The sequence below is a fragment of the Streptomyces sp. NPDC050546 genome, from assembly GCF_044457425.1.
Taxonomy (GTDB): domain Bacteria; phylum Actinomycetota; class Actinomycetes; order Streptomycetales; family Streptomycetaceae; genus Streptomyces.
Window position 1 is genome coordinate 223,763 of the sequence record NZ_JBITGX010000014.1, and the last position, 47,043, is coordinate 270,805.

48 protein-coding genes (1 of these 48 running past the window's edge) are annotated in these 47,043 nt (G+C 72.0%); 12 read left to right on the forward strand and 36 right to left on the reverse strand.

Translation table 11 applies throughout. From position 1 onward, the window contains the following. Window positions 1-146, forward strand: partial view of a sensor histidine kinase gene (locus ACIBK5_RS31560; protein WP_399024807.1) — the 3' end only. Its footprint begins 1,192 nt before the window's first position; 146 of the gene's 1,338 nt are visible here — the last part of the coding sequence; its start codon lies beyond the left edge, outside the window; its stop codon occupies window positions 144-146. Window positions 147-152: 6 nt separating this feature from the next. On the opposite strand, the gene ACIBK5_RS31565 is transcribed toward ACIBK5_RS31560, so the two are convergent. Continuing rightward, window positions 153-692 carry an SgcJ/EcaC family oxidoreductase gene (locus ACIBK5_RS31565; RefSeq protein ID WP_399024809.1) on the reverse strand — a complete coding sequence of 180 codons (540 nt, stop codon included), beginning with the start codon at window positions 690-692 and terminating at the stop codon, window positions 153-155. Between the two features lie 150 nt (window positions 693-842). Here ACIBK5_RS31565 and ACIBK5_RS31570 point away from each other — a divergent pair, with 150 nt between their 5' ends. Continuing rightward, the gene (locus ACIBK5_RS31570; RefSeq protein WP_399024811.1) at window positions 843-1,679 is read left to right on the forward strand and encodes a PhzF family phenazine biosynthesis protein; all 837 of its coding nucleotides are present in this window, start codon (window positions 843-845) and stop codon (window positions 1,677-1,679) included. A gap of 21 nt (window positions 1,680-1,700) precedes the next feature. Here the strand turns inward: ACIBK5_RS31570 and ACIBK5_RS31575 are convergent, their stop codons facing one another. From ACIBK5_RS31575 to ACIBK5_RS31585, 3 genes are all read right to left on the reverse strand, one after another. Continuing rightward, the gene (locus ACIBK5_RS31575) at window positions 1,701-2,360 is read right to left on the reverse strand and encodes a DUF5063 domain-containing protein (protein ID WP_399024812.1); all 660 of its coding nucleotides are present in this window, start codon (window positions 2,358-2,360) and stop codon (window positions 1,701-1,703) included. After that, window positions 2,353-2,952 carry a recombination mediator RecR gene (recR, locus tag ACIBK5_RS31580; protein ID WP_003991835.1) on the reverse strand — a complete coding sequence of 200 codons (600 nt, stop codon included), beginning with the start codon at window positions 2,950-2,952 and terminating at the stop codon, window positions 2,353-2,355. The genes ACIBK5_RS31575 and recR overlap by 8 nt, the downstream gene beginning before the upstream one ends. 127 nt (window positions 2,953-3,079) lie before the next feature. Then, window positions 3,080-3,421: a YbaB/EbfC family nucleoid-associated protein gene (locus ACIBK5_RS31585; protein WP_078899404.1), complete on the reverse strand. Its 342-nt coding sequence runs from the start codon at window positions 3,419-3,421 to the stop codon at window positions 3,080-3,082. A 279-nt stretch (window positions 3,422-3,700) separates the two neighbouring features. On the opposite strand from ACIBK5_RS31585, the gene ACIBK5_RS31590 reads away from it, so the two are divergent. Continuing rightward, window positions 3,701-4,456, forward strand: a complete 756-nt coding sequence (locus ACIBK5_RS31590) for an SLATT domain-containing protein (RefSeq protein WP_399024815.1) — start codon at window positions 3,701-3,703, stop codon at window positions 4,454-4,456. Window positions 4,457-4,624: 168 nt separating this feature from the next. On the opposite strand, the gene ACIBK5_RS31595 is transcribed toward ACIBK5_RS31590, so the two are convergent. From ACIBK5_RS31595 to ACIBK5_RS31610, 4 genes are all read right to left on the reverse strand, one after another. Further along, window positions 4,625-6,175 (reverse strand): substrate-binding domain-containing protein, encoded by a 1,551-nt coding sequence (locus ACIBK5_RS31595; RefSeq protein WP_399024818.1) that lies wholly within the window; start codon window positions 6,173-6,175, stop codon window positions 4,625-4,627. A gap of 144 nt (window positions 6,176-6,319) precedes the next feature. Further along, window positions 6,320-8,425: a serine/threonine-protein kinase gene (locus ACIBK5_RS31600; protein ID WP_399024820.1), complete on the reverse strand. Its 2,106-nt coding sequence runs from the start codon at window positions 8,423-8,425 to the stop codon at window positions 6,320-6,322. A 79-nt stretch (window positions 8,426-8,504) separates the two neighbouring features. After that, on the reverse strand, window positions 8,505-8,963 hold the full coding sequence (locus ACIBK5_RS31605) for a MarR family winged helix-turn-helix transcriptional regulator (RefSeq protein WP_399024822.1): 459 nt from the start codon (window positions 8,961-8,963) through the stop codon (window positions 8,505-8,507). After that, window positions 8,960-9,565 carry a type 1 glutamine amidotransferase family protein gene (locus ACIBK5_RS31610; RefSeq protein ID WP_399024823.1) on the reverse strand — a complete coding sequence of 202 codons (606 nt, stop codon included), beginning with the start codon at window positions 9,563-9,565 and terminating at the stop codon, window positions 8,960-8,962. Before ACIBK5_RS31610 ends, ACIBK5_RS31605 begins: the two co-directional genes overlap by 4 nt. Before the next feature lie 181 nt (window positions 9,566-9,746). Here ACIBK5_RS31610 and ACIBK5_RS31615 point away from each other — a divergent pair, with 181 nt between their 5' ends. From ACIBK5_RS31615 to ACIBK5_RS31630, 4 genes are all read left to right on the forward strand, one after another. After that, window positions 9,747-11,102 (forward strand): aspartate aminotransferase family protein, encoded by a 1,356-nt coding sequence (locus ACIBK5_RS31615; RefSeq protein WP_399024826.1) that lies wholly within the window; start codon window positions 9,747-9,749, stop codon window positions 11,100-11,102. Window positions 11,103-11,220: 118 nt separating this feature from the next. After that, entirely contained in the window at window positions 11,221-11,919 is a 699-nt protein-coding gene (locus ACIBK5_RS31620; RefSeq protein ID WP_399024828.1) for a GntR family transcriptional regulator, read from the forward strand. A gap of 135 nt (window positions 11,920-12,054) precedes the next feature. Next, on the forward strand, window positions 12,055-12,705 hold the full coding sequence (locus ACIBK5_RS31625) for a hypothetical protein (RefSeq protein ID WP_399024830.1): 651 nt from the start codon (window positions 12,055-12,057) through the stop codon (window positions 12,703-12,705). 33 nt (window positions 12,706-12,738) lie between these two features. Next, window positions 12,739-13,125: a hypothetical protein gene (locus tag ACIBK5_RS31630; protein ID WP_399024831.1), complete on the forward strand. Its 387-nt coding sequence runs from the start codon at window positions 12,739-12,741 to the stop codon at window positions 13,123-13,125. Between the two features lie 43 nt (window positions 13,126-13,168). Here the strand turns inward: ACIBK5_RS31630 and ACIBK5_RS31635 are convergent, their stop codons facing one another. After that, window positions 13,169-14,452: an adenylosuccinate synthase gene (locus ACIBK5_RS31635; RefSeq protein ID WP_399024833.1), complete on the reverse strand. Its 1,284-nt coding sequence runs from the start codon at window positions 14,450-14,452 to the stop codon at window positions 13,169-13,171. A gap of 185 nt (window positions 14,453-14,637) precedes the next feature. Between ACIBK5_RS31635 and ACIBK5_RS31640 the strand changes: the two genes are divergently transcribed. Beyond that, window positions 14,638-15,516: a diacylglycerol kinase family protein gene (locus ACIBK5_RS31640; RefSeq protein WP_399024835.1), complete on the forward strand. Its 879-nt coding sequence runs from the start codon at window positions 14,638-14,640 to the stop codon at window positions 15,514-15,516. Between the two features lie 19 nt (window positions 15,517-15,535). On the opposite strand, the gene ACIBK5_RS31645 is transcribed toward ACIBK5_RS31640, so the two are convergent. Then, window positions 15,536-16,033 (reverse strand): GbsR/MarR family transcriptional regulator, encoded by a 498-nt coding sequence (locus ACIBK5_RS31645; RefSeq protein ID WP_399024837.1) that lies wholly within the window; start codon window positions 16,031-16,033, stop codon window positions 15,536-15,538. Window positions 16,034-16,107: 74 nt separating this feature from the next. Here ACIBK5_RS31645 and ACIBK5_RS31650 point away from each other — a divergent pair, with 74 nt between their 5' ends. The 3 genes from ACIBK5_RS31650 to ACIBK5_RS31660 all read left to right on the forward strand — a co-directional run bounded on the left by ACIBK5_RS31650 (window position 16,108) and on the right by ACIBK5_RS31660 (window position 18,942). Beyond that, window positions 16,108-17,022 (forward strand): ATP-binding cassette domain-containing protein, encoded by a 915-nt coding sequence (locus ACIBK5_RS31650; protein ID WP_399024839.1) that lies wholly within the window; start codon window positions 16,108-16,110, stop codon window positions 17,020-17,022. Beyond that, the gene (locus ACIBK5_RS31655; RefSeq protein WP_399024841.1) at window positions 17,019-18,647 is read left to right on the forward strand and encodes an ABC transporter permease; all 1,629 of its coding nucleotides are present in this window, start codon (window positions 17,019-17,021) and stop codon (window positions 18,645-18,647) included. Before ACIBK5_RS31650 ends, ACIBK5_RS31655 begins: the two co-directional genes overlap by 4 nt. Before the next feature lie 70 nt (window positions 18,648-18,717). Next, complete coding sequence (locus ACIBK5_RS31660) at window positions 18,718-18,942, forward strand: hypothetical protein (RefSeq protein WP_399024842.1); 225 nt, start codon at window positions 18,718-18,720, stop codon at window positions 18,940-18,942. Here the strand turns inward: ACIBK5_RS31660 and ACIBK5_RS31665 are convergent. After that, window positions 18,926-20,128, reverse strand: a complete 1,203-nt coding sequence (locus tag ACIBK5_RS31665) for a cytochrome P450 (RefSeq protein WP_399024844.1) — start codon at window positions 20,126-20,128, stop codon at window positions 18,926-18,928. The two genes, ACIBK5_RS31660 and ACIBK5_RS31665, sit on opposite strands and share 17 nt — an antisense overlap. A 138-nt stretch (window positions 20,129-20,266) precedes the next feature. On the opposite strand from ACIBK5_RS31665, the gene ACIBK5_RS31670 reads away from it, so the two are divergent. Next, window positions 20,267-20,644 (forward strand): SH3 domain-containing protein, encoded by a 378-nt coding sequence (locus tag ACIBK5_RS31670; RefSeq protein ID WP_399024846.1) that lies wholly within the window; start codon window positions 20,267-20,269, stop codon window positions 20,642-20,644. Window positions 20,645-20,704: 60 nt separating this feature from the next. Here ACIBK5_RS31670 and ACIBK5_RS31675 read toward each other — a convergent pair whose 3' ends face one another. The 25 genes from ACIBK5_RS31675 to ACIBK5_RS31795 all read right to left on the reverse strand — a co-directional run. Further along, on the reverse strand, window positions 20,705-21,370 hold the full coding sequence (locus ACIBK5_RS31675; RefSeq protein ID WP_399024848.1) for a response regulator: 666 nt from the start codon (window positions 21,368-21,370) through the stop codon (window positions 20,705-20,707). After that, window positions 21,367-22,707, reverse strand: coding sequence for a sensor histidine kinase (locus tag ACIBK5_RS31680; RefSeq protein ID WP_399024850.1), 1,341 nt, complete (start codon window positions 22,705-22,707; stop codon window positions 21,367-21,369). The genes ACIBK5_RS31675 and ACIBK5_RS31680 overlap by 4 nt, the downstream gene beginning before the upstream one ends. 106 nt (window positions 22,708-22,813) lie before the next feature. Beyond that, window positions 22,814-23,497 (reverse strand): response regulator, encoded by a 684-nt coding sequence (locus ACIBK5_RS31685; RefSeq protein WP_399024852.1) that lies wholly within the window; start codon window positions 23,495-23,497, stop codon window positions 22,814-22,816. Continuing rightward, window positions 23,494-24,891, reverse strand: a complete 1,398-nt coding sequence (locus ACIBK5_RS31690; RefSeq protein WP_399024854.1) for a sensor histidine kinase — start codon at window positions 24,889-24,891, stop codon at window positions 23,494-23,496. Before ACIBK5_RS31690 ends, ACIBK5_RS31685 begins: the two co-directional genes overlap by 4 nt. Further along, window positions 24,884-26,077: an acyltransferase gene (locus ACIBK5_RS31695; RefSeq protein WP_399024911.1), complete on the reverse strand. Its 1,194-nt coding sequence runs from the start codon at window positions 26,075-26,077 to the stop codon at window positions 24,884-24,886. Before ACIBK5_RS31695 ends, ACIBK5_RS31690 begins: the two co-directional genes overlap by 8 nt. Window positions 26,078-26,189: 112 nt before the next feature. Then, complete coding sequence (locus ACIBK5_RS31700; protein ID WP_399024855.1) at window positions 26,190-27,191, reverse strand: alpha/beta hydrolase; 1,002 nt, start codon at window positions 27,189-27,191, stop codon at window positions 26,190-26,192. A gap of 185 nt (window positions 27,192-27,376) precedes the next feature. Next, a complete protein-coding gene (locus ACIBK5_RS31705) occupies window positions 27,377-28,243 on the reverse strand; it encodes an alpha/beta hydrolase (RefSeq protein ID WP_399024857.1) in 867 nt (288 codons plus the stop codon). 248 nt (window positions 28,244-28,491) lie between these two features. Then, window positions 28,492-29,682, reverse strand: coding sequence for a kynureninase (kynU, locus tag ACIBK5_RS31710; protein WP_399024859.1), 1,191 nt, complete (start codon window positions 29,680-29,682; stop codon window positions 28,492-28,494). Further along, window positions 29,675-30,505, reverse strand: coding sequence for a tryptophan 2,3-dioxygenase family protein (locus ACIBK5_RS31715; RefSeq protein ID WP_399024861.1), 831 nt, complete (start codon window positions 30,503-30,505; stop codon window positions 29,675-29,677). Before ACIBK5_RS31715 ends, kynU begins: the two co-directional genes overlap by 8 nt. 151 nt (window positions 30,506-30,656) lie before the next feature. Then, window positions 30,657-31,070, reverse strand: coding sequence for a DUF3151 domain-containing protein (locus ACIBK5_RS31720; protein ID WP_399024863.1), 414 nt, complete (start codon window positions 31,068-31,070; stop codon window positions 30,657-30,659). Between the two features lie 65 nt (window positions 31,071-31,135). Then, window positions 31,136-32,602, reverse strand: a complete 1,467-nt coding sequence (locus ACIBK5_RS31725) for an MFS transporter (RefSeq protein ID WP_399024865.1) — start codon at window positions 32,600-32,602, stop codon at window positions 31,136-31,138. A gap of 64 nt (window positions 32,603-32,666) precedes the next feature. After that, window positions 32,667-33,698, reverse strand: coding sequence for a class II fructose-bisphosphate aldolase (gene fbaA / locus ACIBK5_RS31730; RefSeq protein WP_399024867.1), 1,032 nt, complete (start codon window positions 33,696-33,698; stop codon window positions 32,667-32,669). 147 nt (window positions 33,699-33,845) lie between these two features. Then, window positions 33,846-34,394, reverse strand: a complete 549-nt coding sequence (gene pyrE / locus ACIBK5_RS31735) for an orotate phosphoribosyltransferase (RefSeq protein ID WP_030245666.1) — start codon at window positions 34,392-34,394, stop codon at window positions 33,846-33,848. Window positions 34,395-34,404: 10 nt separating this feature from the next. Further along, complete coding sequence (locus tag ACIBK5_RS31740; protein WP_399024869.1) at window positions 34,405-35,202, reverse strand: aldose 1-epimerase; 798 nt, start codon at window positions 35,200-35,202, stop codon at window positions 34,405-34,407. Window positions 35,203-35,253: 51 nt separating this feature from the next. Next, the gene (locus ACIBK5_RS31745; protein WP_399024871.1) at window positions 35,254-36,360 is read right to left on the reverse strand and encodes an SRPBCC domain-containing protein; all 1,107 of its coding nucleotides are present in this window, start codon (window positions 36,358-36,360) and stop codon (window positions 35,254-35,256) included. A gap of 102 nt (window positions 36,361-36,462) precedes the next feature. Continuing rightward, window positions 36,463-38,118 (reverse strand): polyamine aminopropyltransferase, encoded by a 1,656-nt coding sequence (locus ACIBK5_RS31750; protein WP_399024873.1) that lies wholly within the window; start codon window positions 38,116-38,118, stop codon window positions 36,463-36,465. 86 nt (window positions 38,119-38,204) lie between these two features. Continuing rightward, window positions 38,205-38,732 carry a DUF2617 family protein gene (locus ACIBK5_RS31755; RefSeq protein WP_399024875.1) on the reverse strand — a complete coding sequence of 176 codons (528 nt, stop codon included), beginning with the start codon at window positions 38,730-38,732 and terminating at the stop codon, window positions 38,205-38,207. Window positions 38,733-39,402: 670 nt separating this feature from the next. Next, window positions 39,403-39,675 carry a hypothetical protein gene (locus ACIBK5_RS31760; protein ID WP_399024877.1) on the reverse strand — a complete coding sequence of 91 codons (273 nt, stop codon included), beginning with the start codon at window positions 39,673-39,675 and terminating at the stop codon, window positions 39,403-39,405. 178 nt (window positions 39,676-39,853) lie between these two features. After that, on the reverse strand, window positions 39,854-41,116 hold the full coding sequence (locus ACIBK5_RS31765; protein ID WP_399024879.1) for a tyrosine-type recombinase/integrase: 1,263 nt from the start codon (window positions 41,114-41,116) through the stop codon (window positions 39,854-39,856). A gap of 89 nt (window positions 41,117-41,205) precedes the next feature. Further along, window positions 41,206-41,445 (reverse strand): helix-turn-helix transcriptional regulator, encoded by a 240-nt coding sequence (locus ACIBK5_RS31770; protein WP_399024881.1) that lies wholly within the window; start codon window positions 41,443-41,445, stop codon window positions 41,206-41,208. 492 nt (window positions 41,446-41,937) lie between these two features. After that, a complete protein-coding gene (locus ACIBK5_RS31775) occupies window positions 41,938-43,410 on the reverse strand; it encodes an ATP-binding protein (protein WP_399024884.1) in 1,473 nt (490 codons plus the stop codon). A 2-nt stretch (window positions 43,411-43,412) separates the two neighbouring features. Continuing rightward, complete coding sequence (locus ACIBK5_RS31780) at window positions 43,413-44,261, reverse strand: bifunctional DNA primase/polymerase (RefSeq protein ID WP_399024886.1); 849 nt, start codon at window positions 44,259-44,261, stop codon at window positions 43,413-43,415. A gap of 91 nt (window positions 44,262-44,352) precedes the next feature. Then, entirely contained in the window at window positions 44,353-44,820 is a 468-nt protein-coding gene (locus tag ACIBK5_RS31785) for a hypothetical protein (RefSeq protein WP_399024888.1), read from the reverse strand. 11 nt (window positions 44,821-44,831) lie between these two features. After that, the gene (locus ACIBK5_RS31790; RefSeq protein WP_399024890.1) at window positions 44,832-45,296 is read right to left on the reverse strand and encodes a hypothetical protein; all 465 of its coding nucleotides are present in this window, start codon (window positions 45,294-45,296) and stop codon (window positions 44,832-44,834) included. Window positions 45,297-45,500: 204 nt separating this feature from the next. After that, window positions 45,501-47,043: FtsK/SpoIIIE domain-containing protein (locus ACIBK5_RS31795; RefSeq protein ID WP_399024892.1), on the reverse strand; the 1,543-nt coding region annotated here is incomplete at its 5' end.

Genomic DNA, 47,043 nt, shown 5'->3' on the forward strand with positions numbered 1-47,043 from the left:
CCGGGAAGTCCGGCTCGGGCCTGGGCCTCTCCGTCGTCCGGCAACTGGCGACGGACGACGGCGGAACCGTGGCGCTGACGGACGCCCCGGGCGGCGGCCTGTGCGTGACGATCACGCTCCGGGCGTCCCACCGGGCGGGCGGCTGAGACCGCTCAGCTCTCCGGCATCTTCGAGGAGTGGTGGTTCACGATCAGCCACTTCCCGTTCGGCTGCTTCTCGTAGGCGTAGGTGTAGCGAGCCTCGACGGTGCTCTTCTCGCCGGTCTCGTGGTCGGTGAGCGCGAACTCGTACACGCCGGTGTCGATGGCGGTGTTCCGGTCGAGGATGTTGACGTGGGACTCGATCTTCGTTCCGACGGGCTTGTTCTTGAGGAAGTGCTCGAAGTAGTCGACGATCTCGGCCCTGTCGGTGCGGACGTTGTTCGAGACGGTCGGCAGCAGGACCGCGTCCTTGGCGTACAGGTCGGCGACCTTCTTCGGGTCGCCGGTCCGCAGCGCCGCGTTCCAGTTGTCGAACAGCCCGAGCACCTGCGCCTTGGTGACCGTCCTGGGGGACTTCTTCGCGGACCCGTCACGCGAGTCGGCTCCGGCGACCCCCGCGCCGGCGGCGATGGTTCCGGCGGCGAGAACGGCCACGCCGGTGGCGACGGCGACGCGCTTGCGTATGGAGGTGGCTGCGGGGCGGCGGTTCATCTGCGTCTCCGGTGGGATCGAGGGGAGTTGGTGAAGTGACTCCAGACTCGCGTTCCACCGGTTAGGGCCCGTGCAGCGGACGTACAGGGGACATGCAAGACGGCCCCAATTCACGGGGTGTGACCACGAGTCGGGCGCTACCGTCTGCGCATGGAGATATTGCGCTACGTGGCGTTCAGTACGGATCCCAGGGGCGGCAACCCGGCAGGTGTGGTGCTGGACGCCGCCGGGGCCGACGACGCGGCGATGCTGGCGACGGCCGCCGAAGTCGGTTACTCCGAGACGGCGTTCGTGGTGGCGTCCGACGACGACACCCTGGACGTGCGGTACTTCAGCCCGCTCGCCGAGGTGCCGTTCTGCGGCCACGCGACGATCGCCACGGCCGTGGCCCACGCGGAGCGGCACGGCACCGGGCGCCTGCTGCTGCGTACCGCGGCGGGCCCGGTCACGGTGACCACCGACCGGTCGGCGGACGGCACCCTGGTGGCGACCCTGGTGAGCGTCGCCCCTCGTACGGCACCGATCGAGGAGGGCGACCTGGCCGAGCTGCTGGCGATCCTGGGCTGGTCCGGGGCGGACCTGGACCCGGCGCTGCCTCCCCGGGCCGCCTTCGCCGGAGCCTGGCACCCGGTCCTCGCCACCGCGAGCCGGGAGCGGCTGGCCCGCCTCGACTACGACATGGCGGAACTCGGCGCGCTCATGGCCCGCACGGGCTGGACCACGATCGACCTGGTCCGGCGGGAGTCGCCCACCGTCTTCCAGGCCCGCAACCCGTTCCCGCCGGGCGGTGTGGTGGAGGACCCGGCCACGGGAGCGGCCGCAGCCGCGTTCGGCGGCTATCTGCGGGAACTGGGACTCGTACCGACCCCGGCCACCCTGACGGTCCACCAGGGCGTGGACATGGGGCGGCCGAGCACGATCACGGTGACGGTACCGGCGGAGACGGACACCGGAATCGCCGTGACCGGCCCGGCCGTACGGCTCTGAGCGCTCCTCGGGCGAGGCCGGCTACGTGGCCGGGCGCATGCCCAGCGGGCCGCCGATCTCCTCCGCCATGACCCGGCCCGCCTCGAACTCCAGCGTGTCGTCGCCCATGCCCTGATCCGTGTCCAGGCCGTCGAGTTCGGCGAGGGGCTGGTTGAGGCGGACGTGGGCGAGGACCGACTGGAGGGCGCGGAGGGTCGCGGAGGCGGTGGAGCCCCAGTTGGAGAAGTAGGAGAACTGCCACCACCACAGCGCCTCGCTGGTGCGGCCCGCGCGGTAGTGGGCCATGCCGTGGCGCAGGTCCGTGATGACGTCCGTGAGGTCGTCGGAGATCCGGGCCGGGACCGGCGCCTTGCGGGGCTCGTAGGGGTCGAAGACCTCGGAGTAGACGTCGATCGGGTCGAGGAGGCGGGCCAGGTTCTCGCGCAGCTCGTCGACATCCACGTCCGGGCCCGTGTCGGGCTCGTAGCGCTCGTCCGGCACGATGTCCTCGTGCGCGCCGAGCCGGCCGCCGGCCAGGAGGAGTTGGGAGACCTCCAGGAGGAGGAAGGGCACCGCCGATTCCGGCTCGTCGCCCTTCGCGACCTCCGTGACGGCGACCAGGAAGCTCTCGACCTGGTCCGCGATCTGGACCGCGAAGTCGTCCGGGTTCTGGTCGGTCGCGTGCAGCGTGGCGTCAGACATCTAGGAGTCGTCTCCCCTCGAAGGCGCGGCCGAGAGTGACCTCGTCCGCGTATTCCAGGTCGCCACCCACCGGGAGGCCGCTGGCCAGGCGGGTGACCTTCAGGCCCATGGGCTTGATCATGCGGGCGAGGTACGTCGCTGTCGCCTCGCCCTCGAGATTGGGGTCCGTGGCGAGGATCAGCTCGGTGACCGTGCCGTCGGCGAGCCGGGCGAGCAGCTCCCTGATGCGCAGGTCGTCGGGCCCCACCCCGTCGATCGGGCTGATCGCGCCGCCCAGGACGTGGTACCGGCCCCGGAACTCACGCGTCCGCTCGATCGCCACGACGTCCTTCGGCTCCTCGACCACGCAGATCACGGCGGGGTCGCGCCGGGTGTCGCGGCAGATGTTGCACAGCTCCTCCTGCGCGACGTTGCCGCAGGTCGCGCAGAAGCGGACCTTCGCCTTGACCTCCATGAGGGCCTGGGCGAGCCGCCGTACGTCCGTCGGTTCGGCCTGGAGGATGTGGAAGGCGATCCGCTGGGCGCTCTTGGGACCGACGCCGGGCAACCGCCCCAGCTCGTCGATCAGGTCCTGGACCACGCCTTCGTACAACGGACTGCCCTTCTTGGAACTTCGAGGCCTTCAAGGACTTGGAGGTCTTCGAGGTCGTTCGTCGCGTACGGCCTTTCCGTACGTACGGTAGTTGTCCGCCGCCCGTCCGAGGAAGGCGGCGGGCGTCTCAGAACGGCAGACCCGGGATGCCGCCGCCGCCCAGACCCTGCGCGAGCGGGCCCAGCTTCTGCTGCTGGAGCGCCTGCGCGTTCTCGTTGGCCGCCTGGACCGCCGCCACGACCAGATCGGCCAGGGTCTCGGTGTCGTCGGGGTCGACCGCCTTCGGGTCGATCTTCAGGGCGCGCAGTTCGCCGGCGCCGGTGACGGTCGCGGTCACCAGGCCGCCGCCCGCCTGCCCGTCGACCTCCGTCTGCGCCAGTTCCTCCTGCGCCTGTGCCAGGTCCTGTTGCATCTTCTGGGCCTGCTGGAGCAACTGCTGCATATTGGGCTGGCCACCACCGGGGATCACGATCAGCTCCTTGCTCGGTACGGGTTTTCCCGTTCGGCACGAGCCTACGTGGTCAGGCCTGCCGTCGCCCCAGCACTCTTTCGAGTGAGCCCCCCCTCGCGCCCTATACCGGATCAAGGAATACTTCCGGGCGGAAAAGAGGCGAAAGCTACGCCTTCGCCACCCATTGGGGGGTAGGAAGGGTCCGGCGCGTCAGATGGGTCGTTCGTCGCGCAGTGTGATTCGGCGTGAACCGCGCGTGGTCGTACATGGTCGTTCGTGGTCAGTAGGGAGTGCCGGGTGGGTCAGCCGGAGATGCAGCCCGAGGTGCCGCCTCAGGACGGACGGGGCGAGGGGGCGTCCCGGCCGCGGCCGGGCGATCTGACCGGGCGGGCCCTTCCGCTCGGGGACTGGGGCGAGCCGGCGGCCCGGCTGGACGAGCTGTACCGGTGGGTGGAGCGCGGGGCGCTGCGGACGGCGGCCTGGTATCTCGAGGACCGGGTGTGGAAACGGCGGTGCGCGCGGGTGCTGCGCTGCGGGGCCGCGGTGGGGGCGGTCACCGGCGTCGCGCTGCCCCTGCTGGATCTGACCGGGGTCGCGGGCGGGGTCGCGCCCTGGGGGTGCCTGGCGCTGCTGCTCGGGGTGGCGTGTGTGGCCGCCGACCGGTACTTCGGGGTGACGTCGGGCTGGATGCGGGACGTGGCCACCGCGCAGGCCGTGCAGCGGCGCTTGCAGGCGTTGCAGTTCGACTGGGCGGCGGAGAGCGTGCGGGAGGTGCTGGGCCCCGCGGAGGGGACGGCCGCCGAGGCCGCCGAGCGGTGCCTGGGGGTGCTGCGGAGGTTCACCGAGGACGTGAGTGAGCTGGTCCGGGTGGAGACCGGGGACTGGATGGGCGAGTTCCGGGCCGGGGGTGCGCCGGTGGGGGTGCAGGCGGTGGTGTTGTCCGGTGCGGGGCGGGGGGTTGAGGCGGGGGGTGTGAACGGGCGGTTCTCCGTGCCGCCGGCGGGGGGTGCGAGGCCGAACATGCCTCGGCAGCGGCCGCCGGAGCCGCGGTGAGCTTGCCGTTTGTTTCGCTGGTGCTCGGCGTTGGCGCTGAGGGCGGGTCGGTGCGCAGCTCGGCGTGACGAGGTGCCGCTGCGCCCACCCGTGCCGCCCCTAGCGGCACGCATGCCCGCAGCTGAGGCGGCGCGCAGCCCGCGGCTGGGGCGGTGCGCGTGCCCGCGGCTACGAAGCGTCCTGGGCGCAGAGGATGAGGCCCTCCGGGGTCCAGCAGGGGACGTGGCCGTGGGTGCGGGTGACGTCCTGGCCGTTGCCTCGGGAGAGGTACGTCAGGAAGCTCGACGCCAGGGAGTCCGCCGGGGGCCGGCCGTAGGTGTAGGCGTACTCGATCTCGCGGTACGGGTAGTCGCTCGTGCCGTGCTCGATGGCGTCGACGGAGGCCGGGTCGCCGTCCAGGCGCAGCGAGTGCAGGCCCTTCGCGCGGGCGGCCAGGTTGAGTTCGCTGTAGCCGACGGCGCCCGGGAGGCCGGCGACCGTGGTCAGCACCTGTTCCGTGGAGTCGAGTTCGCAGCGGATGACGGCCGCCGTCGGGTCGTCCTTGTGGACGCAGTCGACGGAGGAGTTGGCGATCTCGCCCCGTCCCAGCACCCGGCGCTGGAAGACCTGCCGCGTCCCGGAGCCCGCGTCGCGGCTGACCAGGTGCACGGGCAGGTCCGGGCCGCCGAGCTGCCTCCAGTTGCGGATCTCGCCCCGGTAGAGGCGCCGTACGTCCGCCGTGGACAGGTTCTTCAGGCTCACGTCGTCGTTGACCACCAGCGCGAAGACGGACACCGCCACCCGGTTCTCGCGCAGTTCGGGCAGACCGGCCGGCTTGGGGCCGTCCGACAGGGCCACCAGGGGCGGGGAGCCCCGCCCGTCCCGTGCCGCCTCGGCGCCGGCCGCCGCGAGTTCCCGGATCCCGGCCGTCGAGCCGTGGGTGTCCACCTCGATGGCCGGGTCGCCGCCGCAGTCCCGCTCGTACTTGCGGGCCACCTCGCGCAGGACGGGCGCGAAGGCGGTCGAGCCGGTGAGGGTGAGGGTGCCGCTCGCGCAGCCGATCGGGGGCGGGGTGTCGTCCTGGACGACGACGATCGCCGCCAGGGTGACCACGCTCACCGTGAGCGCGATGGTGATCAGCCGCGCCGCCCGGCTGAACAGCGGCGGCTTGTCGTCCGGCGTGGCGCTGCGGTTGGGGTGCACCTCGCCGTCGCGCAGGCCGCCGACCAGCTGGATCTCGTCGCCGACATCGCCGCCGGCGAGCAGCACGAGCAGCTTGAAGTGGTCGCCGCGGTTGAGCGGGACGCGGGGGATGCGCAGGGTGTTGCCGTCGTAGGCGAAGCCGCGGGCCGCGGTGAAGTGGTCCATGAGGTGGGCGGTGTCCGACGGCTGGGTCACCGAGACGCCCCGGACGGTGCGGCCGGCGAACACCGCGGTCAGGCCGTGCAGTTCGGGGCCGGTGTAGTCGTCGCGGTCGATGCCCTGCGAGCCGTCGTTCTCGACGCGCAGCAGGACGAGCGTCGCGTCGGACATGTCCGGGGCCTCGTCGAACAGGCCGAGACGGCGGTTGGCGCGGCCCGAACGCACGTCGTCGCCGATGGGGTTGTCCATCTGCACGCGGTACCCGACGCGTTTGCGGCGCGGCACCCGGCGCTCGTACCAGACCATGACGCCCGAGGCGATGATGCCGAGCATGGCCGTCGCCACGGCCACGAGGTTCTCCGCGCTCAACCACTCCATCGTGCGTGCCCCCGCCGCCGCCCGGACGAAATCGATCGTCTGGTCACCGTACGGCTGTACGAGCGAGTATCCGGAATTCGTCGGCTGGAATTCGCCGGACGTTCAACGATCTCGTTCAACGACCTCATCGGAAACGGGAGTTGGTCACTGCTTCGAGTACGTCAGCCGCTCCCCGCTGCTCGTGTTCACGCGCTCGAGCGTGTAGTCGGTCAGGAGGGTGACCTCGGTGGCCGCGCCCGGTGTGCAGGCGGTGCGCGGCTGCCCGACGGTCACGGTGGACGGGCCGATCTTCAGCGGGCCGTCGGTGCCCGGGGCATCGGTCAGCTCGCCCTCGAACACGCAGTGGTAGGTGCCGCCTCCCTTGGTGGGACCGTCCGCCACGAGGGACAGGACCGTGTCGCCCGGCTCGCCCTGCTGGATCGTCAACGACCGGGTGTGCTGCCCGTCGGCGTTGTCGATGGTGGTGGTCCAGTTGCCGAGGTACGCCGTGGGGATCGCGCCGCCTGCCGGGGAGGCGGTGGTGTCCGGCCGCGAGGTCTCCGGGGAGGGGCCGGAGTCCGAGGGGCTGCCGGTGTCCTGCGTGGGGGTGGGGCGGTCGTCGGCCCGGTCGCCCTCACCGCCCTGCATCAGCGCGTACACCGAGCCGCCCGCGGCCAGCGCGACGACCAGGGCGATCACGACGAGCAGCGCGGTGGAACGGCCGTTCCGGGGCGGTTCCTGCGGTGTGCCGTACGGCGTTGGGCCGTAGGGCGGGGGTGTGCCGTACGGCGGTGGGCCGTAGGGCGGGGTGGAGCCTAGGCCGCCACCGAGGCCGCCGCCGTGGGCGGGGTAGGCGGGGCCGGGCTGGGGGTGTTGCTGGGGGTAGCCGTACGCCGGGTGCGGCGGCGGGGGCGGGGCGGCCGGGCCGGGGGCGTGCGGCGGCGGGGTCGTGCCCTGGCCCGCGACCATGGTGGGCAGGTGGTTCAGGGGCGGGCCCTCGCCCGGGCGGCCCGGCGGGGGCGGGGCCGGGGGCGCGGCGGGGGCGGTGGGTGCGGTGGGTGCGGTGGGTGCCTGTGGCACGGGGTTCGGTGACGATTCGTCGGCGGCCGGGGCGTGTTCGAGGGTGGCGTCGGCTCCGTACTCCGGCTGCCGGCCGGTGGGGGCTGGTCGCGCAGTTCCCCGCGCCCCTTCAGGGTCGGTGGGGGCTGGTCGCGCCCGCGCGGCGGAGCCGTTTGTGTCACCGCCCCGCGCCCCTTCAGGGCCGGTGGAGGCTGGTCGCGTCCGCGCGGCGGAGCCGCCCGTGTCCCCGCCCCGCGCCCCTTCCAGGGGCCCGTCAGCCGCACCGGCCCCCTCCGGGTCCTCCGCGTCCAGCAACCGCACCGCGTGCCGCCCGAGTTGGGCGACCAGTGCGCTCGGCAGCCAGGGGTCGAGGGCGCGGCCGTCGGAGACGGTGTCGTCGGCGCCCGTGCGTTCCAGGACGCGGTCGAGGGTCGGGCGGGCGGCGGGGTCTTTGCGGAGGCAGTCGCGGACCAGGTCGGCGATGCCCTCGGGGACGCCCGTGAGGTCCGGTTCCTCCTGGGCGATGCGGAACATCAGCGCGTGCACACCGCTGTTGGCGGTGCCGAAGGGCAGGGCGCCGGTCGCGGCGTAGGCGAGGACGGAGCCGAGGCAGAAGACGTCGCAGGCCGGGGTGATGCGGTCGCCCCGCACCTGCTCGGGCGCCATGAAGCCGGGCGATCCGACGAGCGCGCCGGTGCGCGTGAGCCCGCCGTCCGTCACGGTCTCCAGGGCCCGTGCGATACCGAAGTCGATGACGCGCGGGCCGTCGATGGTGACCAGCACGTTGGACGGCTTGAGGTCGCGGTGGACGATGCCGGCGGCGTGGATGTCCTTCAGCGCGTGCGCGAGCCCGGCGGCGAGGATGCGGACCGTCCGCTCGGGCAGGGCACCGTGGTCGTGCCCGACGACCTGCTGGAGACTCGGCCCGGCGACGTACCCGGTGGCGACCCAGGGCACGGCCGCCTCGGTGTCCGCGTCCAGCACCGGCGCCGTCCAGTGCCCGCCGACCCGCCGTGCGGCCCGCACCTCCTGCCGGAACCGCTCCCGGAACTCCTCCTGCGCCGCCAGTTCCTCGCGCACGAGTTTCACGGCGACCGTACGGCCCCGCTCGGAGCGGGCCAGATACACCTGCCCCATGCCACCCGCGCCGAGCCGCGCCAGCAGCCGGTAGGCGCCGATGCGTTGCGGATCCCCGGACCCCAGTTTCTCCATCGCTCAGCCGCCTTCCCCCCACACGTGAGCAACAGATCGAGAATAGTGCGGGGGCGTGCCGGGGTGACCTGGGCGAACTCTACGGTTCCGTAACAGGCGGACCTGCCTGGTCGAGCACCGTGGACAGACGTTCCAGCAGCCGTACCGCCTCCGCCAGTTCCGCCTCCCCGAACTCCTCCGCCAGCCGGTCGGCGAAGGCCGCGTGCCCGGGGTCGATACGGGCGATCGCCGCACGGCCCTCCTCGGTCGGCGCGAGGAGCTTGGCGCGGCGGTGCGCGGGGTTCGGCCGGTACTCGGCGAGGCCGCGCTCCACCAGCAGGTCGGCGATGCGCTGCACGCTCTGCCGGGTGATGCCCATGGCGCGGGCGATGCCGGAGACGGGCAGCGGCTCGCCGAGGACCGCGCCGAGCACCTGCCACCAGGCGGCGGTGAGCCCGGCGGGCTTGGCCAGTTCCTCCGCGACGGCGAGGAACTGGCCGTTGAGCCTGAAGACTCCGAGGGCGCTGCGGCTGAGCAGGTCCTGACGCTCCCGGCTCACAGGGCGCCGGCCTTCTCCAGCACCGCGTAGGCCGCCGGGTCGGAGTCGTGGAACAGCCGGTACCAGGCGTCGAGGACCTCACCCTCGTAGACCCCGAGCAGCCGGAGGATCTCCCGGGCGAAGGCGACGGGCTCGGTCGGGCCCGCGGTGACCAGGGGGCCGTCGGTGACGGCGTCGGTCTCGACGTAGCGCCCGCCGCCCGCGTAGCCGGTCGCGGCCAGGTAGAAGGAGACCGCGCTGGTGTGGTCACGGTCGTCGAGCAGGCCCTCCCGGGCCAGTCCGGCGGTGGCCCCGCAGATCGCGGCGACCGGCACGCCCGCTTCCAGGAAGGCCCGGGCCTTGCGGGCGAAGGGCGCGAGGTCGTCCGACGTGTCCCAGAGGTCGGCGCCCGGGAGGATCAGCAGCGCGCTGTCCTCGGGGCGTACGTCGTCCAGGGCCGCGTCGGGCTGGACGCGCAGTCCGCCGGTGCTGGTGACGGGGGCCGTGGTCGGGCCGACCGTGCGGATCGTGTGGCCCGCGCGGGCGAGCTGGGCCGTGGCGTGGCCGGTCTCCCAGTCGGCGAGGGTGTCGTAGACGGCGAGATGGACGGGCTTGGCGCTCATGGCTCCTCCTGGAGGTCCGAGTATGACAACATACTGTCCAATCGACAGCATGTTGTCAATAGCTCCCGTCAATGGCTCCCCCGTGCGACATCTCCCCGTCGACAACCTGTCGCGGAAACCCCCAGACCTCACACACGACGCCGATTTCCCGCTCGCACCTCGCATGCCTACGCTCGCCCGCATGACCCCTCAGCCGAACCCCGAAGCCGGTGCCGCCGTCAAGGCCGCCGACCGTGACCATGTGTTCCACTCCTGGTCCGCCCAGGAGCTCATCGACCCGCTCGCCGTCGCCGGCGCGGAGGGGTCGCACTTCTGGGACTACGACGGCCGCCGCTACCTGGACTTCTCCAGTGGGCTCGTCTACACGAACATCGGCTACCAGCACCCCAAGGTCGTCGCCGCGATCCAGGAGCAGGCGGCGCGGATGACGACCTTCGCGCCCGCGTTCGCGATCGAGGCGCGGTCGGAGGCGGCACGGCTGATCGCCGAGCGGACCCCGGGCGACCTGGACAAGATCTTCTTCACCAACGGCGGCGCCGACGCCGTCGAGCACGCGATCCGGATGGCCCGTCTGCACACGGGCCGTCCGAAGGTGCTCTCGGCGTACCGCTCGTACCACGGCGGCACCCAGCAGGCCGTGAACCTCACCGGCGACCCGCGCCGCTGGGCCTCCGACAGCGGCACGGCCGGGGTCGTGCACTTCTGGGCGCCCTACCTCTACCGCTCCCGCTTCTACGCCGAGACCGAGGAGCAGGAGTGCGCGCGGGCGCTGGAGCACCTGGAGACGACGATCGCCTTCGAGGGGCCCTCGACCGTCGCGGCGATCATCCTGGAGACGATCCCGGGAACGGCCGGGATCATGGTCCCGCCGCCCGGCTACCTCGCCGGGGTGCGCGAGATATGCGACAAGTACGGGATCGTCTTCGTCCTGGACGAGGTCATGGCCGGGTTCGGGCGGACCGGTGAGTGGTTCGCGGCCGACCTGTTCGACGTCACCCCCGACCTGCTGACCTTCGCCAAGGGCGTGAACAGCGGCTACGTGCCGCTCGGCGGTGTCGCGATCTCCGGTGCCATCGCGGAGACGTTCGGGAAGCGGCCGTACCCCGGCGGTCTGACCTACTCCGGGCACCCGCTGGCCTGCGCGGCGGCCGTGGCGACGATCAATGTCATGGCGGAGGAGGGCGTCGTCGAGAACGCGGCCCGGCTGGGCGCGTCCGTCGTCGGGCCGGAGCTTCACGCGCTCGCCGAGCGGCACCCGAGCGTCGGCGAGGTGCGGGGCACCGGCATGTTCTGGGGGCTGGAGCTGGTGCGCGACCGGGAGACGCGTGAGCCGCTGGTGCCGTACAACGCGGCCGGGGAGGCGAACGCGCCGATGGCCGCCTTCGCCGCCGCCGCGAAGGGCGGCGGGCTGTGGCCGTTCGTGAACATGAACCGGACGCATGTGGTGCCGCCCTGCAACATCAGCGAGGCGGAGCTGAAGGAAGGCCTCGCGGTACTGGACACGGCGCTGTCGGTAGCGGACGAGTACACGGAGTAAACAGCTGTAAACCCGTCAGTAACCGACAACCTCGCGCCTCATTCGAACGCGTAAGGTGGCGTGCTCGTAGACATATACGTGCACGCCACCCGAACGCGACGAGGGAGACGCCCTGACCATGCCCGGCAGGACCGGCAACGGCGCCGTGACGCGCAGCACCCTGCGCCAGCAGATCGCGGACGCGCTTCGTGACGAGGTGCTGGCCGGACGGCTCCAGCCGGGGCAGGAGTTCACGGTCAAGGAGATCGCCGAGCAGTACGGCGTGTCCGCGACGCCGGTACGCGAGGCCCTGGTCGACCTCTCCGCCCAGGGGCTCCTCGACGCCGACCAGCACCGGGGCTTCCGGGTCCACGAGTACTCGGCCGAGGACTTCCGCGGCATGATCGAGGCCCGTGACCTGGTGATCGAGGGCATGTTCCACGCCCTGACCTCCGGGCAGCGGGCCTCACTCCAGCCCGACGATCCCAAGGTCGCCGCCGTGCTCGCCGGGGTCCGGCGGCGCGGCGAGGAGGCCCAGCGGGCCGCCGCGGCCGGTGACCTCACCGTCCTCATCGGCTACGACCTGCGCTACTGGCGCGAACTCGCCGCCCTCTTCGGCAACCCTTACCTGGGCGACTTCCTGCACCGGCTGCGCGTGCAGACCTGGGTCGGCGCGGTGCAGCATCTGCGCCGCCTCGCCGACCTGCGCGGCGAGCTGTGGGCCGGCCACACCGCGCTGGTCGACGCCCTGGCCGCCCAGGACACCGTCACGGCCCGGTCGATCATCGCCGGCTACAACTCGCACTCGCTCGCCCTGATCGAGCGCCTCGCCTGCTGACGGCCTGCGTCGCGGCTGTTCGTATGGGTATGGGACATGCACGACAGGAGCCTCTGCCGTGCCGCACCGATACGCTTCCCTGACCACCGTGCCATCCGACGCCACCCGACCGCTGAGCTGATCGAGGAGCCTTCTTTGGCCTGTGACCTGTGGCTGGTACCGCTCGTCGACGTCTTGTGCCACACGCCGGACAACCCCTTCGCCGAGGAACTCGCGCAATACAACAAGGTGCTCGCCGAGGCCGGGTTGCCGCCGGTGCCGGTGTACCAGTACATGCCGGGCCTGTCCGGCGATGTCGCGCCGGTCGCGGGCTTCGACTACGACGCCCTGCACTTCCTGCGCCGCGCCTATCTGCTCCAGGTGTGCGGCCTGCCGGTGACGCCCGTGGACGAACTCGGGGGCGACTACGAGCAGTTGCTGGAGATGTTCGAGTCGACGGCCCAGCAGTCGCACCTGGTCTGGCACTACGACCACGCGGGCGCGTACGTCCCCGTCGACTTCCCCAGCCCCCTCGCCGACGACGATCTCCTCGCGGGCGGCGGCCCGCTGGGCTCCTCGCACGCCCTGCTGCGGGAGCTGGAGACGGTCGCCCCCGCCCTCGGCATCGACCCGGCCAACCCGCCGGCGGCCCCCCAGGCACCCCCGAACCCCACGGAGCTGGAGGAACCCGCCGCCCCCGCCCCGTACGACCCCAGCCCCTTCGCCCGCGAACGACACGTCTGGCTCGGCCTGCACGCGGCGGTGACCCGGAGTCTGGCGCAGGGGTCGATGATCGTCTTCAGTTGAGGGCGAGGCAGGATCCGATCGGAAGGTGCGTCCATGACGAGTGAGCAAGCACGCCTGACCGCGATGATCACAACGGTCGAGCAGGAGGCGCAGGACGAGGCGAGGGTGCTGGCGGGTGAGGGCCGGACGGCCAGGGCGATCCGCCGTCTGCGCAAGAACTCGGGTCTGAACCTGCTCACCGGCTCGTTGGCGCTGGACCTGATGGTCCAGGGAGGCACGCTGCCCACCACGCACCGCCAGGCACTGGACGTCCTGCGGGAGTCGGACGCCGCGCTGGTCGCCCAGTTGACGGACGTACTGGGCGAGGGGAAGCGGGACTCGGACATCAAGGCCGTCAAGCTGCTCCGCGAGCGCACCGGCATCGATCTGGCCGGCGGCTATCACATCGTCCAGGAGCTGGCGGCACAGCTCGGCCGGTGACCGAGGGTCTCACCTCGGGTCACCGGCCGCAGCAGGAGGCGTCCTACAGGAACGAGTTGATCTCGATCGTCTCGTCCCGGCCCGGGCCCACGCCGATCGCGGAGATCGGGGCGCCCGACATCTCCTCCAGCGCCTTCACATAGGCCTGGGCGTTCTTCGGCAGGTCGGAGAAGGACTTGGCCTTGCTGATGTCCTCGCTCCAGCCCGGCAGCATCTCGTAGACCGGCTTCGCGTGGTGGAAGTCGGTCTGGGAGTACGGGAGCTCCTCGACGCGCTTGCCGTCGATCTCGTAGGCCACGCAGACCGGGATCTGCTCCCAGCCGGTGAGGACGTCGAGCTTGGTGAGGAAGAAGTCGGTCAGGCCGTTGACGCGGGTGGCGTACCGGGCGATGACGGCGTCGAACCAGCCGCAGCGACGGTCACGGCCGGTGGTGACACCGCGCTCGCCGCCGATGCGGCGCAGCGCCTCGCCGTCCTCGTCGAAGAGCTCCGTCGGGAACGGGCCCGCGCCGACCCGGGTCGTGTAGGCCTTGAGGATGCCGATGACCCGGCTGATCTTCGTCGGGCCCACACCGGCGCCGGTGCAGGCGCCGCCCGCGGTCGGGTTCGAGGAGGTGACGAAGGGGTACGTGCCGTGGTCGATGTCGAGGAGCGTGCCCTGGCCGCCCTCGAAGAGGACCACCTTGTCCTCCTCCAGGGCCTGGTTCAGCACCAGGACGGTGTCGGAGACGTACGGCCGAAGCTTGTCGGCGTAGGTCAGCAGCTCCTCGACCACCTGGTCCACGGCGATCGCGCGCCGGTTGTAGAGCTTGGTGAGTACCTGGTTCTTGATGTCGAGGGCCGCCTCGACCTTCTGCGTCAGGATCGACTCGTCGTAGAGGTCCTGCACACGGATACCGACACGGTTGATCTTGTCCGCGTAGGTCGGGCCGATGCCGCGCCCGGTCGTGCCGATCTTGCGCTTTCCGAGGAAGCGCTCCGTCACCTTGTCGACGGTGACGTTGTACGGCGTGATGATGTGCGCGTTGCCGCTGAGGAGGAGCTTGGAGGTGTCGACACCACGCTCGTTCAGACCGCTCAGCTCGGAGAGCAGGACCGACGGGTCGACGACGACACCGTTACCGATGACCGGCGTGCAGCCGGGAGACAGGATTCCGGAAGGGAGGAGGTGCAGTGCATACTTCTGGTCACCCACGACCACCGTGTGGCCGGCGTTGTTGCCGCCCTGGTAGCGCACTACATAGTCCACAGATCCACCGAGCAGGTCGGTGGCCTTTCCCTTGCCTTCGTCACCCCACTGAGCACCGAGCAGCACAAGTGCGGGCACGCGCGTACACCCCTTCCGGGCGGGGCATGTCCATGGTCGAGGGCGAACGCGGCGGTGTACCACCGTGTGCACCGCGACCATCGTTGGCCGCCAACCGTCGGACCGGATGCCCCGGAATAGACGAAGCCCCTGGCGCAATAGCGCAAGGGGCTCTTGCACAAAGATGCTACCCGAGGAAGCGAGGCATGGCCGAGGTGGCGACTTCTCCGACGTCCGAGCAGCTGCTGGTGGTCATAGACCCGGTCGCCCGCCGGACGGACAACGAGTCCGTACGGATCGCGAAAGACGTGCTCAGCGGGGGTGCCGGCACGAAGGTGTGCCTCCCGGAGGGGCCGGAGGAGTTCGCCCGGGCGCTGGCCCGGCGGGGCTCGCGGCGCCCGGTCGTGGTGGGCGACGACCGGGCCCTGATCCGCGCGGTGTCGCTGCTGCACCGGCATCGGGAGCTGACGGGGTGCGCGCTGTCGGTGGTGCCGGTCGGTGCTGTGCAGTCCCTCGCGCGTTCGTTGGGGGTGCCGACGGGGACGGTGGCCGCGGCACGGGCGGTGCTCGACGGGGTCGAGCGGCGGATGGACCTGATGGTCGACGACAGCGACGGGGTGGTGCTCGGCGCGTTGCGGATACCGCCCCTCTCGCCCTTCCCGGCGGCGGAGGCTCCGGAGGCCGAGGGTTCGGAGTCCGTGACGGGCCGCCCGTGGCTGCGGACCTGCCAGTCCCTGGTCCGGACGCTGGTGCCGGCCGGCCGCCCGTCCCGGCTCACCGCCGCACCGGAGCCCGGGCCGTCCCGGCTGCGGGTCGAGGTGGACGGGGAGACCCTCGTCGACCTGAACCAGCCGGTGGAGGCGGTGTCGGTGGCACCGGGCCCCGCGGGGATCGCGTCGGTGGAGGTCAGGCCGGTGTCGGTCGGCGCCGAGGCCTCTCCCCTGCTCGCGGAGGGCCGCACGGTGACCGTCTCGGGCGCCCACTTCCGCTACCGGGCGGACACGGTGGTCTCGGGCCCGGTGCGGACCCGGACGTGGAGTGTGCGGGAGGGGGCTTGGGGGCTGACGGTGCCGGCGGGGTCGTGAGCCGGTCCTCGGTCCCTGGTCACTCCGGCCCGAACGTCTTCTCCCGGTGCACCCGCCAGCGCTCCATCATCGCCTCGACCTCGCCCTCCAGGAACTCGAAGAACGCGAGCGTCTCGGAGAGGCGGCGGCCCGCCGGGGTCGTGGCGCCGAGACTGGTGACGCCCTCGCGCAGGGCGCCCTCCCAGCGCTTGAGGACGGCCTCGCGGTTGGTCAGGGCCTCGTACCACTGGTCGCCGTGCACCCGGTAGCGCTCCCGACGCGAACCGGGCTCCCGTTCGCGCGAGACCATGTGCGTCTGGGCCAGGTAGCGCACCGCCCCGGACACCGCCGCGGGGCTGATGCGCAGCTGGTCTCCCAGTTCGGCGGAGGTCAGCGACCCCTCGTCGGAGGCGAGCAGCGCGGCGAAGACCCGGGCGGGCATCCGCGGCATCCCGGCCTCGACGAGCTGCGCCGCGAAGGACTCCACGAATCTCGACACGGCCTCCGCGTCCCGGCCGCCTCCGGCTGATTCCGTCATGTGATCCACCCTATCCGTGATTCATACGCTTCCTTAACTTCACAAATTTCTGAAAGAAGCGTACGTTCTGAAGCATGACGAAGGCCATCACCGTCTCCGGACTGCACAAGTCCTTCGGGCGGACGCACGCGCTCGACGGGCTCGATCTGGAGGTCGCCTCCGGCGAGGTCCACGGCTTCCTCGGCCCCAACGGCTCCGGGAAGTCCACCACCATCCGCGTCCTGCTCGGGCTGCTGCGCGCCGACTCGGGCGCCGCGCAGGTGCTCGGCCGCGACCCGTGGACGGACGCGGTCGAGGCGCACCGCCGTATCGCCTATGTCCCGGGGGACGTGACCCTGTGGCGCAACCTCTCCGGGGGCGAGGTCATCGACCTCTACGGCCGTCTGCGCGGCGGTCTTGACCCCCGGCGCCGGGCGGAGCTGGTCGAGCGCTTCGAACTCGACCCCACCAAGAAGGGCCGTACGTACTCCAAGGGCAACCGGCAGAAGGTGGCCCTGGTCGCCGCGTTCGCCTCGGACGTCGACCTGCTGATCCTGGACGAGCCGACCTCGGGACTGGACCCGCTGATGGAGGAGGTCTTCCAGCGGTGCGTCGCCGAGGAGCGCGACCGGGGCCGCACGATCCTGCTCTCCTCCCACATCCTCAGCGAGGTGGAGGAGCTGTGCGACCGGGTGAGCATCATCCGCAAGGGCCGTACGGTCGAGAGCGGATCGCTCGCCGACCTGCGGCATCTGACCCGCACCAGCGTCGTCGCCGAACTCGCGGGCCCGCCCGACGGGCTGGCGGTCCTCCCGGGCGTCCACGACCTCGACGTGCGGGGGCGACGGGTCCGGCTCCAGGTCGACACCGACCGGCTGGACGGCGTACTGCGGTCGCTGAGCGAGTCGGGTGTGCGGTCGCTGACGTCGACGCCGCCGACGCTGGAGGAGCTCTTCCTGCGGCACTACCAGAACGAGGCGGACGAGACGGCAGAGGCGGTGGCCCGATGACGGCCTTCGCGGTGCGGCCCGGCACCTCACGCCAACTGGCCGGCACCGGCACGCTGCTGCGGTTCGCGCTGCGCCGCGACTGGCTGGTGATCCCGGTGTGGATCGGGGTCAACGCCCTGATGGTCCTCTCCATGCCGAGCACCTTGGAGGGCCTGTACGGCACGGCCGCCGAACGCGCCGACCTGATCCGGCAGATGGCCACCAACTCCTCGCTGCGCGCGATGATCGGCCCCGTCTTCGACGACTCGATCGGCGCCCTGACGGCCTGGCGGGTCGGCGTCTACGCGGGCGCCCTGGCCGCCGTGATGAGCCTGCTGGTCGTCGTACGGCACACCCGGGACGAGGAGGAGAGCGGCCGTCAGGAGCTGGTGGCGTCCGGGATGGTGGGGCGCCGGGCCTCCCTGACGTCGGCCCTGCTGGCGGCGGCGGTCGCGAACGCGGTCCTTGCGCTGCTGGTGACGGCCGGACTGGCCGGGCAGGGCACGGTCGGGGCGCTGGCCCTGGGCCTCGGGATCGCCGGAGTCGGGATGGTCTTCGCGACGATGGCGGCGATCGTCGCCCAGCTGACGGAGAGCGCGCGGCTGGCCCGTGGGCTGACGGCGGCGGTGCTGGGCACGGCGTTCGTCCTGCGCGCGGCGGGCGACTCGGCGAGGGATGGGGGCACCTCCCAGGCTTTCGGCACTGGGGGAGGCTCGTCGGTGCTGACCTGGCTGTCGCCGCTGGGCTGGCTGGAGAACCTGCGGCCGTACGCGGACGAACGCTGGTGGGTGCTGGCGCTGCTCGCCGGGGCCGTCCTGCTCCAGGGCGCGGTGGCCTACGGGCTGGCCGGCCGCCGGGACCTCGGCATGAGCTTCCTGCCCACCCGGCCGGGCCCGGCCACCGGCCGCCTGGGCAGCGCGGGCGCGCTCGCCTGGCGGTTGCAGCGGGGCGGTGTGCTGGGCTGGAGCATCGGCTTCCTCCTCGCCGGGGCCGTCTACGGCGGTATGACCGAGGGCGCGGCCGACCTGGTCGGCGACAACGACAACGCCCGGCGGATCTTCGAGCGGATGGGAGGCCGGTCCGGCCTGACGGACGCGTTCCTGGCGTCGATGGTCGGCATGCTGGGCCTGGTCGCGGCCCTGTACGTCGTGGCGTCGGTGCTGCGTCTGCACGGCGAGGAGACCTCGGGCCGGGCGGAACCGGTCCTGGCGAACGCCGTCGGCCGGCTGCGCTGGGCCGCAGGGCATCTGGCGATCGCCTTCGGCGGTTCGGCGCTCCTCATGCTCCTGGCCGGCCTCGGCTTCGCCGTCGGCTACGGCAAGGAGACCGGGCCGATCCTGGGGGCGTGCCTCGTCCAGGTCCCGGCGGTCTGGGTGATCGGCGGCCTCGCGGTCCTGCTGACCGGCGTACTGCCCCGGGCAGCGGCGGCGGCCTGGGGCGTCGCCGGAGCGGTGCTGCTGATCGGCTGGGTCGGACCCGCGCTGGACGTGCCGCAGGCGGTGCTGGACGTGTCTCCCTTCGGCCATCTGCCCAAGCTGCCGGGCGGGGAGATGGAGTGGGGGCCGGTGCTGGTCCTGCTGGGGCTGGCCGTGGTGCTGGTGGCCGCCGGCCTGGCGGGGTTGCGGCGCCGGGACATGACGACCTGAGCGACGGCGGACATGACGACCTGAGCGGTGGCGGGAACTGCGCAGCGGCCCGCGTACGTCCATGCGGGGCATGGGACAACGTACGCAGGCCGCGGCAGGTTGTCTGACCGCGGCGGCCGGAGCGGGCGCGGGACTCGCGGCGTGGGCCGTCGGCGTCCGGGAGCGGCTCTGGCGGTTCGAGGCGGCCCCGGACTGGAGCGTGCTCTACGCCGAACTGCCGCTGGCGCTCCTCGGCGGGGTCGCCGCCGCCCTGGCGGCCTGGGCGCTGTTCCGGCGTCTCAGGCCTCGACGCTGAGCCCCTCCAGACCCCGGATCACGAAGTTCGGCTTGCGCCGTGGCTCCTCGGCGAGGCGGAGTGCCGGGGCCTTCTCCAGCAGGGCCGCCATCGAGGCCGCCAGTTCGATCCGGGCCAGCGGCGCGCCGATGCAGTAGTGGATCCCCGCGCTGAAGGAGATGTGCGGGTTGTCCGTGCGGGTCAGGTCCAGGCGGGCCGGGTCCGTGAAGACCGCCGGGTCGTGGTTGGCGGAGCCGAAGAGCAGGGCGATCTCCGCGCCGCGCGGGATCGTCGTGCCGGCGATCTCGATGTCGTCCAGGACCCAGCGTTCGAAGAGCTGGAGCGGGGTGTCGTAACGCATCAGCTCTTCGACGGCGGTGGGGATGAGGGTGTGGTCGGCGCGCAGGGCCGCCAGTTGTGGCTCGTTGCGGAAGAGGGCGTACCAGCCGTTGACCGTGGAGTTCACCGTGGCCTCGTGGCCGGCGTTCAGCAGGAGGACCGCCGTCGAGATCATCTCCTGCTCGGTGAGGCGGTCGCCCTCGTCGTGTGCCTCGATGAGGCCCGAGACGAGGTCGTCGCCCGGTTCCTTGCGGCGGGCCGCGATCAGTTCGCGCAGATAGTCGGAGAACTCGACCGACGCCCTGACCGCCTTCGCCGCAGTCTCCCCGGACGGGTTCAGTTCGTACATCCCGCAGATGTCCGCCGACCAGGGGCGCAGCGGGGCCCGGTCGGACTCCGGGATGCCGAGCATCTCGGCGATCACGGCGACGGGGAGGGGTTCCGCCACGTCCTTGAGCAGATCTCCCCCGCCGGCCGCCGCCAGCGCCGACGCCAGGTCGTCGGCCAGGCCCCGCACATACGGCTTCAGCCGCTCCACCGTGCGCGGTGTGAACGCCTTCGACACCAGGCGCCGGATCCGGGTGTGGTCCGGCGGCTCCAGGTCGAGCATCCCGTGGTCGTTGAGCGTGTGGAACGGCTCCTGCTCGGGCGGCGGCGCGGTCCGGCCGAACTCCTCGTGCGTGAAGCGGTGCCGGTACGTCCGGCCGAGGCGGCGGTCGCGCAGCAGGGCCGAGACGTCCGCGTGGTGCGGGACGAGCCACTGGTTCGTGGGCTCGTAGTAGTGCACGCGGCCCTGGGCACGCAGCTCGGCGTAGGCGGGGTACGGGTCGTCGAGGAACGCCGGGTCCCATGGGTCGAATGCAGCCATGGCGGGACGCTAACCCCACATCCCCTTCACTGACCAGGGGTGTTCCTTCACGTGGCGCGGCCGGGCCGACGAAACGAAGATCGTTAGGCTGGAAACGCCGCCTTAGCGGCTCAAGTCATCGCAGGAGAAAAGAACTTCATGACACAGCAGCGAGCCAAGCTCCGCACCCGCGTCCCCGCCCGTCTGGCCGCCTCGGCCATGCTGGCCCTGTCGCTGACCGCCGGCGCGGTCGCGACCAGCGCCCCGGCCGCCACCGCCGCCGAGATGCCCTGCAAGCCGAAGGTCTACTACTACGTCTACAAGGGCAGTGGCGTGAACTTCCGCACGGGCGCCGGCACCGGCTACGCGTCCAAGGGCATCCTCCACAAGGACGACTGGGGCAAGAAGCTCGCCACCAAGGGCTCCTGGATCAAGCTGAAGCTCGGCCAGAAGTCCAAGAGCGGCATCGCCAAGGGCACCACCGGCTGGGTCTCCAAGTCGTACGTGAGCGACTGCACGCCGATGCAGCTGGACTGATCCGGTCCGTCGCCCCGGGGCCCGAGCGCCCGCGGGGCGACGTCCTCCGGCTCACACCGGCTAACCGGGCGTCACCAGCCGCGCCTCGTACGCGAACACCGCCGCCTGGGTGCGGTCCCTGAGGCCCAGCTTCACCAGGATCCGGCTGACATGCGTCTTGATCGTCGACTCGGCGACCACCAGCCGCTCGGCGATCTCCGCGTTCGACAGACCCTGAGCGATCAGGACCAGCACCTCCGTCTCCCGCTCGGTGAGGTCCCCGTACGCCGCCTGCGCGGAGGGCATGAGACGCGGGGTCTCGGAGAGCTTGGAGAACTCGGTGATCAGACGCCTGGTCACCGAAGGGGCCAGGAGAGCCTCCCCGGCGGCCACGATCCGCACCGCGTCGGCGAGCTGGCGGGCCGAGGCGTCCTTGAGGAGGAAGCCGGAGGCTCCCGCGCGCAGCGCCTGGTACACGTACTCGTCGAGGTCGAACGTGGTGAGCACCAGCACCTTCGCCGCGCCGTCGGCGGCCACGATCTCGCGGGTCGCCTCGATGCCGTTCAGCTCGGGCATGCGGATGTCCATCAGCACGACGTCCGGGGCGAGTTCGCGGACCTTCGCGACGGCCTCCCGGCCGTTCACCGCCTCGCCGACGACCTCGATCTCCGGCATCGCGTTCAGCAGGACCGAGAAGCCCTCGCGCACCATCATCTGGTCGTCCGCGATCAGCACGCGAATGGTCATGCGTCACCCTCGTCCGGCAGGGCGACCGGCAGGAACACCGCCACCTCGTAGCCATCGTCGTCCGTGCGGCCCGCCGTCATCTCGCCGTTCAGCATCGACACCCGCTCCCGCATGCCGGTGATGCCGTGCCCGGCACCGGGCGAGGGTTTGATCAGGCTGGGGTTCGGCGGCGGGCCGTTGACTATGCGCAGGCCAAGACCGCCGAGCACGTAGCCGATCTCGACGCGGGCGGTCGCGCCCGGCGCGTGCCGCAGGGAGTTGCTCAGCGCCTCCTGCACGATGCGGTACGCCGACAGTTCGACGCCCTGGGGCAGTTCGCGCACCGCCCCGGTCACCGCCTTGTCCACGCTCAGCCCGGCGTCCCGCACATTGGCCAGCAGCCCGTCCAGCTCGGCGAGCGTGGGCTGCGGGGCGTCCGGGGCCTCGTAGTCCTCGGCGCGCACGACGCCCAGGACGCGGCGCAGTTCGGTCAGGGCCGCCACCGCGTTCTCCCGGATCGTGGCGAAGGCCTTCTCCAGCTCCGGCGGCGGGTTCTCCACCCGGTAGGGCGCGGCCTCCGCCTGGATCGCGACCACCGACATGTGGTGGGCGACGACATCGTGCAGCTCGCGGGCGATCGTGGTGCGCTCCTCCAGCAGGGTGCGGCGGGAGCGCTCGTGCGCGGTGACCGTCTGCTGGGCGGTGACCTCCTGCACGGCGTCCCGGCGGATGTGCCGGACGGTGACGCAGAGCAGGATCAGCGCCGAGAGGATCAGCATGGCGCCGGAGTTGCTGCCGTACATGGAGGTCGGGCCGATGCCGCTGTCCGCGACGATGGCGTACAGCGCCGTCAGCGCCCACATCCACCCGGCCGTGCGCGGCCTGGTGCGCATCGCCACCACCGTCAGCACGGTCAGATGGCTGACGAAGCTGCCGGCCGCCCACGGCCACTCGAACCAGCGGCTGCCGATCACGGCCACGACCGGGGTGGAGACCATGGACGCCCAGAACGCCCCCACCGGCCGCACCATGGTCAGCAGCACCGGAACCGCGCAGAACAGACCCATCAGCGCCGCGGGCCCGCCGGAGTCGACGGTGGCGAAAGCCACGGAGATCAGGGCCGCCCCGACGATCAGGGCGTGCGGCGTCCAGGCCGCGTACTCCCGCAGGCGGCCGGGCAGCCGCCGGGCGAACCGCCCGTCGGTGCGCCGGCCCGGCAGCGGCCGGTAGGCGAAGGCGTCATGGATCAGGTCCTGCCGCAGCCCGCGCAGGGAGTCCACCGCCACCCGGTACTCCGGGCTGTGCGGCTTGGCCCCGTCCCCCGGCGGCCTGGTCTGGATGTGAGTCGTCTCGGTCACGTACAGAAAGGTATGCGCACCCCCGGGTCCCGGTCGTCCCCAGTGAGAGGGGTTCCTCGGTCTCCCTCTCAGGTACTACGGGGACGGCGGGCCCAGGTGCGGTGCCTCAGTACCCCGACGGCCGCACCAGCCCCGACTCGTACGCGAACACCGCCGCCTGAGTCCGGTCCCTCAGCCCCAGCTTCACCAGGATCCGGCCCACGTGGGTCTTCACCGTCTGCTCGGCGACGAAGAGGTGCCGGGCGATCTCCCCGTTCGACAGGCCCTGCGCGATCAGGGCGAGCACCTCCGTCTCCCGCTCGGTCAGATCACCGACGCGCTCCTTGAGCGGGGAGCGGGGCCGGTCGTCCAGCCGGGAGAACTCGGCGATCAGCTTGCGCGTGATGACCGGGGCGAGCAGCGCCTCCCCGGCCGCCACCACCCGAACGGCCTCGGCGAGTTGCTCGGACGACGCGTCCTTCAGCAGGAACCCGGAGGCCCCGGCGCGCAGCGCGTCGTACACGTACTCGTCGAGGTCGAAGGTGGTGAGCACCAGCACCTTGATGTCCGGGTGCGCGGCCGTGATGTGCTCGGTGGCCTCGATGCCGCCGACCCCGGGCATGCGGATATCCATGAGGACGACGTCCGGGGCGGTCGCCGCGGCCTGTGCGATGGCCTCCCGGCCGTCCCGGGCGTCGCCGACGACCTCTATGTCGGGCTGGGTGCCGAGCAGCACGGTGAAACCCTGCCGGACCATCGCCTGGTCGTCGACGATGAGGACCCGGATGGGCTTGCCGTTGCCGCTCGTCATGGGGTTCCTGCCTCGGGGTCGGGGAAGTGGTAGGTGATCCGGTCGGTGCCCGGTGCCGGGTCGGCGGGCGGGGTCTCCGGGAGGAACGCGGTGACCTTGAAGCCGTCCCAGTGCCACGGGTGCGCCGTCATGGTGCCGCCGAGCATGGCGACCCGCTCCCGCATGCCGAGCAGCCCGTGCCCCGCTCCCGTCGAGGGCGACGCGGGCCCGGTCGGCCGGGAGTTGACTATCTCCACCTCAAGACCGTCCGGCTGGTACGTGAGACGGACCTTGGCGCTCGCGCCGGGCGCGTGCCGCAGGACGTTGCTCAGGGCCTCCTGCACGATCCGGTACGCCGAGAGCTCCACTCCGGGCGGCAGCGGACGCCGCTCGCCGTTGATCTCCGTGGTGACCTCCCGGCCGGCCGCCCGGGTGTTCTCCACCAGCGCGTCCAGCCGGTCGAGGGTGGGCTGCGGTGCGTGCTCGGCGGTGCCGGTGCCACCGCCCGGGCCGACGGGTGTCTCCCCCGGCCCGGCTTGCTCCGAGCGCAGCACGCCCAGCACCCGGCGCAGCTCGGTCAGCGCCTCCAGGGCGTTCTGCCGGATGCCCGCGAGGTTCTCCTTGAGCTCGTCGGGAGGGTTCTCGACGAGGTGCGGGGCGACCTGCGCCTGGATGGAGATGACCGACATGTGGTGCGCCACCACATCGTGCAGCTCCCGCGCGATACGGCTGCGCTCCTCCAGCAGAGTGCGCCGGGTGCGCTCCTCGGCGGTGAGCGTGGTCTGCTCGACGAGTTCCTTACGGGCCTCGCGGCGGCCGCGCAGGGCGGTGCCGACGACCACGGCGAAGGTGGCCAGGGCGAGCGCGAGCGTGCCCGTGGCGTCGTGGTCCACCCGGATCCACAGGTTCTCCAGGCCGTAGGTGACCACGGCGGTCACGACCAGTGCCGCCACCGAAGCCCGGGTGGGCACCCTCAGCGCGAGCAGCAGCAGCACGAGCAGCAGGCCGATGATCCCGGCCGCGGTCCAGGGCCAGGTGTAGGTCTCCAGATCGATGTCCAGCCGGCGGTACAGCATGACGGCGCCCGTGAAGAAGGCCCCAAGCGACAGCCACCACGCCGGCACCGGCCGCCACAGCGCCAGCACCACGGCGCCGCCCTGCGCGCCCGCGATCAGGAGGGCCGGCCCGAAGCTCAGATGGCCGTTGTCCGACATGTCGCCCATGGCCCCGACCGTGACGCCGAACGCGACCAGGCACACCAGCCCGTGCGGCAGCCAGCGCAGCCAGGCGGAGGGCGGCAGCGGGTCGGCCCGGACCGTCCACAGGTCCTCGCGCAGTGTCCGCAGCCAGCCCCTGACACGCGCTCGCGGCGCGCCGCCCACCCCCGTGTCCGTCACGCGGCCCAGCCTAGACATGGCGGGCCTCCGCCGCTGTCCCCCGGCCGGACGGACGGTGCGCCCGGACGACCCGCGAGCGTCGGCCCTGCCGGCCGCTCCGCACGCCCTGCTCGGCGCCCTGCTCGCCGAAGCGGAAGGCGGCCCAGCAGACCGCGAGGGCCAGGGCGAACACGGGAAGCCACAGGAGCCTGGCCCCGACCCAGTCGAGCCCGTCGGGCCGGGTGTGCAGCCCGGGGAGCCGGCCCGCGAGGAGGCCGGTGGCCGTCGTGGCCATCAGGGCCGTCTGGTGCCACAGAAAGATGGTCATCGCGGAGAGGTTGACGAGCGCCACCGCCGCCCAGGCCACTGGCCGGCGCATCGCGCGGCGCAGCCGCTCGCGCAGCAGCAGGGCGAGACCGCACTGGGCCAGGCCGAAGGTGACGACGGCCAGCGTCGGCGGGTCCAGATTGGACATGCCCTCGCCCGGGACGCCGACCATCGAGGCCGGGTAGCCGGCGAGAACGACGAGCGCGGCGGTCGCCGCCGCACCGCAGCCGAGCAGGACCCAGCCCGCGCGGCGGCCCTCCAGCTCGCCGCGGGTCCAGGCCGCGCCCAGGGTGTAGGGCACCATCCAGCCGGCCGCCACGTTCACCCAGCCCAGCCAGGAGGGGCCGCCCAGGCCGAACCGCACAAGGTCCACGTGCAGTACGACGGCCAGCGGCCACAGCGGGTTCAGCCGGGTCAGCAACGGAGTCGCCGCCGTCAGCGCGGCGAACACCACCAGGAACCACAGCGGGGACAGCGCCAGCTTCACCAGCGTGCGGACCGTCCCGAACTCGGCGCCCGACAGCAGCAGGGCGAGCGCGGCGATCGTCCACAGGCCGAGGACGGCCGCGACCGGCTTGAACAACCGGGTCAGACGGCCTCTCAGCCAGCGGTGGTACGGGACGCCCCGGGCGCGGGCCGAGGTGTAGCCGCGCGTGGCGACATGGCCGCCGACCAGGAAGAACACGGCGAGCGTCTGGAACAGCCAGGAGACGGGCGTCAGCCAGGGCATGTCCCTGAGGGGGCTCGCCGTGCGCAGGGCCCGGCCGTCGGAGACCAGGGCGGTGACCAGCCAGTGGCCGATGACGACGCCGAGCACCGCGGCGGCGCGCAGGGCGTCCACGGCCCGGTCCCGTTCGGCCGGGGTGGCCGTACCGATGCGGTCGGCGCCGCGCAGCACCGCATGCCGGAGGCCTCGTAGGCCGATGCCGGTCTTCCGTACGCCGATGCCGGTCTTGCGTACGCCTACGTCGGTCTTTCGTACGCCTACGTCGGTCTTTCGTACGCCTACGTCAGTCATGGGTCACCGCCTCGGTCTCGCCCAGGACGATCCGGGTCAGGTTGGCCAGGGAGGCCGTGCCGGGCCTGAAGTAGTCGCTGTGGCCGCCGTCGCCGGCCGTGAAGACCCGGGCGCCGAAGGCCGGGGAGACGGGGTCGGTGCCGAAGCCGACGGTGGTGCCGAACAGGTCCGTGCTGACATGCGGGACGTTCGCCACCCAGTCGTCGCCCCCGAGGGAAGCCCAGACGCGGGCGCGGGTGTGCAGGGCGGCGGCGGAGTCCGCGCCGGTGCCGGGGCTGCCGACGAGCGCGAGATCGTCGACGGCGAGCCCGGCGGCGGCCCGTCCGCAGACGACCGAGCCGTACGAGTGGCACAGCAGCGAGATACGCGGCCCGTCGCCCGCTATGGCGCGCAGGTCGGAGACCAGGGCGCGCAGCCGCGGGGCCGCCTGCTCCGCCCTGCCGGTCGTGGTGACCGTCGTGCTGACCGTGCCCGGCGTCTCGTAGCCCAGCCAGGCCACCACCGCGGTGCGCGTGCCCGCCGGGGCCTGCCGGACGAGCTGCCTGTGCAGCGCGGCGGCGGCCGCGCGGAACCGGCCGTAGGTGTCGAGGCTCGTGTCGGAGCCGGGGACCAGGACGGCTATCCGGTCGGCCCGGCCGAGGTCGCCCAGGACCTCCGTCACCCGGCCGGAGCCGCGGCCGTCGAAGGCGAGAAGATGCCGGGCCGGGGCGGCCAGGGAGCGGTCCGTCGCGGCCCGGGCCCGGTCGTGGTGGCCCGCGGCCATCCGGGCCGCTTCGGCGGCGTTGGCGCGGTTGGCCGCGTACGCCTCGTCCAGCGTCGACGCGCTGAGCGGAGCGAGAGAGGCGGGTGCGGGAGCGGGGATCTCCGGCCGCACCGCCCCGGAAAGAGGGAGAACCACCGCACCGGTGACGAGGGCGGCGAGTGCGGCACGACGCCATCGGCCGACGCGGCGCCGGCCTCCGTCGCTACGGCGGTACCCCGATGCGGACCCCATGGTCGTCCCCCTCCAGCGCACCCGCCCATCGGGTCTGCACGGAAGGGAAGTTACGGAGCGGGACTCGTCGTCCGCGTCCCACCGAGGAACTCACCTGCGGAGTAGCTCTCAGGTACTACGGGTATGGCCGGGGACCCATCTAAGGGTGCGCCCCGGAAGGCCCCTCACCAGGCCGGAAGGCCCCCTCACCAGGCCAACTGCTCGATCTCCTCCGCCACCACGGCACACGCGTCCGCCGCAGGGTCGATGAGCGGGAAGTGCCCGACGTCCTCCAGCAGCGTCACCCCCACCATCTCGCCGGCCTTCGCCGCCGCCTCCGCGTACGACTCGGCGACCATCTGCGGCACATCGAGGTCCGCGCGGCCCTGGACGAGGGTGGTGGCGATGCCGGTGGGCAGCAGCAGCGCGGGGTCGGCGTGCGGCTGCCGCTCGGCGAAGTGCTCGTCCCCGCCCAGGAGTTGGCGCACGGCACCTCCGCACACGTCCAGCTTGTCGGCCACCGCGAAGTCCGCGATCGGGGCGAGGGCGACCACGCCCCGCAGGGCCGCCGGGCCACCGGTGCGCCAGGGCGAGCCGGCCGGCAGGACGTGCCGGGCCGCACCCCACAGCGCGAGGTGCCCGCCCGCCGAGTGGCCGGTGAGGACCGTCCGGCGCGGATCGGCCTGCGGCAGCAGCTCCCGTACCAGCGCCGGAAGGGCGTCCAGCGCGGCGGCGACGTCGTCGAAGGTGTCGGGCCAGCGGCCCGCGAGGGAGTCGTCACCGCCACCGCACCGGTACTCGGCACTGGCCACGGCCAGTCCGCGACGGGCCAGGAAGTCCGCGAAGGGGCTGATGTGCCGCCGGTCGTACGGCGCCCGCCAGGCACCGCCGTGCAGCACGAACACGACCGGGGCGGGCCCGCCCGGGCCGGTCTCCCCGCGCGGGGCGTAGAAGTCGATCACCTGGGCGGGGTGGTCACCGTAGGCGGCGGTGGCGTCGGGGCCGACGGGCTCGTGGGAGAACGCCGACTTCTCCTCGGCAGCGGCCCGTGCTGCTGCGACGTCGTCCGTCATGCTCCAACCTTCCAGCGAAACGTACGGGCCGACCAGACGAGAAGCCGACCGTTGGCCGGGACGGTACCAGGCACGTGACATGCGCGGACACGTGGATGTCACGCTGGGTGAAGATCGGACGGTTCAGCCGTTTCCTTGCGTCTACGGCGAGTTGGTGACGAACGGCGGGTCGGGAACGGTCAGCCAGTCGGGGGCCGGTTGGGAACGGACGGCCCCCGCGGCAGCAGGGGCCGTCCGTCAAGGGCGACTCACGCGAGGGACAGCGTCTCCGCCAGCACCCGCGCCGCCCGCTCCACGTCGGCGAAGCCCACGTACAGCGGCGTGAACCCGAAACGCAGCACGTCCGGCGCCCGGAAGTCGCCGACCACACCCCGCTCGATCAGCCGTTTCATCACCTCACCGGCATCGTCGCAGCGCAGGGCGATCTGACTGCCCCGCTCCGCGTGCGCCACCGGCGTCAGGCACTCGACCCTGCCCTCGGGCACGTACTCCGCCACGCACTGGAGGAAGAAGTCCGTCAGCGCGAGGGACTTGGCCCGCACCGCCTCGACCGCTACCCCGTCCCACACCTCCAGGGCCGCCTCCAGGGCGAGCAGGGAGAGGATGTCCGGCGTACCGACCCGGCCGCGCAGCGCACCGGAGGCCGGTTCATAGGCAGGACGCATGCCGAACGGCTCGGCGTGGGAGTTCCAGCCGGGCAGCGGGGAGTCGAAGCGGTCCTGGAGCTCCCGGCGCACATACAGGTACGCCGGTGAACCCGGCCCGCCGTTCAGGTACTTGTAGGTGCAGCCGACCGCCAGGTCCACCACGTGCTCGTCGAGCCCGACCGGCAGGGCGCCCGCGCTGTGGCACAGGTCCCAGACGGCGAGCGCGCCCGCCTCGTGCACGGCGGCCGTCAGCGCCGGCAGGTCGTGCAGCCGGCCGGTGCGGTAGTCGACGTGGTTGAGGAGGACGGCGGCGGTACGGCCGGACAGCGCGCCCGGCACCTCAGCCGGCGTCACCGGCCGCAGGGTGCGGCCGGTCATCCGCGCCGCCGACTCCGCGATATACCCGTCGGTCGGGAAGGTCGTGGCGTCGACGAGGATCTCGTCGCGATCGTCCCCGGCGAGGCGCACGGCCCCCACAAGTGCCTTGAAGACATTGACACTTGTCGAGTCGCCGACCACGATCTGCCCGGGTGCCGCCCCGACCAGCGGGGCGATCCGGTCACCGATCCGCTCGGGCGCCGTCCACCAGCCGCTCTCCTCCCAGGACCGGATGCGCAGCTCGCCCCACTGACGCCGCACGACGTCCTCGACCCGCCCGGGCACGACGGCCGGCAGCGCGCCGAGCGAGTTGCCGTCCAGATAGACGACCTCGTCGAGGACGAACCCGTCCCGTTTGCCGCCCAGTTCGTCGGCGGCGTCCAGCTTCTCCGCGGCGACGGCCAGTTCAGACATAGGACCGCGCCGTCCACAGCTCGGGGAAGACGTTCTTCTGCGCGCGCTTCTCCAGCCACGCCACCCCGGCGGAGCCGCCCGTGCCGGTCTTGGAGCCCATCGCGCGGCGGGTGGCGACCAGATGGTCGTTGCGCCAGCGCCACACCAGCTCGGCGACATCGCTCAGCGCCTCGCCCAGCCGGGCGAGACCGTCGCTCTCGTCACCCGAGTAGACGGCCGTCCAGGCCGCCTCCACCTGCGGCGACGGCTCGTAGCGCTTCGCCACGTCACGCCGCAGCACGGCCTCCGGGACGTCGTGGCCGCGCCGCGCGAGCAGCCGTACGACCTCGTCGTACAGGCTCGGCTCGTGCAGTGCCTTCTCCAGCTCGGCGTGCACACGCGGCGCGCCCCGGTGCGGGACGAGCATGGACGCGGACTTCTCGCCGAGCAGGAACTCCATCCGCCGGTACATCGCCGACTGGAAGCCGGAGCCCTCGCCGAGGGCGCTGCGGTACGAGTTGAACTGGGCGGGCGTGAGCTGGGCGAGCGGCCTCCAGGAGGCGTTGAGCGCCTCCAGCTCGCGCACGGACCGCTTCAGCGCGGCGGTCGCGGTGGGGATGTCGTCGCCGCGCAGTGCGCGGGCCGCTGTCTCCCACTCGTGGACGATGACGGTGAACCACAGCTCCATCACCTGGGTCGTCACCAGGAAGACCATCTCTCCCGGGTCGTCCGAGAGGGTGTGCTGGAGGTGGGTGAGCACGTCCGCCTTGACGTAGTCCTCGTACGGCGTAGTGCCCTGGAAGTCGAGATGCGGGGTCTCGGGCTCGTGAGCCTCAAGGGACATCGCTGTCTCCTGCGTATAACTCCGGGTAGCGGTCCGCCCCTGCCGAATCCGACACGGGGGCCCCGGTCCCCACGGGCATCTTCCGCAATCGTCCCCCGGAACCGCAAGGCCCGCCCGCTGACCGGACGGGCCTCGCGTACAGGGACCGCTCTCAGCCCAGGACCTGCGCCGCCGTCGGCGAGGAGTCCTTGAGGAACTGGGAGCAGCGCTCGTACTCCTCCTGCTCGCCGATCGTCTGCGCGGCACGGGCGAGGGCGTGCAGGGCCCGCAGGAAGCCGCGGTTCGGCTCGTGCTCCCACGGCACCGGGCCGTGGCCCTTCCAGCCGCTGCGGCGCAGCGCGTCCAGGCCGCGGTGGTAGCCCGTGCGGGCGTACGCGTACGACTCCACGGTCGCGCCCCGCTCGAACGCCTCGTCGGCGAGCTGCGCCCAGGCGAGCGAGGAGGTCGGATGCGCGGCGGCGACGTCGACCGGCGCGGTACCCGACGCGAGCAGTTCCCGTGGCCCGGGGTCGTCGGGGAGATGGGTCGGGGGCGGACCCCCGAGAAGGTTCTCGTGAATGGACATGGGGTCAAGTCTGCGCCATGACGACAGCCGCGGCGCAGTGGGCGGGGGTACTGGCCGGACGGCTGCTACGACAGCCGCTTCCGCACCGGCTCCCCCTCCAGCGGCGGCGACACCACACCACCGTGCCGCAGGCACTCCGGCCTCTTGCACCCGGGCGGAGGCCTCCGCACCGTGGCCCCCGCGATCACCGCCCCCACCACCAGCGCCCCCGCACACCACCCCATCGCCCGCCCGAACGCCGCGTCGAAGGCGGCCGGCTCCCGGTACGCCTCCTCCCCCATCCCGGCCAGCAGCGGCAGCGCCGCCACCGCCACCAGCCCCGCCGCCCGGGCCGCCGCGTTGTTGATCCCGCTGGCCAGCCCCGCCCGCGCCACATCCACGGAACCCAGCACGGTCGCCGTCAGCGGCGCCACCAGCATCACCAGGCCCAGCCCGAGCACCACCAGCGCCGGCAGCACATCGGCCCAGTAGGACGCGCCCGGCCCCACCCGCAGCATCAGCAGCATCCCGACGGCACACAGCAGCGGCCCCACCGTGAGCGGCAGACGCGGCCCGATCCGGTCGGCCAGCTCCCCGGACCGCGCCGACAGCAGCAGCATCAGCACGGTCGTCGGCAACAGCGCCGTACCGGCCCCGAGGGCGGAGTAGCCCACGACGACCTGGAGCTGGAGAGCCGCGAGGAAGAAGAACCCGCCGAGGGCCGCGTACACACACAGCGTGACGATGTTGATCACCGTGAACTGGCGGGAGGAGAAGATGTCCGGCGGCATCATCGGCTCGGGCCTGCGTCGCTCGACGACCACGAACGCGACGGCAACGGCCACCCCGGCCACCGCCGAGAGGGCCACCACCCAGCCGCCCTCACCGGCCTCGATCAGCGCATACGTCAGCAGTGCCAGCGCCACCGCACCCAGCATCGCGCCCAGTACGTCGAACCGGCCCCGCGCACCTTCACCGCCCGACTCGGGCACATGCCGCAGCGCCACCGGAACGCACACCAGCGCCAGCGGCACATTCAGCAGGAACACCCACCGCCAGCCCGGCCCGTCCACCAGCCAGCCGCCGACGAACGGCCCGACCGCCGCGCCGACCCCGCCGAAGCCGGACCACAGACCCACCGCCCGGCCCCGGTCGTCGGGGTGGAAGGACGCCTGGATCAGCGCCAGCGACCCCGGCGTCAGCAGGGCACCGCCCACCCCCTGCAGGGCACGCGCGGCGATCAGCGTCCCGGCGTTCGGCGCGATCCCGCACAGCAGGGACGCCACCGCGAACCAGACCACACCGACGACGAACACCTTCCGGCGTCCGAAACGGTCCCCCAGCGCCCCGCCCAGCAGGATCAGCCCGGCCAGCGTGACCATGTACGCGTTGACCGTCCACTGGAGGGCGGACAGGTTCGCGTCGAGGTCACGGCCGATGCGCGGCAGCGCGACATTGACGACCGTCGAGTCCAGCATGGCCATGCTGGAACCGAGGACGGTGGTGAACAGGATCCATCGGCCCTGTGGGGAGGCCAGCCGGACATCGGGCATGCAGGGAGCATACGGAAGAGCCCGGCACCAGAGGAGGTGCCGGGCTCGACCGGAGGTACCGGACTTACTTGATCTTGGTGCCGGTGGAGCGCAGGTTGCCGCAGGCCTCGAGGACGCGCTTGGCCATGGACGCCTCGGCCAGCTTGCCCCAGGTGCGCGGGTCGTAGGTCTTCTTGGAGCCGACCTCGCCGTCGACCTTCAGGACACCGTCGTAGTTGCGGAGCATGTGGTCCGCGACCGGGCGGGTGAAGGCGTACTGGGTGTCCGTGTCGAGGTTCATCTTCACGACGCCGTTGTCCAGCGCGGTGGCGATCTCCTCGGCGGTGGAGCCGGAGCCGCCGTGGAAGACGAAGTCGAAGGGACCGGGAGAAGCGGCCTTGCCGAACTTGGCGGCGACGCCCTCGTTCAGCTCCTTCAGCAGCTCGGGACGGAGGACGACGTTGCCCGGCTTGTACACGCCGTGCACGTTGCCGAAGGACGCGGCCAGCAGGTAGCGGCCCTTCTCGCCCAGGCCCAGGGCCTCGACCGTGCGGATCGCGTCGTCGACCGTGGTGTAGAGGGAGTCGTTGATCTCGTGCGAGACGCCGTCCTCCTCGCCACCGGTCGGGGTGATCTCCACCTCGAGGATGATCCTGGCGGCGCGGGCGAGCTCCAGCAGCTCCTGCGCGATGGAGAGGTTGTCGGCCAGGGTCTCGGCCGAGCCGTCCCACATGTGCGACTGGAACAGCGGGTTCAGACCGGCCTCGACGCGCTTCTGGGAGAGCGCCAGCAGCGGACGTACGTACCCGTCGAGCTTGTCCTTCGGGCAGTGGTCCGTGTGCAGGGCGATGTTCACCGGGTACTTCTCGGCGACGATGTGCGCGAACTCGGCCAGGGCGACCGAGCCGGTCACCATGTCCTTGTTGTACTGACCGCCCAGGAACTCGGCGCCACCCGTGGAGATCTGGACGATGCCGTCGCTCTCCGCCTCAGCGAAACCGCGCAGGGCCGCGTGCAGGGTCTGGGTGGAGGTCACGTTGATGGCCGGGTAGGCGAACTTTCCTGCCTTCGCCCGGTCCAGCATCTCGTTGTAGACCTCGGGAGTTGCGATGGGCATGCGTCCGCTCCTTGTATCTGCGGGTTGGGGTACTGCGCTCTTTTCGGCCCTGACCTAGACCTTGGGATGCGACGTCATCGTCGGCCCCATCTTTCCAGACTTGGCCGGAAGGTCCAGGCCACCGTCCACGCCCTGGTCAGGCTCCGGTCAGTCCAGTCCGAGCTCGTCCTTCGAGAAGGCGAAGAGGTACGGCACCCCGGCGCCCTCCTGGATCTTCTCCGCGGCGCCGGTCGCCCGGTCGACGATCGTCGCGACGGCCACGACCTCGGCCCCGGCCTCGCGCACGGCCTCGACGGCGGTCAGCGGGGAGCCGCCCGTGGTGGAGGTGTCCTCGACGACCAGCACGCGGCGGCCCGCGATGTCCGGGCCCTCGACGCGGCGCTGCAGCCCGTGCGCCTTCGCGGCCTTGCGGACGACGAAGGCGTCCAGGCGCTTCCCGCGCGCGGCGGCGGCGTGCAGCATGGCGGCGGCGACGGGGTCGGCGCCCATGGTGAGCCCGCCGACGGCGTCGAAGTCCAGCTCCGCCGTCAGATCCAGGAGCACCTGCCCGACCAGCGGGGCGGCCTCACCGTCGAGGGTGACGCGCCGGAGATCGACGTAGTAGTCGGCCTCCAGACCCGACGACAGGGTCACCTTGCCGTGCACCACGGCCTTGTCCTTGATCTGCTGCAGCAGCGCGCCGCGTGTGTCCGTCATGCCGCCCAGCTTAGAGGCGGCGCCAGCTCCAGGTCGTGGTGGCCTCCAGCGGCTCCAGGGGCGTGACCAGGCGCGGCAGGGTGTTGAGGCCGTTGGGCGGGCCGGTCTGCGGCTCCACGCACACGGCGGCCTCCTGCTCGTCGTAGACGACGACCCACTCCTCGCGGCTCGCCACCTTCAGCTCCAGCTGCCCGGGCCAGGTCAGGGTGACGTCGACGCCGCCGGGCATCCCGAAGCAGTCGTCCCAGGGGCCGGGCTTCGGGTCGATCCGGTTGCCGGTGGGCAGGTGATCGTCGCCGCGCTCCTCCTGCCAGGCGGGTTCGAAGTCGAGGCGGACGTCCTGGGCGCCCTCGCCGCCGAGGTTCCGGTTGAACCACGGGTGCCAGCCGATCTGCGCCGGGAAGGACGAGTCGTACGTCTCCACGGACATGGTGAGCGTCAGCGCGTGCTCGGCGAGGGCGACGACCTGGGTGACACGGCCCGAGTGGGGCCAGGGGTCGACCAGCTCGTACGTGATGACGGCCTCGTCCGTGCTCGTGCGGGCGGTGCGCCAGGCGTGGTCGCGGACGGTGCCGTGGATGGCGTGGGGCGGGGCGTTGAGCGGCAGCTGCCGCACGGCGGCGCCGTCCAGGAACCGTCCGTCCCGGACCCGGCCGCACCACGGCACCATCGGGAAGCAGCCGAAGCGCTCGCCCTGCCGGAGCATCTCCACGCCGCCGATCCGCAGCCCTCCGACCCGGCCGCCGTTGCCCGGCTGCACGGTCACCTCCGCGTCGCCCGCGGTCAGCGTGATGTCTTCGTCACTCACGGGTCGACCCTACTCGGGTGATCAAGAGGGCCTCGCGCGCAGCGGGGCGTTTCAGCGCCGTCGGCGCAGGGCGCGCACCGCGACGATGGCCGACGCCACCGCGAGCGCCGCCGCGGGTGCCGCCCAGCGCAGCGGGGCCGGGGGCGTCACGGTCTGCGGCGCGGGAACCGGCGCGTACCGCCCGCGCGGCGGGGCGTGATCGACCTCCTCGGCACTGCGCCCGATCATCGTCCGCCGCGCATGCGCCGCCTCGGCGATGGACTCGGCGTCCTCGTCCCCCTCGGCGGAGCGCCCGACAGGGGCCGACGGAACCACGGGGGGTTCGGGCGCGGAGGACTGGTCGTCGGGGGCGGAGTCAGAACCCTCGTCGGCCGAACCGGGGGTGGGGCTCTCGCCGCCTGGGCCGGTCACCGGCCCCTCGCCACCAGGGCCGCCCGCAGGACCCTCACCGCCCGGACCGGGAGCCGGACCCTCGCCGCCCGGGCCGGATGCTGGACTCTCGTCGCCCGGCCCGGTGGCGGAAGGCTTCCCGGCGGTCCCCGAGGGCCCGGCGGCCTCGTCGTCGCCGGTCGCCGCCGTACCCCCGTCGGCCTTCGTCGTACCGCTGTCGGCCTTCGCCGTACCCCCGTCGGTCTTCGCCGGAGGCGGGGCCTCGTCGTCCGCGTCCGGGGTCGTTTCGTAGTCCGTCGTCGCTCGGGGTTCGAAGTCCTGCGTGGCGAGGGACGTGGTCGTCTCCGGCGCTGCCCCGGCCAGGCCTTCCGCGAAGCGGTTCAGCAGCCGGACGACGGCTCCCTCCACCGCGTCGGCCGGCAGGTCCTTGATCCGCCCGTCCGCGGAGGCCGTGCCGTCGAACACGACCGTGCAGCCGTCCTCCGCCTCCCGCAGGCCGATCCGCAGCGCGAGCTCGACCGAGCCGCTGCCGCGCGACTCCTCCGCCTGGCCCTCCACGGCGTACGCCCCGTCGTCCCGCCGGGAGACCCGTACGGCACCCCGGTAGGTGACGGAGTGACTGCCGACCCGGATCTTCAGCCGCCCGGTGACGGGCTGGGCGCCGGCGTCCTGCTGGAGCCCGGGAACCACCCGGGCGACCCGCGCGGGATCGTCCAGCACCTCCCTGAGCCGCTCGGCCGGAACCGGAACGAACACCTCGTGCTCCATGTCGACGGACTCTACCCAGCACACACGGAAACGCACCCCCACCTCCGGGATTCGCTCCGCATCCGGGTCCGCCCGGCGTATCCTCCGCGACCCCGCCCCGGCTCAGTACCGCGGATGCAGCAGCGTCGAAGCGGGCAGCCCGGCGATCCGCGTCCGCCGCGCCGCCCGCGCCCCCGCCGCCAGGGACGCGTCCGTGAGGGTCCGCGGGCGCGGACCGTCCGGGTCGAGGCGTGGCCGCGGGTCCGTGCGGGCGGCCAGGACGAAACCCCAGTCCCGGGGGGCCCGCGAGCGGTCGGCGGGTGTGCGGTCGGGTCCGGCGGCGAAACCGGCGCGACGGCCGCCCGTGCCGTACGGGGCGGTACGGAGACCGGCCGCGCGCACTGTCGCGTCCACCGTCCAGTACACCCGGGGGCTGGACGCGACCGGCCCGGCGTGCACCACGAGCCGGCCGCCGGGCGCCAGCACGCGCCGCGCGAGGCCGTAGAACTCCTGCGAGTACAGCTTCGTACTCGCCGTGATCCCCGGGTCCGGCAGATCCGAGACGACGACGTCGTACGCCGCCGGGGGCGCCCCGCGCAGCCAGCCGAAGGCGTCCTGGATCGTCACATGCGCGCGCGGGTCGCCGTAGGCGTGCCGGTTCAGCGCGGACAGGCCCGGGTCGGTGCGGGCCAGCCGTACCACCTCGGCGTCGAGTTCGACGACGTCGACCCGGTCCACCCCGGGGTGACGCAGCACCTCGCGGGCTGCCAGGCCGTCACCGCCGCCGAGGATCAGCACGCGCGCGTGCGGCCCGGTCATCGCGGGGTGGACGAGGGCCTCGTGGTAGCGGAGTTCGTCGCGTCCGCTGACCCGGAGCCGGCCGTCGAGGAAGAGGTCGAGGGGCCGGCCGTGCGTGCCACCGGTGAGGACGACCTCGTGCACACCGGTCTGGAGCGCGACGCGGACGTCCCTGCCGTACATCGCCTGCCGGGCGGCCCGCTCGAAGTCGTCGACGAGGACGGCGGCCGAGGCGAGGATCGCGAGCACGAGGCCGTTGGCGAGCAGCAGCAGCCAGCGCGCGCGCCGGGTCAGATCCCGGCGGAACAGCCCGAGCACCAGCGCCCCGCCGACGACGGCGTTGACGGCGCCGGTGAGCAGCGCGCCGGTCAGCTGGCCGAGGAACGGCAGCAGCAGGAAGGGGAAGGCGAGGCCGCCGACGAGGGCACCGACGTAGTCCGCGGCGAACAGGTCGGCCACCGCGCCGCCCGCGTCCTGGCGGCGGATGCGCTGGATCAGCTCCATCAGCAGCGGGACCTCGGCGCCGATGAGCACTCCGGTCGCGAGGGAGAAGGCGACCAGGAGGCAGCGGGGGCCGCTCTCCCACATGCCGCCCCAGGCGCCGGTCCAGGCGAACACGGCGTACAGGGCCATCGCGCTGCATCCGCCGACGAGCGCGAGCGTGGCCTCGACGGCGCCGAAACCGGCCGCGGCGAGCCCGCGCAGCCGCTTCGCGGCGAGGGAGCCGATGCCCATCGCGAAGACCATGACGGACAGCACGACGGACGCCTGGGTGACCGAGTCGCCCATCAAGTAGGAGGCGAGGGCGACGAGTTCGAGTTCGTACACGAGTCCGCAGGCCGCGCAGACGAACACGCCCGCGAGGACCAGGAACCGTCCGGTGCCCGGCCGGACGGGCAGCCGCGCCGGGCCGCCGGGGCCGCTCGGGGCGCTCCAGGGCGGTGGGGAACCGGGTGGGGCGGGCGCGTGCGGCTCGATCACTCTGCGACGTTACGTCACGTCCCGACCGCGGTTCGTCACCCACACGTGTGGTGCTGGTTTACAGAGGCGGGATACCGGTACGAGATTCAGTTCACCGCGGCCGTGGCCGGCACGCGTACGCCGACTCTCGTACGGGTCGCCACCAACTGGCCGTCCTGCGGGTACGCGTGCCAGGTCCGCCAGTGCACCTGCCCCTCGTGGTGCTGGGCCAGCAGTGCCGTGAAGGCGTGCGGGCTGCCGGGGAAGACGCCCACGAGACCGTGCGGGTGGTCGGAGACGAGGGCCAGCAACTCCTGGGCGCGGCCCTCGAAGGAGCCCGGCGAGAGGACCTCGACCCGGGCGGCGAACTCGTACTCCCAGTCGCCCACCCGCTTGGCGACGCCGAGCGGAAGCGGAGTGCTGCTGCCCGGAATGCACGCCACCGTCTCCGAGCAGATGCCCCGTTCCTCCTCCAGCAGGACCTGGTGGGACGCGCCGAGGAGTCGCAACTGCATTTTGGCGCCCGTCAGTTCGAGGTCCATCGCGGCCAGTGCGGGAAGCGGCTCGCGCCCCAGCGCCCAGGCGAGATCGGCCGCGCGCGTGTCGGTGTAGGAGGTGTTCAGGGTCGTGAGCATGGATCGGCTCCGCAAGCACACAAGGAGAGGGAGATGGGTCCGCCGCGCCCCGGTCGCACCGGGGGAATTCGGCCCGGATCAACCCGGTCGGCCGGTTTCAGGAAGGTGTCCGCAGGGCGTCCGAGGGGCCGCGTTGGTGTGTTAGAGGGAATCATGAACTGTGGCGCCGCCACAGCGTTTTTACCCAAGTTCGTAGGGTTTCCATCCCTCAGAGGGCTCTACAGCTCAATTGTTCAACTACGGCGTGCGCCGGTGCCGGGGAGGCGTGCGCCGGTGCGCCGTGGCTCGCGCCCGGAGCCGCGACGGTTGGACGTCCGGGCTTCCGGCACGCTCCCGAAGTGGCCGTTTGACGGGCGCAGTTGCCGGAGTCACGCCTGGGTACGCCGTCCCATGGACGCGGTTGTCCTACAGGCATGCGAAGTTGTCTGAGGCCTCGCGCACTTGCCCAACTGGCGTTCGACGGATCCGCCGGACGGGAACTCCGGGATCCCGCCCGGCACGGAATCCCGGACCACGGCCCGGCACGCAGTCCCCCCGGCCACGGCCCGGCACGGAGACGCGGGGCCCGCCCCAGGTGCGGACCCCGCGTTCGGTGGTGCGGGCTTCCCCCGTGGGGTCCCCCGTGAACTCCCCCGTGAACTCCCCCGTGGGGAAGGCCTGCCGACTGCCGTCAGCTGCCTCCGCCGCCGCAGCCACCGCCACCACCACCGCCCCCGCCGCAGGACGACCCGCCTCCGCAGGACGAGCCGCTGCTGCACGACGAACCACCGGACGAGCCGGAGTCTCCCCCGCCGGCCCACCAGCTGCCGCTGCTGCCGGCCGAACCGGAGGACCTCCCCGCCCCACGACGCGCCGACCGCCCGGAACCGCCCCTGCGCACACCGGACACCAGCGCCGCGATCAGGACGACTGCGAACACCGCCAGGATGATGCCGATAACCATGGCGTCACCCTCCTTTCGTTTCCCCCGAAGCGGCCCCCCGTGGGCGCCTCGCTCTTGCGTGAACTGGGGATGCCCGGCCCCGGCGCGACCCAAAGCAGAGTTGAGGAACTTCAGAGCCTTCTCACGGGGTGACGGCCCCTGACCTGCACAGAGGGGCAGGTCAGGGGCCGTCTGTGGGTCACTGGGCCGTCTGTGGGCCGTGATCTTCCTGGGAGACGCGCTGAAACACCGTGTCGATGGCGCGGCGGGCACGCTGGCGGCTGTCAGGCATCAGGTGGGCGTATACCCGAAGCGTCAGCCCTGGGTCAGCATGCCCCATGTACTCGCTGACGGCCTTGATGTTCTCACCCGCGTCCAGCAACGCGGAGGCGTAGAAGTGCCGTAGCGCGTGCATGCCGCGCTCGCGCGCCGACTCGTACTTGCCGTCGTCGTCCGCCTCCGGGATGAGGCCGGCGACCGCCAGAGCGGGCTTCCACTCCTTGCCGTTGAAGTTGCTGCGCCACACCATGCCGCCCTGCTCAGCTGTGAAGATCAGCCGGGCAGACACCTTCGGCCCCTCGGGCACGTCCCACGGCAACGTGATCTCCACGGGCTTGAAGGTGTCCATATGCGCCCGGAGGGCTTCCGCCACGGAGCCGGGCAGCGGAACGTCTCGCTTCTTACCGCCCTTGGGAAGAGCGAACACCGGGTGCCCTTCTACGTGCTTGATCTGCCGGACCACGTGGAGCGTGCGCCCGTCGGTGTCGATGGCGTCCTCAGCAAGCCCGAACACCTCGCCCTGGCGCAGGCCGCATCCGGCCCCGACGTTGACCATCGCTCGGTACCGATCCAGAAGGGCCGCGCGAACGGCGAACACCTGGTCGGGCACCCACGGGACCACGGGATGCGGGTCAGGCTTGGGACGCCGAACGGTCCGGGCACCGCACGGGTTGCGCGACAACAGCGTGTCGTCGACAGCGGCAGACAGGACCGACTGAACGTCGGCGAAGATGTTCCGGGCGTAGGACTGGCCGATGCCGGGCTTCGCTTCCAGTGCGGCAACGAAATCCCTGATGTGCTCCGGCCGAAAGGTCCCGATCGGACGGGAGCCGAGCACCGGGTAGGCGTGCAGTCGCAGGCGCCGGCCGAGTTCCTTCCGGGTCATCGGGCTGGGTGTCTTACTGTCCAACCACTTCTCGGCGTACTGCCGGAACGTGATCTGCATGGACTTGGGGTCGGTGTATTGACCGCGCGTCATGTCGGTCTCAACGGCGCTGAGCCACTTTTCAGCGAGACGCTTTTTGCCGTCGGGGAAGCTCTTGGACTTCTCGGTTCCATCGGGGCCGATATAGCGGGCGCGGTAGCGCAGGCCGGCGCCGTGGCGGTCGGTCTTGACGCGGACGGTCTTGCCGGCGGAATTGGTCTCGGTCTTGAACCAGCGGTCTTGAATGTGGCCTGCCACGTGGGGCGTGGTCCCTTCTGGGCACAGGACAGGGAGGGCCACGGTGTGGCCCTCCCTGGGGAGTTGGGTGGTAGAGGGGTTCGGCAGCCTCAGGCGGCGTCTTCGAGGGCGGTGCGTTCGGCCTCCCACGCCTGTACGGCGGCGGGGTTGAAGCGGAGGTAGCGGCCCACGCGGAAGCCGGCCGGGCCGATGCGCTTGCGTCGCCACTGGTAGACCGTCTCGACGCTCGGGAGGCTGAACATGGTGACCAGGTCTTCCGGGGTGAGGTAGCGGTCCGGGAGTCCACCACGCAGGAGCGCGCGCGGGTCGGTCGGCTCTTTGCTGGCCATGGCTGGTGACTCCTCATGTCCGTGATGGGGTTGGGTGAGGTGTCCTGCGGCGGGTTCTGAGGTTGCGTGCCGGTGGTGCTGGGAGCGTGCGTGTGTCCGAGGTGCGGATTTCTGCGTCACCCGCGTCATCTGCGTCATTCAGGCTTCTGACCTGCGAGTTTGAGGTGACGCAGAGCGTTGGGGGTGCGTCATCGGTGACGCAGGCTGTCCGTCATCGGTGACGCAGATGACGCGGGGTGACGCAGCCGTCGGCCGTCTGCGTCAACCCCTGTCTGCGCATGTCACCCGCTGTTTTCTGGGCCCTGGTGACGCAGGTGACGCAGCGTTTCCTACTTAGGAAAAAAGGGGGTCTCTGTGGTGGTGCAGCGCGGCTCAGGACGTGAGGAAGGAGCCGCTGCGCGGCGCGACCATCGCAGGGCGGCGGTGCCGCCGAACAGCAAGAGGAGCACGCCCGGCCGGTGGTGCTCCTCTTGCTCGTGCCGGCGGTGCCGGTCAGAACGCCTGCTGCTCGTGCGGCGGCGACACGGGCGAACGGGTCAACTCGATGTAGCGCCCCTCTTTGGTGCGGCCCGAGTCGATGAGGACGCCCCGGGCCGCGAGAGTGGGCTGAAGGCGCTTGAGCCGGTCGGAGAGGACTTTGCCGGTGGTCGGCCAGCCTTTAGGCAGGGGACGCAGTTCATCGCCGCCGTAGAGGCGGCTGAGGCAGTACAGCCACTCCGTTGAGGTCATCCGCTGCTCTGCGCCCGGTTCGATATCGGCGGCGTGCCTAAGAACGGTCTGAGCCAACAGGTCGCCCTCAATGACGTCGTCGTTGAGGTCGTCCAGGCTGGCCCGGTAGGCGGTGAGCGCTCCTAGGCCGGTTGCCGCGTCGAGCTGTGCGCACAGGTGCGCGAAGTCCGCCATGCGCAGGTCGGTGGGGGTCTCCGCCTCCACGGCACGGACCTTGACCGTGAGGTCGAGGAGAGACCCGAGGACGACGGGCAGAATCTCCGCGTACTCCGCCCACAGTTCCGCCTCGGTCCGCCGGACGCGAGGGCGTTCCAACCGCAGGGGCAGGAGCCGTTCGGCGAGGTCGGGGCGGATTACTCCCACGTCGATGCCGGTCAGGAGCAGGGGGCGGCGGTAGCCGACGCGGAAGACGTCGCCGTCGGTGAACAGGGCGCGCTTGACGTTCTCGGCGCCGGTGACGATGCAGCACATCGCGTCGGACAGGTCCGGGGTCATGTGGGAGAGGTTGTCCAGGGCGGTGACCCAACCGGCGGCCACGGCCGCGATCAGGTTCTCCTCGTCCTTCGGAGCGCGGCGCAGGTCGCCAGTCATGCCCTCGATGATCCGTACGAGCATCCGCCCGCCGGTGGACTTGCCCGCACCCTGCGGACCGGTGAGGAACGGGGCCGGGACGGGAACCGTCGGCCCGAAGCAGCCGATGAGCCAGGCGATGGCCAGGCACTCGGTCTCCGCGGTGGCGAAGTTGCACAGCCGCATCAGGAGGTCGATGCCCTTGCCGTTGGTGTCCTTGGCCGGCAGGGGCAGTTCGCCGGTGAGTTGGGTGCGGCGCCAGCACACCTCGCGCGGGTCGGGGATGGCGATGTCCCAGCCGGTGGGGTGGATACGGACGGACTGCCCGTCGCTGCGCCCGAGGTCGAGCCACGTGGCCCCGTCGTATCCGGGGGCGACGCGGATGTGTACGGGCTGCACGTCCTCGGTCAGAGCGAGTGCTTCGATCAAGTCCAACGCCTCCTTGAGCGCGGTTCCGTTGAACACGCCGTGCCCGTCGCGGAAGAGACCGACCATGAGTTCCTGGCGGTGGCTGCCCGTGGTGCCCTGGGAGCGGATCGGGCGGGCCACGGGGTGGCCGTTGCGCTGCGCGTACACGGTCCCGTCAGCGGTGCGGAAGTACCGGAAGTGGGATTGCGCGTAGTCGGTGATGACCTCGCGGGCGGGGTTCTTGTCGTCGTCGGACATGGTCACAGTCCCAACGTGGTGCGGGCGTTGGTCCACGCGTCGGTGCAGTGCCGCAGGGTTTCGCCCTTGGTCTGCGCGGCGGTGAACAGCCGCGTGACGTGGGCGTCGGTGAGGCAGCCGCACCGGCCATGGACGGACAGCACGGCGAGGAACGTCCGGTACACGGTGGTGTGGACCGCGCTGGAGGCTTCGGTGATGCGCTGCTCTGCCATGGTGATGCCACGGTCCAGGTAGGCGGGCGTGCGGTGACGACACTCCCCGCCCACGGCTCCGGCGGGCACGGCGACCGCATGGGGCGCCGGGCGGACCGGGGAGGGTTCCTTGACGGCCAGCGCGCGGACGGCGTCGGGCAGGGTGGTCATGGTTCCGGTGCCGGGCCCGAGGTAGCGGGCGTAGGACATGGTCGACTTGATGTCGATGCCGGGTCGGGCGGCGTTGTGCGAGGCCATGGCGCCCCGGTAGATCCAGTGCTCACCGCGTGTCGTCTGCACGACCCGTGTGGCAGGCAGGGTCTCGTGCGCCCAGTCGACGGCTGCTGCGTCGTCGAGGTCGACGACGGTCAGCCGGGCGGCGCCGGGGTGGTAGGCGACGCAGGCGGCTCGCTGCCATGCGGCCGTCCAGGCCGGGGAGGTGAGGACGGCTGTGTCGGTGGTGGCGGCGGCCCATGCGTGGCAGACGCCAGGGCATTGGCACGGCCCGGCGGTCTTCATGTTCGGCCGGCCGCCGCACGCGTTGTTCGCGCACTGGTGGCAGTTGCCGAAGGGCGCCTTGCCCGGGCGCAGGGGCAGCACGGGGAGGCCGGCGGCGGCCAGGCTGAGTGCCACTCGCCGGAGGGGGGTCTGTTGGGTCATGCTGGGAGACCTCCAACAGGTCTGTTGAGGACGGTTGGACAAGGGCGGCCCCGGATTCATTGGCGTGAGACGGGGGCCGCCCTTGGCGTAGTTACTGGTCGTCGGTGGCCATGAGGGCGTACTGCTGGCGGACGTAGGCGCGCGGGTCGCAGATCACGCCCGGCTGGTCGGTGTCCATCAGGGACACGGCCGCCGCGTGGGCGGTCTCGGTGGCGTCGCTGAAGAGATTTTCGGGTTCGTCCATGAGCGCGATGCGGTCCAGCAGGGCGGCCTTGCGCAGGTAGAACTCACGGTTCAGCTCGGTGAAGCACTCTGCCGTGGCGATGGTGCGCGCGGTCCAGCCGATCTCGCTGACGATGCTCGGGGCCTTGGCGTAGGCCTGCTCGGGTGTGGGCCAGTCCGCCGGGTCGGGGCGGTGGTCGGCGGTGAGGTAGAGGCGGGTGCGCTCACCGTCGCGGCTCCGGCGCCGGCGCACAGCGCCCGTGGTGAAGGCGGTGGTGAGTGCGGTGGTGACGCGGTCGGTGTCGGCGGGGTCGCAGATGACGCGGATCTCGAACACGGGGGCTCCTGTCAGCCGTTGAAGTGGTTGCGCTTGAAGACGGCCTTGCGGATGTTGAAGGTGTTGCCGCCCTTGTGGCTGCTCGCGCTGAAGACCTGCACGGCGATCCAGCCGCCGAAGATGACGGCGGCGAGGGTGATGAGCTGAGTGACCAGGGCGGTCAGGGCAGTGATGAATGTGGTGAGCAGCAGCAGGCCGCCGCACACCGCGAGGAACCCGACGCCCCCGAGGGCGACGTTCACCGCCGCGCGGGAGACGACCTGCTTGACCGCGACCGGTTCGGGCTTGGCGGGCTCGATGGCGTAACCGGTGACCACGCGACCGTCGGGCAGGACCACGCTCGCCACGGCCGGAACGCTGCCGGGCTGGACGGGAACGAGGGGCGCCGGCGTGACGGCGGCGGGGGTGATGGGGGTGGGCTGGTGGACTTCCACGGCCCGTTCGGTGGGCGCGTGGCCGGAGTGTTCGGGGTACATGCGGAATCCCTTCCGGTGCCGGTTCAGGGAGGCGGAAGCACACCCTTGGGGGTGCGCTGTGGAGGGGGTTTCAGGGGTGCTGACCTGCGCGCCTCCCTGACTCCCTGAACGATCATTCGTGCAGGTCAGAGCGAGGGAGGCGGGTCAGGGAGGCGGTTAGGGAGTTCTCCCTGCCTCCCTGACCCGGGCGGGGTCGCCTCCCTGTCATTCGGAGGCGGAAGCGGAACCCTCGTCGTCGCGGTTGGCGAGGGCGCGGGCAAGCCGGTCACGGCTGATCGTCATGATGCCGTCGGACTTGTAGGGCTCGGCTCCGGTGCCGTCGAGCACCCGCTTGAGGTCGATGAACGACCACTTGCCGTAGGCGTCCGCGTCCAGGTTCGCGAGCCGCTTGAGGACGTCCTGCGTCCGCAGACGCGACGCGTCCCCGAGCACGCTCGCGATGTCGGCGAGCCGGTCACGCTCCTCGCCCCGCTCGATGACGTGCAGGGTGGTGACGCCGTCGCGCAGGGCCTTGGCGCGGTCGGTGATGGCCTCGGCGTTGTCGTCGTCGATGTAGTGCGTGCGCACCGTGATGGACGACTGTCCGGCCGGGATGTCGATGCCGGAGGAGGCAAGGACCAGGGTTCCCTGATCCAGGCCCGGACGCAGCAGGTTCGGCGCCGCTCCGCCGTCGACGGCCTTGTCCCCCAGCGCCATGCGGGCCTGCGACTCGGTGCCCAGCGCGAGCGAGGCACGGGTGTGCGCTCCCTCGCGGACCAGCTTGGGCAGGTTCTGGTCGGTGGGGTCCTGGGTGCCCTGCCACATCAGCACGTTGACCGCACGGCCCTGGTTGTGGATCTTGCGGACGGCCATGAAGTACCGGGAGTTGGCCTTCGCCCCGCCGTAGGGGCGCTTCTCCTCGTCCTTGAGCGGGCACATGAACGCCACCTGCGCCTCGTCGACCAGCACGATGAGCGGCGGGAACACGGTGCCGGGCGGGGCCTGGATACGGCGGTTCATCTCGTCCACGGCGCCTTCGACCATCTCAACCACCTGGATCACGTGCTCATCGGTCGGTCCCTGGATGAGGGTGGTGGCCAGGCCGTCGAACATGGCCCAGTCGCCTACGCCCTTGAGGTCACCCATGAGGAACTGCACCGACTTGTCCAGCGACAGCCACAGGGCCAGGGAGCGCAGGGCTACGGTCTTGCCCTGGTTGGACAGGCCGGTGATGAGCAGGTGGCGCTGATACAGGCTCAGTGCGGCGGCATCTCCTCGTAGGTCCTGGCCCCAGGGGGCGCGGCCCTTGGCGTAGTCGGCGGTCATGGTCTCGTCGGTGACCAGCGGGGACGGGCCGATCGGCTCGTCCAGCGCCCCGGAGTCGGCGACCCACAGCCGCACGGTGCGGGCGGCCTGGGGGATGGTGATGAACACCTCGTGCTCGTGCCGGGTGAGGTTCTCCGCCAGCTTGCGCCGCCTGTTCTGCACCTCGATCGTCGACACCCCCGACGGGAGCGTAACGTCGACCTCGACCCCGCAACCAGCGATCCGGATGGGTCCGAGCATGCTCGCGCCGGCGTCGCCCATCTCCTTGATGGCGTTACGCAGCGCGGGCACGCCGAGGTCGCGCAGGGCCTTGACGACGATGGACGGGGTGATCGGCTCGCCCTCGGCGTTGCGGACGTTGTCGGGCAGTGCCCAGTTCGGTGCGGCCTGCTGCTTGCGCCCGACCGACCACAGGGCGAGCAGGGCGAACAGCGGGCCGAGG

What these genes read in the sequence shown, in the direction of transcription:
- ACIBK5_RS31565 (WP_399024809.1), bottom strand. Translation starts at nt 692, where the DNA reads ATGAACCGCCGCCCCGCAGCCACCTCCATACGCAAGCGCGTCGCCGTC.
- ACIBK5_RS31570 (WP_399024811.1), top strand. Translation starts at nt 843, where the DNA reads ATGGAGATATTGCGCTACGTGGCGTTCAGTACGGATCCCAGGGGCGGC.
- ACIBK5_RS31575 (WP_399024812.1), bottom strand. Translation starts at nt 2,360, where the DNA reads ATGTCTGACGCCACGCTGCACGCGACCGACCAGAACCCGGACGACTTC.
- ACIBK5_RS31595 (WP_399024818.1), bottom strand. Translation starts at nt 6,175, where the DNA reads ATGGAGTGGTTGAGCGCGGAGAACCTCGTGGCCGTGGCGACGGCCATG.
- ACIBK5_RS31600 (WP_399024820.1), bottom strand. Translation starts at nt 8,425, where the DNA reads ATGGAGAAACTGGGGTCCGGGGATCCGCAACGCATCGGCGCCTACCGG.
- ACIBK5_RS31610 (WP_399024823.1), bottom strand. Translation starts at nt 9,565, where the DNA reads ATGAGCGCCAAGCCCGTCCATCTCGCCGTCTACGACACCCTCGCCGAC.
- ACIBK5_RS31615 (WP_399024826.1), top strand. Translation starts at nt 9,747, where the DNA reads ATGACCCCTCAGCCGAACCCCGAAGCCGGTGCCGCCGTCAAGGCCGCC.
- ACIBK5_RS31620 (WP_399024828.1), top strand. Translation starts at nt 11,221, where the DNA reads ATGCCCGGCAGGACCGGCAACGGCGCCGTGACGCGCAGCACCCTGCGC.
- ACIBK5_RS31630 (WP_399024831.1), top strand. Translation starts at nt 12,739, where the DNA reads ATGACGAGTGAGCAAGCACGCCTGACCGCGATGATCACAACGGTCGAG.
- ACIBK5_RS31640 (WP_399024835.1), top strand. Translation starts at nt 14,638, where the DNA reads ATGGCCGAGGTGGCGACTTCTCCGACGTCCGAGCAGCTGCTGGTGGTC.
- ACIBK5_RS31645 (WP_399024837.1), bottom strand. Translation starts at nt 16,033, where the DNA reads ATGACGGAATCAGCCGGAGGCGGCCGGGACGCGGAGGCCGTGTCGAGA.
- ACIBK5_RS31650 (WP_399024839.1), top strand. Translation starts at nt 16,108, where the DNA reads ATGACGAAGGCCATCACCGTCTCCGGACTGCACAAGTCCTTCGGGCGG.
- ACIBK5_RS31655 (WP_399024841.1), top strand. Translation starts at nt 17,019, where the DNA reads ATGACGGCCTTCGCGGTGCGGCCCGGCACCTCACGCCAACTGGCCGGC.
- ACIBK5_RS31660 (WP_399024842.1), top strand. Translation starts at nt 18,718, where the DNA reads ATGGGACAACGTACGCAGGCCGCGGCAGGTTGTCTGACCGCGGCGGCC.
- ACIBK5_RS31665 (WP_399024844.1), bottom strand. Translation starts at nt 20,128, where the DNA reads ATGGCTGCATTCGACCCATGGGACCCGGCGTTCCTCGACGACCCGTAC.
- ACIBK5_RS31670 (WP_399024846.1), top strand. Translation starts at nt 20,267, where the DNA reads ATGACACAGCAGCGAGCCAAGCTCCGCACCCGCGTCCCCGCCCGTCTG.
- ACIBK5_RS31675 (WP_399024848.1), bottom strand. Translation starts at nt 21,370, where the DNA reads ATGACCATTCGCGTGCTGATCGCGGACGACCAGATGATGGTGCGCGAG.
- ACIBK5_RS31685 (WP_399024852.1), bottom strand. Translation starts at nt 23,497, where the DNA reads ATGACGAGCGGCAACGGCAAGCCCATCCGGGTCCTCATCGTCGACGAC.
- ACIBK5_RS31690 (WP_399024854.1), bottom strand. Translation starts at nt 24,891, where the DNA reads ATGTCTAGGCTGGGCCGCGTGACGGACACGGGGGTGGGCGGCGCGCCG.
- ACIBK5_RS31700 (WP_399024855.1), bottom strand. Translation starts at nt 27,191, where the DNA reads ATGGGGTCCGCATCGGGGTACCGCCGTAGCGACGGAGGCCGGCGCCGC.
- ACIBK5_RS31705 (WP_399024857.1), bottom strand. Translation starts at nt 28,243, where the DNA reads ATGACGGACGACGTCGCAGCAGCACGGGCCGCTGCCGAGGAGAAGTCG.
- kynU (WP_399024859.1), bottom strand. Translation starts at nt 29,682, where the DNA reads ATGTCTGAACTGGCCGTCGCCGCGGAGAAGCTGGACGCCGCCGACGAA.
- ACIBK5_RS31715 (WP_399024861.1), bottom strand. Translation starts at nt 30,505, where the DNA reads ATGTCCCTTGAGGCTCACGAGCCCGAGACCCCGCATCTCGACTTCCAG.
- ACIBK5_RS31720 (WP_399024863.1), bottom strand. Translation starts at nt 31,070, where the DNA reads ATGTCCATTCACGAGAACCTTCTCGGGGGTCCGCCCCCGACCCATCTC.
- ACIBK5_RS31725 (WP_399024865.1), bottom strand. Translation starts at nt 32,602, where the DNA reads ATGCCCGATGTCCGGCTGGCCTCCCCACAGGGCCGATGGATCCTGTTC.
- fbaA (WP_399024867.1), bottom strand. Translation starts at nt 33,698, where the DNA reads ATGCCCATCGCAACTCCCGAGGTCTACAACGAGATGCTGGACCGGGCG.
- pyrE (WP_030245666.1), bottom strand. Translation starts at nt 34,394, where the DNA reads ATGACGGACACACGCGGCGCGCTGCTGCAGCAGATCAAGGACAAGGCC.
- ACIBK5_RS31745 (WP_399024871.1), bottom strand. Translation starts at nt 36,360, where the DNA reads ATGGAGCACGAGGTGTTCGTTCCGGTTCCGGCCGAGCGGCTCAGGGAG.
- ACIBK5_RS31755 (WP_399024875.1), bottom strand. Translation starts at nt 38,732, where the DNA reads ATGCTCACGACCCTGAACACCTCCTACACCGACACGCGCGCGGCCGAT.
- ACIBK5_RS31760 (WP_399024877.1), bottom strand. Translation starts at nt 39,675, where the DNA reads ATGGTTATCGGCATCATCCTGGCGGTGTTCGCAGTCGTCCTGATCGCG.
- ACIBK5_RS31770 (WP_399024881.1), bottom strand. Translation starts at nt 41,445, where the DNA reads ATGGCCAGCAAAGAGCCGACCGACCCGCGCGCGCTCCTGCGTGGTGGA.
- ACIBK5_RS31775 (WP_399024884.1), bottom strand. Translation starts at nt 43,410, where the DNA reads ATGTCCGACGACGACAAGAACCCCGCCCGCGAGGTCATCACCGACTAC.
- ACIBK5_RS31780 (WP_399024886.1), bottom strand. Translation starts at nt 44,261, where the DNA reads ATGACCCAACAGACCCCCCTCCGGCGAGTGGCACTCAGCCTGGCCGCC.
- ACIBK5_RS31790 (WP_399024890.1), bottom strand. Translation starts at nt 45,296, where the DNA reads ATGTACCCCGAACACTCCGGCCACGCGCCCACCGAACGGGCCGTGGAA.